This is a genomic window from Salmonella sp. SJTUF15591 (genome assembly GCF_043356435.1).
Lineage (GTDB): Bacteria > Pseudomonadota > Gammaproteobacteria > Enterobacterales > Enterobacteriaceae > Salmonella > Salmonella enterica.
In genome coordinates this window covers 115,344-173,014 of the sequence record NZ_JBEUJO010000008.1, presented here as the reverse complement: position 1 = coordinate 173,014, position 57,671 = coordinate 115,344, and the positions used below count along the sequence as shown (strand labels likewise).

General features: G+C 53.9%; 50 protein-coding genes (2 of these 50 cut by a window edge). 33 read left to right on the top strand and 17 right to left on the bottom strand.

Translation table 11 applies throughout. The annotated features are described in order from the left end of the window. The 4 genes from leuC to leuL form a co-directional block, all read right to left on the bottom strand. Positions 1–493 carry the 5' end (the start) of a 3-isopropylmalate dehydratase large subunit gene (leuC, locus tag ABVM99_RS18555; protein ID WP_001140632.1) on the bottom strand. The gene continues 908 nt to the left of window position 1, outside the view, so 493 of the gene's 1,401 nt are visible here — the first part of the coding sequence; the start codon lies at positions 491–493; its stop codon lies beyond the left edge, outside the window. 2 nt (positions 494–495) lie between these two features. Next, entirely contained in the window at positions 496–1,587 is a 1,092-nt protein-coding gene (leuB, locus tag ABVM99_RS18550) for a 3-isopropylmalate dehydrogenase (RefSeq protein ID WP_023195786.1), read from the bottom strand. After that, a complete protein-coding gene (gene leuA, locus ABVM99_RS18545; protein ID WP_000082819.1) occupies positions 1,587–3,158 on the bottom strand; it encodes a 2-isopropylmalate synthase in 1,572 nt (523 codons plus the stop codon). The genes leuB and leuA overlap by 1 nt, the downstream gene beginning before the upstream one ends. A gap of 87 nt (positions 3,159–3,245) precedes the next feature. Continuing rightward, positions 3,246–3,332, bottom strand: a complete 87-nt coding sequence (gene leuL / locus ABVM99_RS18540; RefSeq protein WP_001575587.1) for a leu operon leader peptide — start codon at positions 3,330–3,332, stop codon at positions 3,246–3,248. A 656-nt stretch (positions 3,333–3,988) separates the two neighbouring features. Here leuL and leuO point away from each other — a divergent pair. The 23 genes from leuO (at position 3,989) to mutT (ending at position 31,362) form a co-directional block, all read left to right on the top strand. Continuing rightward, positions 3,989–4,933 carry a transcriptional regulator LeuO gene (leuO, locus tag ABVM99_RS18535; RefSeq protein WP_001115420.1) on the top strand — a complete coding sequence of 315 codons (945 nt, stop codon included), beginning with the start codon at positions 3,989–3,991 and terminating at the stop codon, positions 4,931–4,933. Between the two features lie 321 nt (positions 4,934–5,254). Continuing rightward, positions 5,255–6,979: an acetolactate synthase 3 large subunit gene (gene ilvI / locus ABVM99_RS18530; RefSeq protein WP_000425619.1), complete on the top strand. Its 1,725-nt coding sequence runs from the start codon at positions 5,255–5,257 to the stop codon at positions 6,977–6,979. A gap of 2 nt (positions 6,980–6,981) precedes the next feature. After that, complete coding sequence (gene ilvN / locus ABVM99_RS18525) at positions 6,982–7,473, top strand: acetolactate synthase small subunit (RefSeq protein ID WP_001563086.1); 492 nt, start codon at positions 6,982–6,984, stop codon at positions 7,471–7,473. A gap of 283 nt (positions 7,474–7,756) precedes the next feature. After that, positions 7,757–8,761 carry a catabolite repressor/activator gene (cra, locus tag ABVM99_RS18520; RefSeq protein ID WP_000762406.1) on the top strand — a complete coding sequence of 335 codons (1,005 nt, stop codon included), beginning with the start codon at positions 7,757–7,759 and terminating at the stop codon, positions 8,759–8,761. Positions 8,762–9,366: 605 nt separating this feature from the next. Next, a complete protein-coding gene (gene mraZ / locus ABVM99_RS18515; RefSeq protein ID WP_000488294.1) occupies positions 9,367–9,825 on the top strand; it encodes a division/cell wall cluster transcriptional repressor MraZ in 459 nt (152 codons plus the stop codon). A 1-nt stretch (position 9,826) separates the two neighbouring features. Next, a complete protein-coding gene (gene rsmH / locus ABVM99_RS18510) occupies positions 9,827–10,768 on the top strand; it encodes a 16S rRNA (cytosine(1402)-N(4))-methyltransferase RsmH (protein WP_000970433.1) in 942 nt (313 codons plus the stop codon). After that, the gene (gene ftsL, locus ABVM99_RS18505; protein WP_000625651.1) at positions 10,765–11,130 is read left to right on the top strand and encodes a cell division protein FtsL; all 366 of its coding nucleotides are present in this window, start codon (positions 10,765–10,767) and stop codon (positions 11,128–11,130) included. The genes rsmH and ftsL overlap by 4 nt, the downstream gene beginning before the upstream one ends. A gap of 15 nt (positions 11,131–11,145) precedes the next feature. After that, positions 11,146–12,912 (top strand): peptidoglycan glycosyltransferase FtsI, encoded by a 1,767-nt coding sequence (gene ftsI, locus ABVM99_RS18500; protein ID WP_000642235.1) that lies wholly within the window; start codon positions 11,146–11,148, stop codon positions 12,910–12,912. Further along, positions 12,899–14,386: a UDP-N-acetylmuramoyl-L-alanyl-D-glutamate--2,6-diaminopimelate ligase gene (murE, locus tag ABVM99_RS18495; protein WP_000775084.1), complete on the top strand. Its 1,488-nt coding sequence runs from the start codon at positions 12,899–12,901 to the stop codon at positions 14,384–14,386. The genes ftsI and murE overlap by 14 nt, the downstream gene beginning before the upstream one ends. Beyond that, on the top strand, positions 14,383–15,741 hold the full coding sequence (gene murF / locus ABVM99_RS18490; protein ID WP_023195785.1) for a UDP-N-acetylmuramoyl-tripeptide--D-alanyl-D-alanine ligase: 1,359 nt from the start codon (positions 14,383–14,385) through the stop codon (positions 15,739–15,741). The genes murE and murF overlap by 4 nt, the downstream gene beginning before the upstream one ends. Next, positions 15,735–16,817: a phospho-N-acetylmuramoyl-pentapeptide-transferase gene (gene mraY, locus ABVM99_RS18485; protein WP_000964138.1), complete on the top strand. Its 1,083-nt coding sequence runs from the start codon at positions 15,735–15,737 to the stop codon at positions 16,815–16,817. The genes murF and mraY overlap by 7 nt, the downstream gene beginning before the upstream one ends. 2 nt (positions 16,818–16,819) lie before the next feature. After that, complete coding sequence (gene murD, locus ABVM99_RS18480; RefSeq protein WP_000796443.1) at positions 16,820–18,136, top strand: UDP-N-acetylmuramoyl-L-alanine--D-glutamate ligase; 1,317 nt, start codon at positions 16,820–16,822, stop codon at positions 18,134–18,136. After that, positions 18,136–19,380 carry a cell division protein FtsW gene (gene ftsW, locus ABVM99_RS18475; protein ID WP_001239803.1) on the top strand — a complete coding sequence of 415 codons (1,245 nt, stop codon included), beginning with the start codon at positions 18,136–18,138 and terminating at the stop codon, positions 19,378–19,380. Before murD ends, ftsW begins: the two co-directional genes overlap by 1 nt. Next, complete coding sequence (murG, locus tag ABVM99_RS18470; RefSeq protein WP_023241679.1) at positions 19,377–20,444, top strand: undecaprenyldiphospho-muramoylpentapeptide beta-N-acetylglucosaminyltransferase; 1,068 nt, start codon at positions 19,377–19,379, stop codon at positions 20,442–20,444. The genes ftsW and murG overlap by 4 nt, the downstream gene beginning before the upstream one ends. A 118-nt stretch (positions 20,445–20,562) precedes the next feature. Then, a complete protein-coding gene (murC, locus tag ABVM99_RS18465) occupies positions 20,563–22,038 on the top strand; it encodes a UDP-N-acetylmuramate--L-alanine ligase (RefSeq protein WP_001096072.1) in 1,476 nt (491 codons plus the stop codon). Continuing rightward, entirely contained in the window at positions 22,031–22,951 is a 921-nt protein-coding gene (locus ABVM99_RS18460; protein WP_000763892.1) for a D-alanine--D-alanine ligase, read from the top strand. Before murC ends, ABVM99_RS18460 begins: the two co-directional genes overlap by 8 nt. A 1-nt stretch (position 22,952) precedes the next feature. Then, a complete protein-coding gene (gene ftsQ / locus ABVM99_RS18455; protein ID WP_000075728.1) occupies positions 22,953–23,783 on the top strand; it encodes a cell division protein FtsQ in 831 nt (276 codons plus the stop codon). After that, positions 23,780–25,042 carry a cell division protein FtsA gene (gene ftsA, locus ABVM99_RS18450; RefSeq protein WP_000588463.1) on the top strand — a complete coding sequence of 421 codons (1,263 nt, stop codon included), beginning with the start codon at positions 23,780–23,782 and terminating at the stop codon, positions 25,040–25,042. Before ftsQ ends, ftsA begins: the two co-directional genes overlap by 4 nt. A 60-nt stretch (positions 25,043–25,102) precedes the next feature. Continuing rightward, positions 25,103–26,254, top strand: a complete 1,152-nt coding sequence (gene ftsZ, locus ABVM99_RS18445; protein WP_000462785.1) for a cell division protein FtsZ — start codon at positions 25,103–25,105, stop codon at positions 26,252–26,254. Between the two features lie 100 nt (positions 26,255–26,354). Then, positions 26,355–27,272 (top strand): UDP-3-O-acyl-N-acetylglucosamine deacetylase, encoded by a 918-nt coding sequence (lpxC, locus tag ABVM99_RS18440; RefSeq protein WP_000595487.1) that lies wholly within the window; start codon positions 26,355–26,357, stop codon positions 27,270–27,272. A gap of 278 nt (positions 27,273–27,550) precedes the next feature. Next, complete coding sequence (gene secM / locus ABVM99_RS18435) at positions 27,551–28,048, top strand: secA translation cis-regulator SecM (protein WP_000014336.1); 498 nt, start codon at positions 27,551–27,553, stop codon at positions 28,046–28,048. Between the two features lie 61 nt (positions 28,049–28,109). After that, positions 28,110–30,815: a preprotein translocase subunit SecA gene (gene secA, locus ABVM99_RS18430; protein WP_000905756.1), complete on the top strand. Its 2,706-nt coding sequence runs from the start codon at positions 28,110–28,112 to the stop codon at positions 30,813–30,815. A gap of 151 nt (positions 30,816–30,966) precedes the next feature. After that, positions 30,967–31,362, top strand: a complete 396-nt coding sequence (gene mutT / locus ABVM99_RS18425) for an 8-oxo-dGTP diphosphatase MutT (RefSeq protein ID WP_000736059.1) — start codon at positions 30,967–30,969, stop codon at positions 31,360–31,362. A gap of 33 nt (positions 31,363–31,395) precedes the next feature. Here mutT and ABVM99_RS18420 read toward each other — a convergent pair whose 3' ends face one another. Beyond that, on the bottom strand, positions 31,396–32,385 hold the full coding sequence (locus ABVM99_RS18420; protein ID WP_023195281.1) for an aldo/keto reductase: 990 nt from the start codon (positions 32,383–32,385) through the stop codon (positions 31,396–31,398). Between the two features lie 85 nt (positions 32,386–32,470). Between ABVM99_RS18420 and ABVM99_RS18415 the strand changes: the two genes are divergently transcribed. Further along, positions 32,471–33,412 carry a LysR family transcriptional regulator gene (locus ABVM99_RS18415; RefSeq protein WP_023195282.1) on the top strand — a complete coding sequence of 314 codons (942 nt, stop codon included), beginning with the start codon at positions 32,471–32,473 and terminating at the stop codon, positions 33,410–33,412. Here the strand turns inward: ABVM99_RS18415 and yacG are convergent. The 3 genes from yacG to coaE are packed head-to-tail and all read right to left on the bottom strand — an operon-like array spanning position 33,409 to position 34,973. Next, positions 33,409–33,600: a DNA gyrase inhibitor YacG gene (yacG, locus tag ABVM99_RS18410; RefSeq protein ID WP_023195283.1), complete on the bottom strand. Its 192-nt coding sequence runs from the start codon at positions 33,598–33,600 to the stop codon at positions 33,409–33,411. The two genes, ABVM99_RS18415 and yacG, sit on opposite strands and share 4 nt — an antisense overlap. A 9-nt stretch (positions 33,601–33,609) precedes the next feature. After that, on the bottom strand, positions 33,610–34,353 hold the full coding sequence (gene zapD, locus ABVM99_RS18405) for a cell division protein ZapD (protein ID WP_023195284.1): 744 nt from the start codon (positions 34,351–34,353) through the stop codon (positions 33,610–33,612). Further along, positions 34,353–34,973 carry a dephospho-CoA kinase gene (gene coaE, locus ABVM99_RS18400; protein ID WP_001270913.1) on the bottom strand — a complete coding sequence of 207 codons (621 nt, stop codon included), beginning with the start codon at positions 34,971–34,973 and terminating at the stop codon, positions 34,353–34,355. The genes zapD and coaE overlap by 1 nt, the downstream gene beginning before the upstream one ends. Before the next feature lie 225 nt (positions 34,974–35,198). On the opposite strand from coaE, the gene ABVM99_RS18395 reads away from it, so the two are divergent. Then, a complete protein-coding gene (locus ABVM99_RS18395) occupies positions 35,199–36,242 on the top strand; it encodes a GMP reductase (RefSeq protein ID WP_001217365.1) in 1,044 nt (347 codons plus the stop codon). Positions 36,243–36,272: 30 nt separating this feature from the next. Here ABVM99_RS18395 and hofC read toward each other — a convergent pair whose 3' ends face one another. The 4 genes from hofC to nadC all read right to left on the bottom strand — a co-directional run bounded on the left by hofC (position 36,273) and on the right by nadC (position 40,412). Next, a complete protein-coding gene (gene hofC, locus ABVM99_RS18390; protein ID WP_023195285.1) occupies positions 36,273–37,475 on the bottom strand; it encodes a protein transport protein HofC in 1,203 nt (400 codons plus the stop codon). After that, positions 37,465–38,850, bottom strand: coding sequence for a type II secretion system protein GspE (gspE, locus tag ABVM99_RS18385; RefSeq protein WP_023195286.1), 1,386 nt, complete (start codon positions 38,848–38,850; stop codon positions 37,465–37,467). The genes hofC and gspE overlap by 11 nt, the downstream gene beginning before the upstream one ends. A gap of 9 nt (positions 38,851–38,859) precedes the next feature. Continuing rightward, a complete protein-coding gene (ppdD, locus tag ABVM99_RS18380; protein ID WP_000414988.1) occupies positions 38,860–39,297 on the bottom strand; it encodes a prepilin peptidase-dependent pilin in 438 nt (145 codons plus the stop codon). Between the two features lie 221 nt (positions 39,298–39,518). Then, positions 39,519–40,412 (bottom strand): carboxylating nicotinate-nucleotide diphosphorylase, encoded by an 894-nt coding sequence (gene nadC / locus ABVM99_RS18375; RefSeq protein WP_001135136.1) that lies wholly within the window; start codon positions 40,410–40,412, stop codon positions 39,519–39,521. Between the two features lie 87 nt (positions 40,413–40,499). Between nadC and ampD the strand changes: the two genes are divergently transcribed. Together ampD and ampE are read left to right on the top strand one after the other, a co-directional pair. Then, positions 40,500–41,063, top strand: coding sequence for a 1,6-anhydro-N-acetylmuramyl-L-alanine amidase AmpD (gene ampD / locus ABVM99_RS18370; RefSeq protein ID WP_000936326.1), 564 nt, complete (start codon positions 40,500–40,502; stop codon positions 41,061–41,063). After that, complete coding sequence (gene ampE / locus ABVM99_RS18365) at positions 41,060–41,914, top strand: beta-lactamase regulator AmpE (RefSeq protein WP_023195287.1); 855 nt, start codon at positions 41,060–41,062, stop codon at positions 41,912–41,914. The genes ampD and ampE overlap by 4 nt, the downstream gene beginning before the upstream one ends. 91 nt (positions 41,915–42,005) lie before the next feature. Here ampE and ABVM99_RS18360 read toward each other — a convergent pair whose 3' ends face one another. The 3 genes from ABVM99_RS18360 to aroP form a co-directional block, all read right to left on the bottom strand. Next, the gene (locus tag ABVM99_RS18360; RefSeq protein WP_023195288.1) at positions 42,006–42,956 is read right to left on the bottom strand and encodes a family 43 glycosylhydrolase; all 951 of its coding nucleotides are present in this window, start codon (positions 42,954–42,956) and stop codon (positions 42,006–42,008) included. Next, entirely contained in the window at positions 42,956–44,362 is a 1,407-nt protein-coding gene (locus ABVM99_RS18355; RefSeq protein WP_000357539.1) for a glycoside-pentoside-hexuronide (GPH):cation symporter, read from the bottom strand. Before ABVM99_RS18355 ends, ABVM99_RS18360 begins: the two co-directional genes overlap by 1 nt. A 163-nt stretch (positions 44,363–44,525) precedes the next feature. After that, positions 44,526–45,899 (bottom strand): aromatic amino acid transporter AroP, encoded by a 1,374-nt coding sequence (gene aroP, locus ABVM99_RS18350; RefSeq protein WP_000969487.1) that lies wholly within the window; start codon positions 45,897–45,899, stop codon positions 44,526–44,528. 562 nt (positions 45,900–46,461) lie between these two features. Between aroP and pdhR the strand changes: the two genes are divergently transcribed. The 5 genes from pdhR (at position 46,462) to ABVM99_RS18325 (ending at position 54,298) form a co-directional block, all read left to right on the top strand. After that, the gene (gene pdhR, locus ABVM99_RS18345; RefSeq protein WP_000331771.1) at positions 46,462–47,226 is read left to right on the top strand and encodes a pyruvate dehydrogenase complex transcriptional repressor PdhR; all 765 of its coding nucleotides are present in this window, start codon (positions 46,462–46,464) and stop codon (positions 47,224–47,226) included. Positions 47,227–47,532: 306 nt separating this feature from the next. After that, complete coding sequence (gene aceE / locus ABVM99_RS18340; protein ID WP_023195289.1) at positions 47,533–50,196, top strand: pyruvate dehydrogenase (acetyl-transferring), homodimeric type; 2,664 nt, start codon at positions 47,533–47,535, stop codon at positions 50,194–50,196. Positions 50,197–50,210: 14 nt separating this feature from the next. Then, on the top strand, positions 50,211–52,100 hold the full coding sequence (gene aceF, locus ABVM99_RS18335) for a pyruvate dehydrogenase complex dihydrolipoyllysine-residue acetyltransferase (RefSeq protein WP_023195290.1): 1,890 nt from the start codon (positions 50,211–50,213) through the stop codon (positions 52,098–52,100). A 200-nt stretch (positions 52,101–52,300) separates the two neighbouring features. Next, entirely contained in the window at positions 52,301–53,725 is a 1,425-nt protein-coding gene (gene lpdA, locus ABVM99_RS18330) for a dihydrolipoyl dehydrogenase (RefSeq protein ID WP_001537804.1), read from the top strand. A gap of 288 nt (positions 53,726–54,013) precedes the next feature. After that, on the top strand, positions 54,014–54,298 hold the full coding sequence (locus ABVM99_RS18325; RefSeq protein ID WP_000765363.1) for an outer membrane protein: 285 nt from the start codon (positions 54,014–54,016) through the stop codon (positions 54,296–54,298). Positions 54,299–54,335: 37 nt separating this feature from the next. On the opposite strand, the gene ABVM99_RS18320 is transcribed toward ABVM99_RS18325, so the two are convergent. Further along, positions 54,336–55,127: a DUF2950 family protein gene (locus ABVM99_RS18320; protein ID WP_000757452.1), complete on the bottom strand. Its 792-nt coding sequence runs from the start codon at positions 55,125–55,127 to the stop codon at positions 54,336–54,338. Between the two features lie 12 nt (positions 55,128–55,139). After that, positions 55,140–56,765, bottom strand: a complete 1,626-nt coding sequence (locus tag ABVM99_RS18315) for a DUF3300 domain-containing protein (protein WP_023195291.1) — start codon at positions 56,763–56,765, stop codon at positions 55,140–55,142. A 388-nt stretch (positions 56,766–57,153) separates the two neighbouring features. Between ABVM99_RS18315 and acnB the strand changes: the two genes are divergently transcribed. Continuing rightward, positions 57,154–57,671: the 5' end (the start) of a bifunctional aconitate hydratase 2/2-methylisocitrate dehydratase gene (acnB, locus tag ABVM99_RS18310; RefSeq protein ID WP_393927152.1), read on the top strand. The gene runs 2,080 nt beyond the window's last position; the window shows 518 of its 2,598 coding nt (coding positions 1–518); it begins with the start codon at positions 57,154–57,156; its stop codon lies beyond the right edge, outside the window.

Below are 57,671 nucleotides of genomic sequence, written 5' to 3'. Positions count from 1 at the left end.
TTTTAGCGCGCCCCTGTTTCAGAGTTTGCGTCGCCAGTACATGTTCTACCTCAGAAGTGCCGATGCCGAAGGCCAGCGCGCCAAACGCGCCGTGGGTGGCGGTGTGGGAGTCGCCGCAGACGATGGTCATGCCCGGCAGGGTGACGCCCTGTTCCGGCCCCATCACATGGACGATGCCCTGATATGGGTGATTCAGGTCATACAGCTCGACGCCGAACTCGTTACAGTTCTTAATCAGCTCCTGCATCTGGATACGCGCCATTTCACCGGAGGCATTAATGTCTTTAGTCTGCGTCGAGACGTTGTGATCCATCGTGGCGAAGGTTTTCCCTGGCTGACGTACCGGACGATGGTGCGCGCGCAGACCGTCAAACGCCTGCGGAGAGGTGACTTCATGCACCAGGTGGCGGTCGATGTACAGCAGCGGCGTTTCGTTTGGCGCCTCAAAGACCACGTGGGCATCAAATAATTTTTCGTATAACGTTTTGGCCATGATTACACCCCTTCTGCGACATAGCGGGCGATAATATCGCCCATCTCATCGGTACTGACTGCGGCAGCGCCCCTGGCTAAATCGCCGGTGCGAACGCCCTCTTCTAATGCGCGATTGATCGCCTGTTCAATGGCTGTTGCCGCATCGTTGGCATCCAGGCTGTAGCGCAGCAGCAGCGCCAGCGACAGGATCTGCGCAATTGGGTTGGCGATATTTTTCCCGGCGATATCCGGCGCGGAGCCGCCAGCCGGTTCATACAGGCCAAACCCTTGCTCGTTCAGGCTGGCGGAGGGCAACATCCCCATTGAACCGGTGATCATGGCGCATTCGTCGGACAGAATGTCGCCGAACAGGTTAGAGCACAGCAGTACGTCAAACTGCGACGGGTCTTTAATCAACTGCATGGTGGCGTTATCGATATACATGTGCGCGAGTTCCACATCGGGATACGTTTTCGCGACATCATTGACGATTTCACGCCACAGGATAGAGCTTTGCAGTACGTTGGCTTTATCAATAGAGGTGACTCTACGGCGGCGTTTACGCGCCGATTCAAAGGCGATACGGGCAATGCGCTCGATCTCAAAGCGGTGATAAACTTCGGTATCAAAGGCTTTTTCGTACTGACCGCTGCCTTCGCGGCCTTTTGGCTGTCCGAAATAGATCCCGCCGGTCAGCTCGCGCACGCACAGGATATCGAAACCGTTAGCGGCGATATCGGCGCGCAACGGGCAAAATGCTTCCAGTCCCTGATACAGTTTCGCCGGACGCAGGTTACTGAATAACTTGAAATGTTTGCGCAGCGGCAGCAGGGCGCCGCGCTCCGGCTGGCTTTCCGGGGGCAAATTTTCCCATTTCGGGCCGCCGACGGAGCCAAACAGAATGGCATCCGCCTGCTCGCACCCTTCAACGGTGGCTTTCGGCAGTGGCTGACCATGATTGTCGATAGCAATACCGCCGACGTCATAGCGGCTGGTGGTGATACGCATATCAAAACGACTGCGTACCGCATCCATAACTTTCAGGGCTTGCGCCATGACTTCCGGGCCGATACCGTCGCCCGGCAGTACGGCAATATGATAGTTCTTCGACATTACACGGTTTCCTTGTTGTTCTCTTTATTTTGAGCTTTGCGTTGCAATTCTTTTTCAACTTCGGCGGCGCGCCAGATATTGTTCAGTACGTGCACCATCGCTTTGGCGGAGGATTCGACGATATCCGTCGCCAGCCCGACGCCGTGGAAGCGGCGACCATGATGGTTCACGACGATATCGACCTGACCCAGCGCGTCTTTGCCCTGGCCTTTGGCGTTCAGGTCGTATTTAACCAACTCAACGTCGTAACCGGTGATGCGGTTAATCGCCTGATAGATGGCGTCGACCGGGCCGTTGCCGTTCGCCGCTTCGGCCTTGATCTCTTCACCACAGGCCAGCTTCACGGAAGCGGTGGCGATATCGCTGGAGCCGGACTGCACGCTGAAGTAATCCAGACGGAAATGCTCTGGTTCTTCTTGCTGTTTATTAATAAACGCCAGCGCTTCCAGGTCATAGTCGAACACCTGGCCTTTTTTGTCCGCCAGCTTCAGGAACGCGTCGTACAGGTGGTCCATGTTGTAGTCTGTGTCCTTGTAACCCATCTCTTCCATGCGATGCTTCACGGCGGCACGGCCAGAGCGGGAGGTCAGGTTCAGCTGTATCTGATTCAGACCGATGGACTCTGGCGTCATGATTTCATAGTTTTCGCGGTTCTTGAGGACGCCATCCTGGTGGATGCCGGAAGAGTGGGCGAAAGCGCCGCTGCCGACAATCGCTTTGTTGGCCGGGATCGGCATGTTACAGATCTGGCTGACGGTCTGGCTGGTGCGCCAGATTTCGTGGTGATTGATGTTGGTGTGTACGTTCATGATGTCTTTGCGCACTTTAATCGCCATGATCACTTCTTCCAGTGCGCAGTTACCGGCACGTTCTCCGATACCGTTCATCGCGCCTTCAACCTGACGCGCGCCCGCATGTACTGCCGCCAGCGAGTTGCCTACTGCTATCCCTAAATCGTCGTGGGTATGAACGGAGATGATAGCTTTGTCGATATTGGGGACACGTTCATACAGGCCGGAAATGATTCCCGCAAACTCAAACGGCATGGTATAACCCACGGTATCGGGAATATTAATGGTTCTCGCGCCGGCGTTTATAGCGGCTTCCACCACGCGCGCCAGATCGTCAACAGGCGTCCGGCCAGCATCTTCGCAGGAGAACTCTACGTCATCAGTGTAATTACGCGCCCGCTTAACCATGTATACCGCGCGTTCGATGACCTCATCCAGCGTGCTGCGCAGCTTGGTGGCGATGTGCATTGGCGAGGTGGCGATAAAAGTATGGATGCGAAACGCGTCGGCGACCTTCAGCGCCTGTGCCGCGACGTCGATGTCTTTTTCTACACAACGCGCCAGGGCGCAAACGCGGCTGTTTTTAATGGTGCGGGCGATGGTTTGGACGGATTCAAAATCACCCGGAGAAGAGACCGGGAAGCCCACTTCCATGACATCAACACCCATGCGCTCAAGGGCCAGGGCAATCTGCAGCTTCTCTTTCGCGCTCAGGCTGGCCTGTAACGCTTGTTCGCCGTCGCGTAAGGTCGTATCAAAAATAATGACTTGCTGGCTCATGATGTGGTCCTTGTCTCCAGGGGCGCCTTGCGTCAGGCATAAAAAAACCCGCGCAACGGCGCGGGTTTTGTTTGACTTCGAGCTGACTTAATGTTGAATGCCGCCCACCGGTCTACCGCGCACAATAAATGCGTTGAGTAGTAGTAGCCCAGTGAAACGAACGATATGTGACATTAATTCAGCTCCAGCGAATGCGTTATGCTTTTAGTGGTACTGGATATGCCGTTTAATGTCAACTCTATTTTCTGTCGCCATTGCATTTTGTTGACGATATCCGGATACGTACTTTAGCTAATTGTGCTGGGCTGCGCGTCCAATAAAGGATAAAAGAACGAGTGGACATTCATACTTTTCATTGTTTGAAATATTTAGGCATTTTTGTTTGCAAATTGGTTAGGGGAATGGACTGTTAAAGGTATGCTAAAGGTTTGGTTTATCTTTTTGATTTGTTTTATATTTTAACAAATAACCTTGTTTACTTAATGGATAAGGATAAAGTTATTGATAAATTAATGTTAACTTTTTAGCTATTAATAATATAAACATTTAATTGAAACTTAAATGATCATTCACTTGGTGTATGATTGTGTATTCGCCATAGTTATGGTTATATTGCTTGCGTAATTTAAACATTATGAATCGCAATGGTGTGACTCAGGACACATTACGCTTGCGCTGGCATTCTATTTGTCTCTGTCAGCGTCTTTATGTTTTCCGAATTTTAACGCTTTCCCTTTTTCTTATTTTATATGCATGGTAAATCATATTTTCAGGAATTATTTCTGCCTTCAGCCAGAAAAAGGGAGTTAAGCGTGACAGTGGAGTTAAATATGCCAGAGGTCAAAACCGAAAAGCCGCATCTTTTAGATATGGGCAAACCACAGCTTCGCATGGTTGATTTGAACCTATTGACCGTGTTCGATGCGGTAATGCAAGAGCAGAATATTACGCGCGCCGCCCACACGCTGGGAATGTCGCAGCCTGCGGTCAGTAACGCCGTAGCGCGTCTGAAGGTTATGTTTAATGACGAACTTTTTGTTCGATATGGACGAGGAATTCAGCCGACTGCCCGTGCATTTCAGTTATTTGGTTCAGTCCGTCAGGCGTTACAATTGGTGCAAAATGAATTGCCGGGATCGGGGTTTGAGCCGACCAGCAGCGAACGTGTATTCAATCTTTGCGTGTGCAGTCCGCTGGATAATATCCTGACGTCACAGATTTATAATCGTGTAGAAAAAATTGCGCCAAATATTCATGTCGTTTTTAAAGCGTCGTTGAATCAGAATACTGAGCATCAGTTACGCTATCAGGAAACCGAGTTCGTTATTAGTTATGAAGAATTCCGTCGTCCTGAGTTTACCAGCGTACCGCTATTTAAAGATGAAATGGTTTTAGTCGCCAGCCGAAAACACCCGCGTATTAGCGGCCCGCTACTGGAAGGCGATGTTTATAATGAACAACATGCGGTTGTTTCTCTCGATCGTTATGCGTCATTTAGTCAGCCGTGGTATGACACGCCGGATAAACAGTCGAGCGTGGCTTATCAGGGCATGGCGCTTATCAGCGTTCTGAACGTGGTTTCGCAGACGCATTTGGTCGCTATTGCCCCGCGCTGGCTGGCGGAAGAGTTTGCGGAGTCGCTGGATCTGCAAATATTGCCGTTGCCTTTAAAACTGAATAGCCGGACATGCTACCTTTCCTGGCATGAAGCGGCTGGGCGTGATAAAGGGCACCAATGGATGGAAGATTTATTAGTTTCTGTTTGTAAGCGATAAAACCGGGCAGAATAAATCAGAAACAAATTCTGGTTTATTCTGCTTTTTAGCGTATATCAAAAATTTTATGCTGAATTAACGGTGAGCGATTCTTTTCGTCGTTGTGAAAAATAGATGAATTGCTGTAAGTCTGCATTTATAAGCGATTATTTATTACCTGGTGTGATTCAGACGGAGTATTTCTCCATTTCTTCTCTTCTTGCCTCCTGATTATTCTAACCTTTCCCATCTTTACGTCATTCCACCCAATTGCCAGGCGTGATAGCGAGCGGTTAAGGTGTCCGTCAAACCGTGATGACAGGTATAAAGTGGAGGCAAGCCGTGGAGATGTTGTCTGGAGCCGAGATGGTCGTCCGATCGCTTATCGATCAAGGCGTAAAGCAGGTGTTCGGCTATCCTGGAGGCGCAGTGCTTGATATTTATGATGCGCTACATACCGTTGGAGGGATCGATCATGTGCTGGTGCGTCATGAGCAGGCCGCGGTGCATATGGCGGATGGCCTGGCGCGAGCCACTGGCGACGTTGGCGTGGTGCTGGTGACTTCCGGACCGGGAGCGACCAATGCGATTACCGGGATTGCTACGGCCTATATGGATTCCATTCCGCTGGTGATTCTTTCCGGCCAGGTCGCCACCTCATTGATTGGCTATGATGCCTTTCAGGAGTGCGACATGGTGGGGATTTCCCGACCAGTGGTCAAACATAGCTTCCTGGTCAAACAGACGGAAGATATTCCCCAGGTGCTTAAAAAGGCCTTCTGGCTGGCGGCAAGCGGACGTCCTGGGCCGGTGGTCGTGGATCTGCCGAAAGATATTTTGAATCCGGCGAAAAAAATGCCGTATGTCTGGCCGGAAACGGTCAGTATGCGCTCTTACAATCCCACAACATCAGGACATAAAGGACAAATTAAGCGTGCCTTGCAAACGCTGGCGTCGGCAAAAAAACCGGTGGTCTATGTTGGGGGAGGGGCGATAAGCGCGGCCTGCTATGCGCCGCTGCGCCACATCATTGAAACCTTTAACCTGCCGGTGGTCTCTTCATTAATGGGACTGGGCGCGTTTCCTGCTACTCATCGCCAGTCGTTAGGAATGCTGGGAATGCATGGCACTTATGAAGCCAATATGACCATGCATAACGCCGACGTGATTTTCGCTGTTGGCGTACGATTTGACGACCGCACGACGAATAATCTCGCTAAATATTGTCCGAACGCGACGGTATTACACATCGACATTGACCCGACGTCCATATCCAAAACGGTTAACGCTGATATCCCGGTGGTAGGCGATGCCCGCCTGGTACTGGAACAAATGCTGGAGCTACTGGCGCAGGATGCGCCGTCTCAGCCGCAGGATGATATTCGCGACTGGTGGCAGCAGATAGAGAGCTGGCGCGCCCGTCAGTGCCTGAAATATGACGCGGAAAGCGAAAGCATTAAACCCCAGGCGGTGATTGAAACCCTCTGGCGTCTGACGAAGGGCGACGCGTACGTGACGTCCGATGTAGGACAACATCAGATGTTTGCCGCTCTCTATTACCCGTTCGATAAACCACGTCGCTGGATTAATTCCGGCGGGCTCGGCACGATGGGTTTTGGCCTACCGGCTGCGCTGGGCGTTAAAATGGCCCTGCCGAAAGAAATGGTGGTCTGCGTGACCGGCGATGGCAGTATACAGATGAACATTCAGGAGCTGTCGACAGCCTTACAGTATGAACTGCCGGTACTGGTTCTGAACCTGAACAACCGTTATCTGGGGATGGTGAAACAGTGGCAGGATATGATCTATTCCGGTCGCCATTCTCAGTCTTATATGCAGTCGTTACCGGATTTTGTGCGCCTGGCGGAAGCATATGGCCATGTCGGGCTGCAGATTAACCGTCCGGATGAGCTGGAAAGTAAACTCAGCGAAGCCCTTGAGCATGTGCGTAATAACCGACTGGTGTTCGTCGATGTCACCGTTGATGGCAGCGAGCATGTCTATCCGATGCAGATTCGCGGGGGCGGGATGGACGAAATGTGGTTAAGCAAAACGGAGAGGACCTGATGATGCGCCGGATTTTATCGGTATTACTGGAAAACGAATCTGGGGCGTTATCGCGGGTTATCGGCCTCTTTTCGCAACGCGGATATAATATTGAAAGCCTGACCGTCGCGCCGACAGACGATCCGACGTTGTCGCGCATGACTATCCAGACGGTAGGCGATGAAAAAGTGCTTGAGCAAATTGAAAAGCAACTGCACAAGCTGGTTGATGTGCTGCGCGTCAGCGAGCTGGGACAGGGAGCGCACGTTGAGCGGGAAATCATGCTGGTGAAAATCCAGGCCAGCGGCTACGGACGGGAAGAGGTGAAGCGTAATACGGAAATTTTCCGTGGTCAGATTATTGACGTTACGCCAACGCTGTATACCGTTCAACTGGCGGGCACCAGCGATAAACTGGATGCTTTTCTGGCCTCGCTGCGCGACGTGGCGAAAATTGTTGAAGTGGCGCGTTCAGGCGTCGTCGGGCTTTCGCGCGGCGATAAGATTATGCGCTGAGCAGGTTTGCCGGATGACGACGCGGTTGCGTTTTATCCGGCCTGCAGGCTGATATCTGGCCCAGGTCCGATAAGCGTAGCGCCATCAGGCAGGTTTGCCGGATATCAGCCAACAGGAATTATCGCCCAACCCAATATCACCGGTTGGGCTTTTTTTTGCGAAATCCGTGGTAACCCGGAATAAAAGCGGTTGCCGGAGTGATCAAACTGCGCTTAGATGTTAACGATTTTAACCCATGCCGACATAAAGGTTATGGTTTGTACAATTTACACAAGGGGCAATTGTGAAACTGGATGAAATCGCTCGGCTGGCCGGTGTCTCGCGCACAACTGCAAGCTACGTTATAAACGGTAAAGCAAAGCAATACCGCGTGAGCGACAAAACCGTAGAAAAAGTCATGGCGGTAGTGCGTGAGCACAATTACCATCCTAACGCTGTGGCTGCCGGGCTGCGTGCTGGACGCACACGTTCCATTGGTCTGGTGATCCCGGACCTTGAAAACACGAGCTACACCCGTATCGCAAACTATCTTGAGCGCCAGGCACGCCAGCGTGGCTACCAACTGCTGATCGCCTGTTCTGAAGATCAGCCGGATAACGAAATGCGCTGCATTGAGCACCTTTTGCAACGCCAGGTGGATGCAATCATTGTTTCAACTTCGTTACCGCCGGAGCATCCCTTCTATCAGCGCTGGGCCAACGATCCGTTCCCCATCGTCGCGCTCGACCGCGCGCTGGATCGCGAACATTTCACCAGCGTGGTCGGCGCCGATCAGGATGATGCCGAGATGTTGGCGGAAGAGCTGCGTAAATTCCCGGCGGAAACGGTGCTTTATTTGGGCGCGCTGCCGGAGTTGTCCGTCAGTTTCCTGCGCGAGCAGGGGTTCCGCACCGCATGGAAAGACGATCCGCGGGAGGTGAATTTCTTATATGCCAACAGCTATGAGCGCGAAGCCGCCGCGCAGCTGTTTGAGAAATGGCTGGAAACGCATCCTATGCCGCAGGCGCTCTTTACGACATCATTCGCGCTATTACAGGGCGTGATGGACGTTACGCTGCGGCGCGATGGAAAACTGCCTTCGGATTTGGCGATTGCGACCTTCGGCGATCATGAGCTGCTGGATTTTCTGCAATGCCCGGTACTGGCGGTGGCGCAGCGTCATCGTGATGTCGCGGAACGCGTGCTGGAGATTGTGCTGGCAAGTCTTGATGAACCGCGTAAACCGAAACCTGGCTTAACGCGTATTCGGCGAAACCTGTATCGTCGCGGCATTCTGAGCCGTAGCTAAAGGACCGGCGGTAAAAGACTCTCTCTTCTGCCGCCGTCAAACAAATGCGTATCAGTAAAAATATCCCTTAAATAATTAAGATTATTCCTTAAAATTATCCGAAAATTCTTTTTTATTACCTTTCTTTTGTCCGAAATCGTCCATATTCCACTAATTAAGACGTAACGAGTCTTTTCCTTTGTCTTGTTTTGTTACAAGCAGGCAAGAAATCGTCGAATTAACAGCCACTTTTTGTCTTTGGCGCGACAGTCGCTCGTAGGCGCTGGTATAGCAGGCGCTGCACACGTTAAACAGGCACTGTTAACACGGTGCAATATGTCCTAAAATGCCGCTCGCGTCGCAAACTGACACTTTATATTTTTCTCGGATTATATTGAGTCCGTTTTAAACGGCGGTGGGTCTTTGGTTTTTTTCTTACAAATATTCATAACGTTAATTTGGCTTGCGCGCTGGACGGAAATTAATCAACGCAGATATTCGCCGTAAACATTGGCTTTTTTACTTCGGTAAGCGTTGTGACTTGCTTGACAAGCTTTTCCTCCGCTCCGTAAACTCCTTCGAGTGGGAATTTGTGGGATAAAGTGGTAAGAAGGGGTGAGACTGGCATGTTCCGGGGGGCAACGTTAGTCAATCTCGACAGTAAAGGGCGCCTGACCGTGCCGACCCGTTATCGGGAGCAACTGATCGAGAGCGCTACCGGTCAAATGGTATGTACCATTGACATCCATCACCCATGCCTGCTGCTTTACCCCCTGCCTGAATGGGAAATTATTGAGCAAAAGTTATCTCGTCTGTCGAGCATGAACCCGGTAGAACGTCGCGTACAGCGTTTACTGTTGGGCCATGCCAGCGAATGTCAGATGGATGGTGCAGGTCGATTACTGATCGCGCCAGTTCTGCGGCAACATGCCGGACTGACGAAAGAAGTGATGCTGGTTGGACAGTTCAACAAATTTGAGCTGTGGGATGAAACGACCTGGTATCAACAGGTCAAGGAAGATATCGACGCTGAACAGTCAGCTACCGAAACGTTATCGGAGCGGCTGCAGGACTTGTCTCTATAAGATGATGGAAAATTTTAAACACACTACGGTACTGTTGGATGAAGCCGTTAATGGGCTGAATATTCGTCCGGATGGTATCTATATTGATGGCACATTTGGTCGCGGCGGCCACTCGCGCCTGATCCTCTCGCAACTGGGCGAAGAGGGGCGCTTGCTGGCGATCGATCGCGATCCGCAGGCGATCGCCGTTGCGCAGGCCATCAATGATCCTCGCTTCTCCATCATTCATGGACCTTTTTCCGCGCTGGCTGATTATGTAGCCGAGCGCGAGCTTACCGGCAAGATTGACGGGATCCTTCTCGATCTTGGCGTCTCTTCTCCGCAGCTTGACGATGCGGAGCGCGGTTTTTCATTCATGCGCGACGGTCCGTTGGATATGCGAATGGACCCGACGCGCGGCCAGTCTGCCGCCGAGTGGTTACAAACGGCGGAGGAGGCGGATATCGCCTGGGTGCTGAAAACATTCGGCGAGGAGCGTTTTGCCAAACGTATTGCTCGCGCCATTGTTGAGCGCAATCGCGAACAGCCGATGACCCGCACCAAAGAGCTGGCGGAAGTGGTTGCGGCGGCGACCCCGGTAAAAGACAAATTCAAACATCCCGCGACCCGTACCTTCCAGGCGGTGCGCATCTGGGTAAACAGTGAACTGGAGGAGATAGAGCAGGCGCTAAAAAGCTCGCTCAGCGTACTGGCCCCAGGCGGGCGGCTTTCAATCATCAGTTTCCACTCGCTGGAAGACCGTATTGTGAAACGCTTTATGCGTGAGCAAAGCCGCGGTCCGCAGGTACCGGCTGGATTACCGATGACGGAAGCGCAGCTCAAAAAACTGGGCGGTCGTGAGTTACGAGCGTTAGGCAAGTTGATGCCGGGTGAAAAAGAGGTAGCTGAAAATCCTCGGGCCCGTAGTTCAGTTCTGCGTATCGCAGAGAGGACGAACGCATGATCAGCAGAGTGACAGAAGCCCTAAGCAAAGTTAAGGGATCGATAGGAAGCAACGAGCGCCATGCCTTGCCTGGCGTGATCGGTGACGATCTTTTGCGGTTCGGGAAGCTGCCACTCTGCTTGTTCATTTGCATCATTTTAACGGCGGTGACGGTGGTCACGACGGCGCACCATACTCGTTTACTCACCGCGCAGCGTGAACAACTGGTTCTGGAGCGCGATGCATTGGACATTGAATGGCGCAACCTGATCCTTGAAGAAAATGCGCTCGGCGATCACAGCCGGGTAGAGCGGATCGCAACGGAAAAGCTGCAAATGCAGCATGTTGATCCGTCCCAAGAAAATATCGTAGTGCAAAAATAAGGATAAACGCGACGCATGAAAGCAGCGGCAAAAACGCAAAAATCGAAACGCCAGGAAGAACAGACCAACTTCATCAGTTGGCGTTTTGCGTTGCTGTGCGGCTGTATTTTACTGGCGCTGGTTTTTTTACTTGGACGCGCGGCGTGGCTACAGATTATCGCCCCGGATATGCTGGTGCGTCAGGGTGATATGCGTTCGCTGCGTGTTCAGGAAGTCTCCACCTCACGCGGTATGATTACCGACCGTTCCGGGCGTCCACTGGCGGTCAGCGTACCGGTTAAGGCGATCTGGGCCGACCCGAAAGAAGTTCATGACGCCGGCGGCATCAGCGTTGGCGATCGCTGGAAAGCGCTTTCTACTGCGCTCAATATTCCGCTCGATCAGCTCTCCGCCCGTATCAACGCCAACCCGAAAGGGCGTTTTATTTATCTGGCGCGCCAGGTAAATCCTGACATGGCAGACTACATCAAAAAACTCAAACTGCCGGGGATTCATTTGCGTGAAGAGTCCCGCCGCTACTACCCGTCAGGAGAAGTAACCGCTCACCTCATCGGTTTTACCAACGTCGACAGTCAGGGGATTGAAGGCGTTGAAAAGAGCTTTGATAAGTGGCTTACCGGTCAGCCTGGCGAGCGAATCGTGCGTAAAGACCGCTATGGTCGCGTGATTGAGGATATCTCCTCCACTGACAGTCAGGCAGCGCACAACCTGGCGTTAAGCATTGATGAACGCTTACAGGCGCTGGTTTACCGCGAACTGAACAACGCGGTGGCGTTTAACAAGGCGGAATCCGGTAGCGCGGTGCTGGTCGATGTCAATACCGGTGAAGTACTGGCGATGGCGAATAGCCCTTCCTATAACCCCAACAACCTTGCCGGTACGCCGAAAGACGCGATGCGTAACCGTACCATCACCGACGTGTTTGAACCGGGTTCTACGGTTAAGCCGATGGTGGTGATGACCGCGCTTCAGCGCGGTATCGTCAACGAAAATACGGTGTTGAATACCGTTCCATACCGAATTAACGGCCACGAAATTAAAGACGTGGCGCGCTACAGCGAATTAACCCTGACCGGGGTTCTACAGAAGTCGAGTAACGTCGGTGTATCCAAACTGGCGTTAGCGATGCCGTCCTCAGCGTTAGTAGATACTTACTCACGTTTTGGGCTAGGAAAGGCGACCAATTTGGGGTTGGTCGGAGAACGCAGTGGCTTATATCCTCAAAAACAACGGTGGTCCGACATAGAGAGGGCCACCTTCTCTTTCGGCTACGGGCTAATGGTAACGCCGTTACAATTAGCGCGAGTCTATGCAACGATCGGCAGCTATGGCATTTATCGCCCGCTGTCGATTACCAAAGTTGATCCGCCTGTACCCGGCGAACGCATCTTCCCTGAATCCACCGTACGCACCGTGGTGCATATGATGGAAAGCGTGGCGCTGCCGGGCGGCGGCGGCGTGAAGGCGGCAATTAAAGGCTACCGTATCGCGATTAAAACCGGTACGGCGAAAAAAGTGGGGCCGGACGGTCGCTACATCAACAAATACATTGCTTACACCGCAGGCGTCGCGCCTGCGAGTCAGCCGCGCTTCGCGCTGGTGGTTGTCATCAACGATCCGCAGGCGGGTAAATACTACGGCGGCGCCGTTTCCGCGCCGGTATTTGGTGCCATCATGGGCGGCGTTCTGCGCACCATGAACATCGAACCGGACGCGCTGGCAACGGGCGAAAAAAATGAATTCGTAATTAATCAAGGCGAGGGAACAGGTGGCAGATCGTAATTTGCGCGACCTTCTTGCTCCGTGGGTGGCTGGACTACCCGCGCGAGAACTGCGAGAGATGACGCTCGACAGCCGTGTGGCTGCGGCGGGCGATCTCTTTGTGGCAGTGGTGGGTCATCAGGCGGACGGGCGTCGATATATCCCGCAGGCGATAGCGCAAGGCGTAGCTGCCATTATTGCAGAGGCGAAAGACGAGGCGACCGACGGTGAGATTCGCGAAATGCACGGCGTACCGGTCGTCTATCTCAGCCAGCTCAATGAGCGTTTATCTGCGCTGGCGGGCCGCTTTTACCATGAGCCATCTGAAAACATGCGTCTGGTGGCGGTGACCGGCACCAATGGCAAGACCACCACCACCCAACTACTGGCGCAGTGGAGCCAGTTGCTCGGCGAAACCAGCGCAGTGATGGGAACGGTAGGCAACGGACTGTTGGGTAAAGTGATCCCGACGGAGAACACAACCGGTTCCGCTGTGGATGTTCAGCATGTGCTGGCCAGTCTGGTTGCGCAGGGCGCGACCTTCGGCGCGATGGAAGTCTCTTCTCACGGCCTGGTGCAGCATCGCGTGGCGGCGCTGAAATTTGCCGCCTCCGTGTTTACTAATTTGAGCCGCGACCATCTCGACTATCATGGCGATATGGCGCATTACGAGGCGGCAAAATGGATGCTTTATTCCACCCACCATCACGGTCAGGCAATCGTCAACGCCGATGATGAAGTTGGACGCCGCTGGCTGGCGTCGCTACCCGATGCGGTCGCGGTATCAATGGAAGGGCATATCAACCCTAACTGTCACGGCCGTTGGCTGAAAGCGGAGGCGGTGGAGTACCACGACCGCGGAGCGACGATTCGTTTTGCTTCAAGCTGGGGTGAAGGCGAAATCGAAAGCCGCCTGATGGGCGCGTTTAACGTCAGCAACTTACTGCTGGCATTGGCGACGCTACTGGCGCTGGGCTATCCGTTAACGGATTTGCTGAAAACCGCCGCGCGTTTGCAGCCGGTTTGCGGACGTATGGAAGTGTTCACTGCGCCAGGCAAACCGACGGTGGTGGTGGATTACGCGCACACGCCGGATGCGCTGGAAAAAGCGTTGCAGGCGGCGCGTCTGCACTGCGCCGGAAAATTGTGGTGCGTCTTTGGCTGTGGCGGGGATCGTGACAAAGGTAAGCGCCCACTCATGGGGGCCATTGCCGAAGAATTCGCTGATATCGTCGTGGTGACTGACGATAACCCGCGTACCGAGGAGCCGCGCGCCATTATCAACGATATTCTGGCCGGAATGCTGGACGCCGGGCAGGTCAGGGTAATGGAAGGCCGCGCTGAGGCGGTAACCAATGCCATTATGCAGGCAAAAGACAATGACGTTGTGCTGATTGCAGGTAAAGGGCACGAGGATTACCAGATTGTCGGCACGCAGCGTCTTGATTATTCAGACCGCGTGACCGCAGCGCGTTTGCTGGGGGTGATCGCATGATTAGCGTAACGCTCAGCAAAATTGCCGATGTCCTTGGCGCCGAACACCGCGGGGCGGATCTCACGCTCGATACGGTCATTACCGACACACGGAAAGTGACGCCGGGATGCCTGTTCGTGGCGCTGAAAGGGGAACGCTTTGATGCGCATGATTTTGCTGATAAAGCAAAAGCGAACGGCGCTGGCGCCCTGCTGGTCAGTCGTCCTCTGGATATCGATCTTCCGCAGGTGATTGTAAAAGACACGCGTCAGGCATTTGGCCAACTGGCCGCCTGGGTACGTATGCAGGTACCGGCGCGGGTGGTGGCGTTAACCGGTTCGTCCGGCAAAACCTCGGTCAAAGAGATGACCGCCGCGATTCTTAGCCAGTGCGGAAATACTTTGTATACCGCAGGCAATTTTAACAACGACATCGGCGTGCCGATAACGCTGCTGCGCTTAAACCATGATTATGACTATGCGGTGATCGAGTTAGGCGCTAATCACCAGGGAGAAATCGCCTGGACCGTTAGCCTGACGCGCCCGGAAGCGGCGCTGGTCAATAACCTGGCGGCGGCGCATCTGGAAGGTTTCGGCTCGCTGGCCGGCGTGGCGAAAGCGAAAGGCGAAATCTATACCGGTTTGCCTGAGAACGGTATCGCGATTATGAATGCCGATAATAATGACTGGCTGAACTGGCAAAGCATTATTGGCGATCGTCAGGTGTGGCGCTTTTCGCCGAATGCGGCAAACAGCGACTTTACCGCTGCGAATATCCACGTGACGTCACACGGTACCGAATTTACCCTGCAAACGCCGATGGGCAGCATTGATGTGCTGCTGCCGTTGCCGGGGCGGCACAATATTGCCAACGCGCTGGCGGCCGCTGCTTTATCAATGGCGGTGGGGGCGACGCTGGCGGCGATTAAAGCAGGGCTGGCGGCGTTAAAAGCCGTACCCGGGCGTCTGTTCCCGATTCAGCTAAGTGAAAACCAACTGGTACTGGATGACGCTTATAACGCCAACGTTGGTTCGATGACCGCCGCAGTGCAGGTCCTTTCTGAAATGCCCGGATACCGCGTGCTGGTGGTAGGCGATATGGCCGAGCTGGGCGCAGAAAGCGAAGCGTGCCACATCCAGGTTGGCGAGGCCGCAAAAGCGGCGGGTATTGATCGCGTGTTAAGCACCGGAAAACTCAGTCAGGCTATCAGCCACGCCAGCGGCGTCGGCGAACATTTTGCCGATAAAGCCGCGCTCATTACGCGTTTACACGCTCTGCTTCAGGAGCAACCGATGATGACTATTTTAGTGAAAGGATCACGCAGCGCCGCGATGGAAGATGTGGTTCATGCGTTACAGGAGAAAGGTTCATGTTAGTTTGGCTGGCCGAGCATTTGGTCAAATATTATTCCGGCTTTAACGTCTTTTCTTATCTGACGTTTCGCGCCATCGTCAGCCTGTTGACCGCGCTGTTCATCTCTTTATGGATGGGCCCGCGTATGATCGCTCGTCTGCAAAAACTCTCTTTTGGCCAGGTGGTACGTAACGATGGCCCGGAATCGCACTTCAGTAAACGCGGTACGCCGACGATGGGTGGCATCATGATCCTGACGGCGATTGTGATTTCCGTTCTGTTATGGGCTTACCCGTCTAACCCGTACGTCTGGTGCGTGCTGGTGGTATTGATTGGCTACGGCATTATCGGTTTTGTCGATGATTACCGCAAAGTGGTGCGGAAAGATACCAAAGGGCTGATTGCGCGCTGGAAATATTTCTGGATGTCGGTTATCGCGCTCGGCGTGGCCTTTGCGCTTTATCTCGTCGGGAAAGACACGCCCGCGACCCAACTGGTGGTGCCGTTCTTTAAAGATGTTATGCCGCAATTGGGGCTGTTTTACATTCTGCTGTCCTACTTTGTCATCGTCGGTACGGGTAATGCCGTAAACCTGACCGACGGGCTTGATGGTTTGGCGATTATGCCGACTGTTTTCGTTGCCGCCGGCTTTGCGCTGGTGGCCTGGGCGACCGGGAACATGAACTTCGCCAATTACCTGCATATTCCGTATTTACGCCATGCGGGCGAGCTGGTGATTGTCTGTACGGCGATTGTCGGCGCGGGATTAGGATTCTTGTGGTTTAACACCTATCCGGCGCAGGTTTTTATGGGCGACGTCGGATCGCTGGCGTTGGGCGGCGCGTTGGGCATTATCGCCGTGCTGCTGCGTCAGGAGTTCCTGCTAGTGATCATGGGCGGCGTCTTTGTGGTGGAAACTCTGTCGGTCATCCTGCAGGTGGGTTCCTTTAAACTACGCGGACAGCGTATTTTCCGTATGGCGCCTATCCATCACCACTATGAACTGAAAGGCTGGCCGGAACCGCGCGTGATTGTGCGCTTCTGGATTATTTCGCTGATGCTGGTGCTGATTGGCCTGGCAACGCTGAAGGTACGTTAATCATGGCTGATTACCAGGACAAAAACGTCGTCATTATTGGTCTGGGCTTAACCGGACTCTCTTGCGTGGACTTTTTTCTCGCCCGCGGCGTGACGCCGCGGGTGATGGATACTCGCGTGACGCCGCCGGGTCTGGATAAGCTGCCGCAAGAGGTTGAGCGTCACGTTGGCGGCCTGAACGACGAGTGGCTCTTAGCGGCGGATTTAATCGTCGCCAGCCCTGGTATTGCTCTGGCGCACCCTTCGCTGAGCGCTGCCGCCAGCGCTGGAGTAGAAATTGTCGGCGATATCGAACTGTTTTGCCGCGAAGCGCAAGCGCCGATTGTAGCCATCACCGGCTCGAACGGCAAAAGCACCGTGACCACCTTAGTGGGCGAGATGGCGAAAGCGGCGGGCGTCAATGTCGGCGTTGGCGGCAATATCGGTCTTCCGGCGCTGATGCTGCTGGATGCCGATCGCGAATTGTACGTGCTGGAATTATCCAGTTTCCAACTGGAAACTACCTCAAGTTTGCAAGCGGCGGCGGCAACGGTGCTCAACGTCACTGAAGATCATATGGACCGGTATCCGTTTGGTTTGCAACAGTACCGGGCGGCGAAACTGCGCGTCTACGAGAAGGCGAAAGTGTGCGTAGTGAATGCCGATGATGCGTTGACGATGCCGGTTCGTGGGGCCGATGAGCGCTGCGTCAGCTTTGGCGTCAATATGGGTGATTATCACCTTAATCGTCAGCAGGGCGAAACCTGGCTGCGAGTCAAAGGCGAGAAGGTGCTGAACGTGAAAGAGATGAAGCTTTCCGGGCAGCATAACTATACCAATGCGTTAGCGGCGCTGGCGCTGGCGGATGCCGTAGGTCTGCCGCGCGCCAGCAGTTTGAAGGCGTTGACGACATTTACCGGTCTGGCGCATCGCTTCCAGCTGGCGTTGGAGCATAACGGCGTACGTTGGATCAACGACTCGAAAGCGACCAACGTCGGCAGTACCGAAGCGGCGCTAAACGGTTTGCATGTGGACGGTACGCTGCATCTGCTGCTGGGCGGCGACGGTAAGTCGGCAGACTTTTCTCCGCTGGCGCGCTATCTGACTGGCGACCGTATCCGCCTGTATTGCTTTGGGCGCGATGGCGCGCAGCTTGCCGCACTGCGTCCGGAAATCGCCCAACAGACTGAGACGATGGAAGAGGCGATGCGTTTGCTGGCGCCGCGCGTTCAGCCGGGTGATATGGTGCTGTTGTCGCCCGCCTGCGCCAGCCTCGATCAGTTTAAAAATTTTGAGCAACGGGGCGATGTCTTTACCCGTCTGGCGAAGGAGTTAGGTTGATGCGTTTATCTCTCCCCCGTCTGAGAATGCCGCGCGTACCAGGCTTTGGCCTCCTGGCCTGGCTGTTTGCGGCGCTTAAAGGCTGGGTGATGGCTTCGCGCGATAAAGACGCCGACAGTCTGATCATGTATGACCGCACGCTGCTATGGCTGACCTTCGGGCTGGCGGCGATTGGTTTTGTCATGGTGACGTCGGCCTCCATGCCAGTCGGGCAGCGCCTGGCGAACGATCCGTTTTTGTTTGCCAAACGTGATGCGCTCTATATCTTCCTGGCATTTTGTCTGGCGATGGTCACGCTGCGTTTGCCCATGACCTTCTGGCAAAAATACAGCACGACGATGCTGATTGCGTCGATCATTATGCTGCTTATCGTGCTGGTCGTCGGGAGCTCGGTCAACGGGGCGTCGCGCTGGATTGCGCTGGGGCCGCTGCGTATTCAGCCTGCGGAGTTTACCAAGCTGTCGCTGTTCTGCTACCTCGCGAACTATCTGGTGCGTAAGGTTGATGAGGTGCGAAATAACCTGCGCGGCTTTTTAAAACCAATGGGCGTGATTCTGGTGCTGGCGGTGTTACTGCTGGCGCAGCCTGACCTCGGGACGGTGGTCGTACTGTTTGTCACCACGCTGGCGATGCTGTTTCTCGCCGGGGCGAAATTATGGCAGTTCATCGCCATTATCGGGATGGGCATCTCGGCGGTGATTCTGTTAATCCTCGCCGAACCGTATCGTATTCGCCGCGTTACCTCGTTCTGGAACCCCTGGGAAGATCCGTTCGGCAGCGGTTATCAGCTGACGCAGTCGCTGATGGCTTTTGGTCGCGGTGAGATATGGGGGCAAGGGCTGGGGAATTCGGTGCAGAAACTGGAGTATTTGCCGGAGGCGCACACCGATTTCATCTTCGCCATTATTGGGGAAGAACTGGGTTATATCGGTGTGGTATTGGCGCTTTTAATGGTATTCTTCGTCGCTTTTCGCGCGATGTCGATTGGCCGTAAGGCATTGGAGATTGACCACCGTTTTTCCGGATTTTTAGCGTGTTCTATCGGTATCTGGTTTAGTTTCCAGGCGCTGGTAAACGTTGGCGCGGCTGCGGGGATGCTGCCGACCAAAGGTCTTACGCTGCCGCTGATCAGTTATGGCGGGTCGAGTCTGTTGATTATGTCGACGGCCATTATGTTTTTATTACGTATTGATTATGAAACGCGTCTGGAAAAAGCGCAGGCGTTTACACGAGGTTCTCGATGAGTGGTCAACCGAAGCGGTTAATGGTGATGGCGGGCGGTACCGGCGGGCACGTGTTCCCGGGACTGGCCGTTGCGCATCATTTAATGGCCCAGGGCTGGCAGGTTCGCTGGCTGGGTACCGCCGATCGTATGGAAGCGGATTTAGTGCCGAAGCATGGCATCGACATTGACTTTATTCGGATCTCCGGTCTGCGCGGTAAGGGCGTAAAAGCGCTTCTGGCGGCGCCGCTGCGGATTTTTAACGCCTGGCGGCAGGCGCGGGCGATCATGAAGCGATTTAAGCCGGATGTCGTGCTGGGAATGGGCGGTTATGTTTCCGGCCCCGGCGGTCTTGCCGCCTGGTCATTGGGTATTCCGGTCGTCTTGCATGAGCAAAACGGTATCGCCGGGCTAACCAATCAGTGGCTGGCCAAAATCGCGACCACGGTGATGCAGGCGTTTCCCGGTGCGTTCCCGAACGCGGAAGTGGTGGGTAACCCGGTGCGTACCGACGTACTGGCGTTGCCGTTGCCGCAGGAGCGTCTGGCCGGTCGTGACGGCCCGATTCGCGTGTTGGTGGTCGGCGGTTCTCAGGGGGCGCGAGTCCTGAACCAGACGATGCCGCAGGTTGCCGCCAGACTGGGCGATACGGTTACAATCTGGCATCAAAGCGGAAAAGGCGCGCAGCTCACGGTAGAGCAGGCATATGCCGGGGCGGGACAACCGCAACATAAGGTAACGGAATTTATCGATGACATGGCCGCCGCCTATGCGTGGGCGGATGTGGTGGTATGTCGTTCCGGCGCTTTAACGGTGAGCGAGATCGCCGCCGCCGGATTACCGGCGATATTCGTGCCGTTTCAGCATAAAGACAGGCAGCAGTACTGGAATGCGCTGCCGTTAGAAAACGCCGGCGCAGCTAAGATTTTTGAGCAGCCGCAGTTTACTGTAGAGGCTGTCGCCGACACCCTGGCGGGGTGGTCGCGCGAGGCGTTGTTAACCATGGCGGAGCGTGCCCGCGCGGTATCCATTCCGGATGCTACCGAACGCGTCGCCAGTGAAGTCAGCCGGGTTGCCCGGACATAATTTGTGGCGGTGCCTTTTGCATCGCAGGGTTTTTCTACCCTCAATAATTTGGGTTGCAGGCAAGCCAACGCATCTGCAATTTGAAGTATGGCGGGTATTGGAGTTAATGGCGTAAAGAATGAATACACAACAACTGGCAAAACTGCGTTCCATCGTGCCCGAAATGCGTCGCGTTCGGCACATTCACTTTGTCGGCATCGGTGGTGCTGGTATGGGCGGTATTGCCGAAGTTCTGGCCAATGAAGGGTATCAGATCAGTGGTTCCGATTTAGCGCCGAATCCGGTGACCCAGCAGTTGACGAGCCTGGGGGCGACGATTTTCTTTAACCATCGTCCGGAAAATGTGCGTGATGCCAGCGTGGTCGTCGTTTCCAGCGCAATTTCCGCGGATAACCCGGAAATTGTCGCGGCGCATGAAGCACGTATTCCGGTTATTCGCCGTGCGGAAATGCTGGCGGAACTGATGCGTTTTCGCCACGGCATCGCGATTGCCGGGACGCACGGAAAAACTACAACGACCGCGATGGTGTCCAGTATTTATGCCGAAGCGGGGCTGGACCCGACTTTCGTGAATGGCGGACTGGTGAAAGCCGCAGGCGTTCATGCGCGTCTGGGCCATAGTCGTTATCTGATTGCCGAGGCCGATGAGAGCGACGCGTCCTTCCTGCATTTGCAGCCGATGGTCGCGATCGTCACCAACATCGAAGCCGACCATATGGATACCTATCATGGCGACTTTGAAAATTTAAAGCAGACGTTTATTAACTTCCTGCATAACCTGCCGTTCTACGGTCGCGCGGTAATGTGCGTCGACGATCCGGTCATCCGCGAGCTGCTGCCGCGGGTGGGGCGTCAGACCACGACGTATGGCTTTAGCGAGGATGCTGACGTCCGCGTAGAAGATTATCAGCAGATAGGGCCGCAGGGGCACTTTACGCTGTTGCGCCAGGGAATGCCGGATCTGCATGTCACGTTGAATGCGCCGGGTCGCCACAATGCCCTGAATGCCGCCGCGGCAGTGGCGGTAGCGACCGAAGAAGGCATCGACGATGACGCTATCCTGCGCGCGCTGGAAAGCTTCCAGGGGACCGGGCGTCGTTTTGACTTCCTCGGCGAGTTCCCGCTTGAGCCGGTGAATGGTAAAGCCGGGACGGCGATGCTGGTGGATGACTATGGCCATCATCCGACTGAAGTAGACGCCACCATTAAAGCTGCGCGAGCAGGGTGGCCGGATAAAAACCTGGTGATGCTGTTTCAGCCGCACCGTTACACGCGCACGCGCGATCTGTATGACGATTTCGCCAATGTGCTGACCCAGGTCGATGCGCTGCTGATGCTGGACGTTTACCCGGCGGGCGAAGCGCCGATTCCGGGCGCGGATAGCCGTTCTTTATGTCGTACGATTCGTAATCGGGGAAAAATTGACCCGATTCTGGTTTCCGATCCGGCTCAGGTTGCGACAATGTTAGCGCCGGTGCTGACGGGTAACGACTTGATATTAGTGCAAGGCGCAGGAAATGTTGGCAAAATTGCGCGTTACTTATCTGAAATCAAGCTGAAGCCGCAAATCCAGGAGGAAGAGCAACATGGCTGATAAAATCGCGGTCCTGTTGGGCGGAACCTCTGCGGAGCGGGACGTTTCGTTAAATTCCGGCGCGGCAGTGTTGGCCGGGTTACGTGAAGGCGGCATTGATGCGCATCCCGTCGATCCGCAAGAGGTCGATGTCGCGCAGCTTAAAGCAATGGGCTTTCAGAAGGCCTTTATTGCGTTGCATGGCCGCGGCGGTGAAGATGGCACCTTACAGGGAATGCTTGAACTGCTCGGCCTGCCTTATACCGGCAGCGGTGTGATGGCCTCGGCGCTTTCCATGGATAAACTGCGCAGTAAATTGCTGTGGCAGGGCGCAGGCTTACCGGTTGCGCCGTGGGTCGCATTGACGCGCGCTGAGTTTGAAAAAGGCCTTAGCGAAGAACAAAAAGCGCGAATTTCGGCGCTGGGTTTACCGCTAATTGTCAAACCCAGCCGTGAAGGCTCCAGCGTCGGTATGACGAAAGTAGTAGAAGAAAATGCTTTACAGGGTGCGTTATCATTGGCTTTTCAGCATGATGACGAAATACTGATTGAGAAATGGCTGTGCGGTCCGGAATTTACGGTGGCGATAGTTGGCGAAGAAATTTTACCGTCAATTCGTATCCAACCGGCAGGAACCTTCTATGATTATGAGGCGAAGTATCTCTCTGATGAGACTCAGTATTTCTGCCCTGCCGGTTTAGAAGCGTCCCAGGAAGCCGCGCTACAGTCTCTCGTCCTGCAGGCATGGAAAGCTTTAGGCTGCACGGGATGGGGGCGTATTGACGTCATGCTGGACAGCGATGGTCAGTTTTATCTGCTGGAAGCCAATACTTCTCCGGGGATGACCAGCCATAGTCTGGTGCCGATGGCGGCGCGTCAGGCGGGAATGAGCTTCTCGCAGTTAGTGGTACGAATTCTGGAGTTGGCGGACTGATATGTCGCAGGCTGCGCTGAACACGCGAAACAGTGATGAAGAGACGCCTTCTTCACGCCGCAATAATGGAACGCGTCTTGCAGGTATTTTATTTCTGCTGACGGTACTGTGCACCGTGTTTGTTAGCGGGTGGGTCGTGTTAGGGTGGATGGAAGATGCGCAGCGTTTACCGTTATCAAAGCTGGTATTAACCGGCGAGCGTCACTACACGCGTAACGATGATATCCGTCAGGCGATACTGGCTCTGGGCGCGCCGGGAACCTTCATGACGCAGGATGTGAACATTATCCAGAGCCAGATTGAGCGTTTGCCGTGGATTAAACAGGCCAGCGTCAGAAAACAGTGGCCTGATGAATTGAAGATTCATCTGGTTGAATATGTGCCGATTGCGCGTTGGAATGATCAACATATGGTCGATGCTGAAGGGAACACCTTCAGCGTGCCGTCAGACCGCATCGGCAAACAGGTTTTACCCATGTTGTATGGCCCGGAAGGCAGCGCGAGTGAAGTGTTGCAGGGATACCGCGAGATGGGGCAGGTGCTGGCTAAGGATAAATTCACTCTGAAGGAAGCGGCGATGACCGCACGTCGCTCCTGGCAATTGACGCTTAATAACGGCATTAAGCTCAATCTCGGCAGGGGCGATACGATGAAAAGGTTGGCTCGCTTTGTAGAACTCTATCCGGTTTTACAGCAGCAGGCGCAAACCGATGGCAAACGGATTAGCTACGTTGATTTGCGTTATGACTCAGGTGCGGCAGTTGGCTGGGCGCCGCTCCCCCCTGAGGAATCTAATCAGCAACAGAATCAGGCACAGGCAGAACAACAATGATCAAGGCGACGGACAGAAAACTGGTAGTAGGACTGGAGATTGGCACCGCGAAGGTTGCCGCTTTAGTAGGGGAAGTTCTGCCCGACGGTATGGTCAATATCATTGGCGTGGGCAGTTGCCCATCGCGGGGTATGGATAAAGGCGGGGTGAATGACCTTGAGTCAGTGGTGAAATGCGTTCAGCGCGCCATTGACCAGGCGGAATTGATGGCCGATTGCCAGATCTCCTCGGTATATCTGGCGCTTTCCGGCAAACATATTAGCTGTCAGAATGAAATTGGTATGGTGCCCATTTCCGAAGAGGAAGTGACGCAGGAAGATGTGGAAAACGTCGTGCATACTGCGAAGTCAGTGCGCGTGCGCGATGAACATCGCGTGCTGCATGTGATTCCTCAGGAGTACGCCATTGACTACCAGGAAGGCATTAAAAATCCGGTCGGTCTTTCCGGCGTGCGTATGCAGGCGAAAGTACATTTGATTACCTGCCACAACGATATGGCAAAAAACATTGTCAAAGCTGTTGAACGTTGTGGTCTGAAAGTTGACCAACTGATATTTGCCGGACTGGCGGCCAGTTATTCCGTGTTAACGGAAGATGAACGTGAACTGGGCGTCTGTGTCGTGGATATCGGCGGTGGTACAATGGATATCGCCGTTTATACTGGCGGCGCGCTGCGTCATACCAAAGTGATCCCTTACGCGGGGAACGTGGTGACCAGCGATATCGCTTATGCCTTTGGTACGCCGCCGAGCGATGCTGAGGCCATTAAAGTCCGCCACGGTTGCGCGCTGGGTTCCATCGTCGGTAAAGACGAGAGCGTTGAAGTACCGAGCGTAGGCGGGCGTCCGCCGCGCAGCCTGCAACGTCAGACGCTGGCGGAAGTGATTGAGCCGCGTTACACCGAGCTGCTCAATCTGGTCAACGAAGAGATATTGCAATTACAGGAACAGCTTCGCCAACAAGGGGTAAAACATCACCTGGCGGCGGGGATTGTGTTAACCGGCGGCGCGGCGCAAATCGAAGGGCTTGCTGCTTGCGCTCAGCGCGTGTTTCATACGCAGGTGCGTATCGGCGCGCCGCTGAATATCACCGGTCTGACGGATTATGCCCAGGAGCCGTATTACTCAACGGCGGTGGGCTTGCTTCACTACGGGAAAGAGTCCCACTTAAACGGTGAAGCAGAAGTGGAAAAACGTGTTACGGCATCAGTTGGCTCGTGGATCAAGCGACTTAATAGCTGGCTGCGAAAAGAGTTTTAATTTTTATGAGGCCGCCAGATATTACGGCCTCAGGCGACAGGCACATGACGGAGAGAGATTATGTTTGAACCTATGGAACTAACCAACGACGCGGTGATTAAAGTCATCGGCGTCGGTGGTGGCGGCGGTAACGCTGTTGAACACATGGTGCGCGAGCGCATCGAAGGTGTTGAATTCTTCGCGGTGAATACCGACGCTCAGGCGTTGCGTAAAACGGCGGTTGGCCAGACCATTCAAATTGGTAGCGGCATTACCAAAGGTCTGGGCGCTGGCGCTAACCCGGAAGTCGGTCGTAACGCGGCGGACGAAGACCGTGAAGCGCTGCGTGCGGCGCTTGAAGGCGCAGACATGGTATTTATCGCGGCAGGCATGGGCGGCGGTACCGGAACCGGCGCGGCGCCAGTGGTTGCTGAAGTGGCAAAAGATTTAGGTATTCTGACCGTTGCCGTGGTGACTAAGCCTTTCAATTTTGAAGGCAAAAAGCGCATGGCATTTGCGGAGCAGGGTATCACCGAGCTGTCCAAGCATGTGGACTCGTTGATCACCATCCCGAACGACAAGCTGCTGAAAGTGCTGGGCCGTGGTATCTCCCTGCTCGACGCGTTCGGCGCGGCTAACGACGTGCTGAAAGGCGCGGTTCAGGGCATCGCAGAGCTGATCACCCGCCCGGGCCTGATGAACGTCGACTTTGCTGACGTGCGTACCGTGATGTCTGAAATGGGCTACGCAATGATGGGTTCCGGCGTGGCGAGCGGTGAAGACCGTGCGGAAGAAGCGGCTGAAATGGCTATTTCTTCTCCGCTGCTGGAAGATATCGACCTGTCCGGCGCGCGCGGCGTGTTGGTCAACATTACGGCGGGCTTCGACCTGCGTCTGGACGAGTTTGAAACCGTCGGTAACACCATCCGTGCCTTTGCATCGGATAACGCCACCGTGGTTATCGGTACCTCTCTGGACCCGGATATGAACGACGAGCTGCGCGTGACCGTTGTTGCCACTGGAATTGGTATGGACAAGCGTCCTGAAATCACTCTGGTCACCAATAAACAGGTGCAGCAGCCGGTGTTGGATCGTTATCAGCAGCACGGTATGGCGCCGCTGACGCAGGAGCAAAAAACGGTCGCGAAAGTGGTTAACGACAATACACCACAGGCGGCGAAAGAGCCGGATTATCTGGATATCCCCGCATTCCTGCGTAAGCAAGCTGATTAAGAATTAGCTGGAATTTGGGATTCTGGGCTCTTTGTGCTAAACTGGCCCGCCGAATGTATAGTACACTTCGGTTGGATAGGTAATTTGGCGAGATTATACGATGATCAAACAAAGGACACTTAAACGTATCGTTCAGGCGACTGGCGTCGGTTTACACACCGGCAAAAAAGTCACCCTGACATTACGCCCTGCGCCGGCCAATACCGGGGTCATCTATCGTCGCACCGACTTGAATCCACCGGTAGATTTCCCGGCCGATGCCAAATCTGTGCGTGATACCATGCTCTGTACGTGTCTGGTGAATGAGCATGATGTACGGATTTCAACCGTTGAGCACCTGAACGCTGCTCTGGCGGGCTTAGGTATCGATAACATCGTTATTGAGGTTAATGCCCCGGAAATCCCGATCATGGATGGCAGTGCCGCTCCGTTTGTCTACCTGCTGCTTGACGCCGGTATTGATGAACTGAACTGCGCCAAAAAATTCGTACGCATCAAAGAGACTGTTCGGGTTGAAGATGGCGATAAATGGGCTGAATTCAGACCGTACAATGGTTTTACGTTGGATTTCACCATCGACTTTAACCATCCGGCGATCGATTCCAGCAGCCAGCGCTACGCGATGAACTTCTCTGCGGATGCGTTCATGCGCCAGATCAGCCGTGCGCGTACCTTCGGTTTTATGCGTGATATCGAATATCTGCAGTCCCGCGGCCTGTGCCTGGGCGGCAGCTTCGATTGTGCCATCGTTGTTGACGATTATCGCGTATTGAACGAAGACGGCCTGCGTTTTGAAGATGAATTCGTTCGTCACAAAATGCTCGACGCGATCGGTGACTTGTTCATGTGTGGTCACAATATTATTGGTGCGTTTACCGCGTATAAATCCGGTCACGCATTGAATAACAAATTGTTACAGGCAGTCCTGGCAAAACAGGAAGCCTGGGAATTTGTGACCTTCCAGGACGACGCAGAACTGCCGTTGGCTTTCAAAGCGCCTTCGACGGTACTGGCATAACGACATACGCTGTCGTATAAAATTCGACTGGTTAACCTGGCACTCTCTCCGGCCAGGCGAGCCAGTCGTTTTTTTTACTATCCTTTATCTGCGCTTTCCTTAATACAGCCATTTTGACAGGGTTAAATGGAAACACGGCGCGTTCGCTGTTTTCTTAGCCGATTTTCACCTTAGCTTCTCGTCATTACTGCTGTAGCGCGTACGCTTTAATGATAAGATTTGTGCGCAAATTGTTTTGATTCCGTAAGCCCATGAGGGGCATATCAGGTGGCAATGACGTGAGTGGAATACTGACGCGCTGGCGACAGTTAGGCAGACGATACTTCTGGCCGCATCTCTTATTAGGGATGGTCGCGGCGAGTTTTGGTTTGCCCGCGCTCAGTAACGCCGCTGAAACCAATACGCCTGCAAGGACGACCGCCAGCACCGCGTCTAAAGTTAACTTTAGCCATCTTGCGCTGTTAGAAGCCTCTAACCGTCGTCCCAATTTCACCGTAGATTACTGGCATCAGCACGCTATTCGCACGGTGATTCGCCACCTTTCTTTTGCAATGGCGCCGCAAACGCTGCCCGTTGCCGACGCGCCGTCGCCATTACAGGCGCATCATATCGCCTTACTGAATACGCTCAGCGCGATGCTCACGCAGGAGGGCACGCCGCCGGCGATTGTTCGCCGCCTCTCCCTGGCGTATTTTGCGCCACAAACCGCATTTAGCATCCCGGCCTGGATAAGTCAGGCGCAGGGTATCCGCGCCGGTCCGCAACGTCTCAGCTAACGAAAAAAGACCCTTTTACTTTATTTGTAGCTCCGCGGCGCGGGGCATTTGAGACTTTATTATGCTAATCAAATTATTAACCAAAGTATTCGGTAGCCGTAACGATCGTACGCTGCGTCGTATGCGTAAGGCCGTCAGCCTTATTAATGCGATGGAACCGGAGATGGAAAAACTCTCCGATGACGAACTGAAAGCGAAAACCAACGAATTTCGCGCCCGTATTGAAAAAGGCGAAAGCGTAGAGAGCCTGATTCCGGAAGCGTTCGCGGTGGTGCGTGAAGCCAGTAAACGCGTCTTTGGGATGCGTCACTTCGACGTTCAGCTATTGGGTGGTATGGTGCTCAACGATCGCTGTATCGCCGAAATGCGTACTGGTGAAGGTAAAACGCTGACCGCAACGCTGCCAGCCTACCTGAACGCGCTGTCCGGCAAAGGCGTTCATGTGGTAACCGTGAACGACTATCTGGCGCAGCGTGACGCCGAAAACAACCGTCCGCTATTCGAATTCCTCGGTATGTCCGTTGGTATCAACCTGCCAGGTATGCCTGCGCCAGCCAAACGTGAAGCTTACGCTGCCGACATCACTTACGGCACTAACAACGAATACGGTTTTGACTACCTGCGCGATAACATGGCGTTCAGCCCGGAAGAGCGCGTGCAGCGTAAACTGCATTATGCGCTGGTGGATGAGGTCGACTCCATCCTGATCGATGAAGCGCGTACGCCGCTGATTATTTCCGGCCCGGCGGAAGATAGCTCGGAAATGTACAAAAAAGTGAACAAAATCATTCCGCACCTGATTCGTCAGGAGAAAGAAGATTCTGACACTTTCCAGGGCGAAGGGCACTTCTCCGTTGATGAGAAAGCGCGCCAGGTTAACCTGACCGAACGCGGTCTGGTGCTGATCGAAGAGCTATTGGTGCAAGAAGGCATTATGGATGAAGGCGAGTCGCTCTACTCGCCTGGCAATATTATGCTGATGCATCACGTCACCGCCGCGCTGCGCGCGCACGCGCTGTTTACCCGTGACGTGGATTACATTGTGAAAGACGGCGAAGTCATCATTGTTGATGAACATACCGGTCGTACCATGCAGGGGCGTCGCTGGTCTGACGGTCTGCACCAGGCGGTAGAAGCGAAAGAAGGCGTTGAAATTCAGAATGAAAACCAGACGCTGGCGTCTATTACCTTCCAGAACTACTTCCGTCTGTATGAAAAGCTGGCCGGTATGACCGGTACGGCGGATACTGAAGCCTTCGAATTTAGTTCTATCTATAAGTTGGACACCGTCGTTGTTCCGACCAACCGTCCGATGATCCGTAAAGATTTGCCGGATCTGGTCTACATGACCGAAGCGGAAAAAATCCAGGCCATTATCGAAGATATTAAAGAACGTACCGCGAACGGTCAGCCAGTGCTGGTCGGGACGATTTCTATCGAGAAATCTGAAGTGGTCTCCAGAGAGCTGACCAAAGCGGGCATCAAACATAACGTACTGAACGCAAAATTCCACGCCAACGAAGCAGGCATCGTTGCGCAGGCTGGTTATCCAGCGGCGGTCACTATCGCTACTAACATGGCGGGTCGTGGTACCGATATTATGCTGGGCGGTAGCTGGCAGGCGGAAGTCGCCGCGCTGGAAGCGCCGACGGAAGAACAGATTGCGCAGATTAAAGCGGACTGGCAGGTACGCCATGACGCGGTTCTGGCTGCCGGTGGTCTGCATATCATTGGCACCGAGCGCCATGAATCCCGCCGTATCGACAACCAGCTGCGTGGCCGTTCCGGTCGCCAGGGCGATCCGGGTTCTTCCCGTTTCTATCTGTCGATGGAAGATGCGCTGATGCGTATTTTCGCCTCCGATCGTGTCTCCGGTATGATGCGTAAACTGGGGATGAAGCCGGGCGAAGCGATTGAGCACCCGTGGGTGACGAAAGCTATCGCTAACGCGCAGCGTAAAGTAGAAAGCCGTAACTTCGATATCCGTAAGCAACTGCTGGAATATGATGATGTGGCGAACGATCAGCGCCGTGCAATTTATACCCAGCGTAACGAACTGCTGGATGTGTCTGACGTGAGCGACACCATTAACAGCATTCGCGAAGATGTCTTTAAGGCGACTATCGACGCCTACATTCCGCCGCAGTCGCTGGAAGAGATGTGGGACATCCCGGGTTTGCAGGAACGCCTGAAAAACGACTTCGACCTGGAGATGCCGATTGCCGAATGGCTGGATAAAGAGCCGGAGCTGCATGAGGAGACGCTGCGTGAGCGCATCCTGGCGCAGTCCATCGAGGTGTATCAGCGTAAAGAAGAGGTGGTTGGCGCTGAAATGATGCGTCATTTCGAAAAAGGCGTGATGCTGCAAACGCTCGATTCCCTGTGGAAAGAGCACCTGGCGGCGATGGATTACCTGCGTCAGGGTATTCATCTGCGCGGCTATGCGCAAAAGGATCCAAAGCAGGAATACAAGCGCGAATCCTTCGCTATGTTCGCCGCGATGCTGGAATCGCTGAAATATGAAGTGATCAGTACCCTGAGCAAAGTCCAGGTACGTATGCCGGAAGAGGTCGAAGCGATGGAAATGCAGCGTCGCGAAGAGGCGGAGCGCCTGGCGCAGATGCAGCAGCTAAGCCATCAGGATGACGATGCCGCCGTGGCTGCCGATCTGGCCGCCCAAACAGGCGAACGTAAGATTGGACGTAACGATCCTTGCCCTTGTGGTTCCGGTAAGAAATACAAACAGTGTCACGGTCGCCTGAGCTAATGCGATAAACTTACCGGCCTGATAAGACATAATGTGTTGCCATCAGGTCGGTGCTGGCATTATTGCCGAAGGGCGCTACGCTTATTCGGCCTGGCATTGAACACAGATAAAAAGGCGCAGGCGACTGCGCCTTTTTTATGGATGCACCAAGATGAAAAAACTGCAAATCGCGGTTGGGATTATCCGCAACCCGAACGACGAAATTTTTATTACCCGACGCGCCGCTGATGCGCATATGGCGAACAAGCTGGAATTTCCCGGCGGAAAAATTGAAGCCGACGAAACACCAGAGCAGGCGTTGATCCGGGAGCTACAGGAAGAGGTGGGGATTACGCCAACACAGGTGACATTATTCGACACTCTGGAATATCAATTCCCGGATAGACACATTACGCTGTGGTTTTGGCTGGTTGAACGCTGGGAGGGCGAACCGTGGGGGAAAGAAGGACAGCCGGGACGGTGGATCGCGCAGAACGCGTTGAATACGGAAGATTTTCCGCCAGCCAATGAACCGATTATTCGTAAATTACGCCAATTTGCGTCTTAGTGGGGGATCGCAACACGATCCCCATCGATCTTATTAGCGATTTAATGTCGACATAATTTCCGGCCAGTAGCGGGGGCCGGCGGCGGCGTCGTGAGGAAAAACCGCCTCAATTGCCGCCAGCTCCTGCGGGCTGAGGGGCAGTGATAACGCGCCGAGGTTTTCATCCACCCTGGCGCAGTGGCGGGTGCCGGGAATGGGAACGATGTGCCTGTTGCGGGCCAGCAGCCAGGCCAGCGCTAATTGTGCGGGGGTACACTCTTTTTCGCGTGCCATTTGTTTTATTGCTTCAGCCAGACGTAAATTGCGCGAGAAGTTCTCACCCATGAACCTGGGATTTGTGCGACGGAAGTCATTCGCAGCAAAATCTTCTGGCGTTTTAATCGTACCGGTCAGAAATCCGCGTCCCAGCGGGCTGTAAGCGACGAATCCTATACCCAACCGTTCACAGGTGGAAAGTGCTGAAATTTCCGCTTCGCGGGACCAAAGCGAATACTCACTTTGCAGCGCGGTAATAGGGTGAACGTGATGGGCGCGTTCCAGCGTTTGCGTTGATGCTTCGGATAGCCCGAGATAACGCACTTTTCCCTCGCGCACCAGGTCCGCCATTGCACCGACAGTCTCTTCTATGGGGACTGATGGATCAACGCGATGTTGGTAGTACAGATCGATATGATCGACCCCCAGGCGTTGCAGACTTTGCTCACAACTACGGCGAACGTACTCCGGTCTGCCATTGACGCCACGCGCCATAGGGTTAGCAGGGTCGAGAACGATACCAAATTTCGTCGCTAAAAATACCCGATCGCGACGATCGGCGATGGCTCTTCCGACTAACCTTTCATTGGTATAAGGGCCATACATATCTGCGGTATCGAGCAGTGTTACCCCCTGATCTAACGCATAATGTAGCGTCTTAATTGAGGTGCTGTCGTCATGAGCGCCGTAAAATGCGCTCATGCCCATACATCCCAGTCCGATGGCTGACACTCGCGGTCCGTTTGCGCCTAATGTACGATATTGCATACTGCCTCCATGAGGATATTTTGTGCATGGCAGGCAGTCTATACCTGGCGTATAAGATGAAAAATAGGGGGAATAAGCATGGTTTATGAAGGCTGGCTTAATAATGCGTCATGATGTGATGTCCGTATTGCATGCTTTTTGCATGATTGCTGAAAACCATAGCTTCACGCGGGCAGCGGCGCAGTTACATATTTCCACGTCGGCGTTAAGTCAGAATATGCGCCAACTGGAGGATGAACTTGGCGTGAAATTGTTGAACCGAACCTCCCGGCGTGTCGGTTTGACAGAAGCAGGACATGCCTTTCTTGCCAGTATCAGGCCCGCATTGAACCATATTGATGAGGCGATGGAACATGCCCGCCAGAGCCGCGATATACCCGGAGGGACATTACGCCTGACCGTACCGCGCACGGCGGCTACGCTTTTGTTACAACCTAATCTCGCCGGTTTCATGCGCGATTATCCCGATATTCGGCTGGATATCGATGTGAATGACGGTTTTGTGGATTTAATTAACGAACGCTTTGATGCCGGTATTCGCTTTGGCGATGCGGTACAACTTGATATGAATGTCGTTCCGCTCGGTGATGTTTTACGCCCGGCGATCGTAGCATCCCCTGCATACCTTGCGCGTTTTGGTACGCCGCTGCACCCTCAGGAACTCATCAATCACCGCTGCCTTTGCCATCGTTTTACGCGTGAGAGCGGGCTATATCGGTGGGAGTTTGTTCATGGAGCGCAACGGCTGGAAATTACGCCGGAAGCCGCGTTAATGGTGAATGATAAAGCGTTGCGTCTCTCCGCCGCGCGTGATGGGGCAGGGCTAACCTATGTTTTTGAACAGGATGTCCATGAAGACTTACAGGATGGGCAGTTGTGTTCCGTACTTGAGGAGTGGCTGCCTGCGGCGGACCGGTTTTATTTGTATTATCCCGGCCGCGCGCATATGGCGCCAAAACTACGCGTATTTATTGATTATTTTTGTCATAAGGCGATATTGCCGTCTCAACAGAGCTATCACCGTTAGCGCTCTTCGCTCCAGTTGTCGCTATCAGACTGGTCGCCGCTGCTGGCGATTCGTTTCTCTTCGGCGGCCCATTCGCCCAAATCAATTAACTGGCAGCGTTTAGAACAAAATGGGCGGAAGGGGCTAATTTCCCCCCAGACGACCGGTTTACCGCAGGTCGGACAGTTTACGACGGTCACGTCAGACATTTTTACTCCTTAGCAACAGGCCAGTTCAAAATCAAGACGCTCCGGCACCAGACCATTTTCACTATCCAGCGGCATAAAGCGAATGGCAAAACGGCTCTTATGGCCGGAAATTTGCGGATAAAGTTGTGAATCGAGCGTCAGCATAAGACGCAGCAAATCGGCGTCGTCCCCGTTATCCTGATAAAAACCGTTCAGACTGGTTTGCTTACGGAAAGGCGCTGAATTACGGATCAGATCAAGCACCAGCGTCAGCGCCTGGGTGAGGGGATTCAGGCTGGCAAGCCAGCTTTCAATCTGGGCGTCGCGCTGCGCCTGTTGTAGGTGCAACCAGATATGCAGAGTGGGTAAATCGAAACTGCAACAGCCGCCAGGAATACTTAAGCGTTGACGCACAAGGGCAATCAAGCGATCTTCGCGTAGCTGCTGGCCAATCCTCGGGGCGGAGATCAGCACGCTGCCCGCGGATTTTAACTGCTGGCGCAGGGCTTCAATACGGTCTTGATCGACGCCGGGAACCTCAACCCAGGCCTGTAATTTACGCTGCTGGCGCTCCAGTTCTTTCAGCAGTTCGGTACGGACTTCGCCCCGTTCGAACACATCCAGTAGATCGCTGATGTTACGGAAAAAATGCAGTGCGCCAGCATGGTTTGCAATTGGCAGGTTGATGGAGAGCTGTTGGATCAAAAACTCTATGCGCAGCCACGTACGCATCTTCTCATTGAGAGGGTGTTCAAATAGGACCTGGGTGTGCATTACGGTTTTTCCTGTGAGACAAACTGCGACGCGAGCTTAAGATAACTGGCGTGCAGGCGGGCCACATCTGATGCGATAGCATCCGGTGCGCCGTTATTATCAATAACATCGTCCGCCACGGCAAGGCGCGCTTCACGCGTCGCCTGCGCAGCGAGAATGTGTTCAACATGCTCGCGCGTAACATCATCACGCTGCATTGTGCGTATGAGTTGCGTTTCGGGCGTAACGTCAACCACCAGTACGCGGTTGGCTTTTTGATACAGCCTGTTTTCAACCAGCAGAGGCACAACCCATAACACATAGGGCGACGTAGCCTGTTGAAACTGTCGTTGGGTTTCCTGCTGAATTAAGGGATGAAGCAGAGCGTTAAGCCAGGCTTTTTCTTCCGGATGCGAAAAAATACGCTCACGCAGCGCCCGGCGACGTAACGTGCCGTCGGCGGCGATAAGTTCAGAACCAAAATGTTCCGCTATTGCGTTCAGGGCGGGCTGCCCTGGCTCAACCATCTGGCGCGCGATAATATCCGCGTCGATGACGGTTATTCCGAGGTCAGCGAAGGCATCAGCGACGGTACTTTTACCGCTGCCAATACCGCCGGTTAAGGCTACGGTATACCTCATATCTCCAGCTTCCGGAATTTTAGTTTGACAATCAAAAGGTTAAATTTTAAACATACAAAGACGATGCGCTCTGAGCATTAACCTACTATTCGCCAGGTAAATTTATGGGATTGTAACGTAAAAAAAGAGAATTTCGCAGTCTTGTACGGCCATGATTAGTGCGTATGATAGCGTCACTGGAGTTGTGAGTTTCGATTTTTCGCCATTAACCCCAGGAATCCGCACATGCGTATTGAAGAAGATCTGAAGTTAGGTTTCAAAGACGTTCTTATCCGTCCTAAACGTTCTACCCTCAAAAGCCGTTCCGATGTCGAACTGGAACGTCAATTCACCTTTAAACACTCAGGTCAGACCTGGTCTGGCGTACCGATTATTGCGGCCAATATGGATACCGTCGGGACGTTTGAAATGGCGCAAGCATTGGCCGGGTTTGATATTCTGACTGCTGTACATAAACATTATACCGTTGAAGAGTGGGCAGCTTTTATCAACACGGCTTCGGCTGATGTTCTGAAGCATGTGATGGTTTCCACCGGCACCTCTGATGCTGATTTCGAAAAAACCGTGCAGATTCTGGCGCTGAATCCTGCGCTGAACTTTGTCTGTATTGATGTGGCCAATGGCTATTCAGAACATTTTGTGCAGTTCGTCGCGAAAGCACGTGAAGCATGGCCGACAAAAACAATCTGCGCAGGCAATGTGGTAACGGGCGAGATGTGCGAAGAGCTTATCCTCTCCGGCGCCGATATCGTGAAAGTGGGAATTGGTCCTGGCTCCGTATGCACGACGCGTGTAAAAACCGGCGTTGGTTATCCGCAACTGTCGGCGGTTATCGAATGTGCTGACGCGGCGCATGGCCTGGGCGGTATGATCGTCAGCGATGGCGGCTGCACCATGCCAGGCGACGTAGCAAAAGCCTTCGGCGGCGGCGCGGATTTCGTTATGTTGGGCGGCATGCTGGCGGGTCACGAAGAGAGCGGCGGCAGCGTGGTAGAAGAGAACGGCGAGAAATTTATGCTGTTCTACGGCATGAGTTCGGAATCTGCGATGAACCGTCATGTCGGCGGCGTTGCGAAATACCGTGCGGCAGAAGGTAAAACGGTTAAATTGCCGCTGCGTGGGCCGGTGGGCAATACTGCCCGCGATATCCTGGGCGGTCTACGCTCAGCCTGCACTTATGTCGGCGCGTCTCGCCTGAAAGAGTTGACCAAACGCACCACCTTTATTCGGGTGCAGGAACAAGAAAACCGCATTTTCAATAGCCTCTAATATTCTGGCTGGCGTAAATGTGCGCCAGCCTTATCCCATCCCGCTCATCGCGTCTCCCAAATGAAAAATCGGCAAATACATCGCCACCACCAGCGTACCGATAATTAAACCGGTGATGATCAATAACGCCGGTTCCAACAGCGACGCCAGATTATCGGCCAGCGCCAGCGTAGTTTCACTGTGGTGACGGGCAAGGTTATGCAGCATGATATCGAGTGAACCGGACGCTTCGCCCGTTCTGACCAGTTGCAGGCATAGCGGACTAAATTCCTGGGTATTTTTTAGCGCCAACCAGACCGGATTGCCCGCGGCGATCTCCTGATGTACCTGCGTTAAACGCTGTGACCAGTAAGGGCAGCCGAGACTCTCTATAGCGCTTTCCAGTCCCTGAAGAAAAGGAATGCCTGCGCTTTGGGTTAATGCCAGTACGGTGAATATTTGCGCTAGTTTCTGGCCTCTTATCAGGCGACCCATAACGGGAAGCCGTAGCAGAAGACGCTGCCGCTGCGTTTGCCAGGACGGCTTTTGTTTTACCCTGCGGTGAGCGATAGCAACGAGCATCGTCAGGAACAAGATGAGCCAACCCCATGCCGACCCCCATTGCGCTATCGCGATAATACCGCGCGTCAGAAGAGGGAGCGGGGTATTGAAGCTACGGTAAATGGCGGCAAATTCCGGCAGGACAAAGTGCAGCATGGCGAAAACGACCAGGGCGGCCATTGTTAGAATAATGGCGGGATAGCGCAGCGCCTTTTTCACGCTAACCGTAATCTGCCGTTGCGCTTTTTGCTGACGGGCCAGTTCAAAGCAGCATTCGGCCAGTTTGCCGGTCAGTTCTCCGGTGCGGATCATCGTCTGGTAGAGCGGCGGAAATACCTGCGGCCAGGAGACTAATGCGCTGGAAAAAGGGACGCCCTGTTCAAGCTCGTGAGCCAGCGTGCGCAACAGCGCTTGCCATTGTCGGTGTGGATGCTGTTGCGCAAGGAGTTCCAGCCCTTCAGAAAGCGTCAGCCCGGCATGAATGAGCGTGGCCAACTGATGAATAATTTCAGCGCTTTGCTCTTCTTTCCACAGTGCGGCGTTAACGCCCATGCGCTTGATGCGAAGCGGCATAATGCGCTGATGTTGCAGGGTGATGATCAGCGCCAGACGATTGTCCGCCCATACAACGTCTTGTTCCAGTTGACCTTTATCGTTAACGCCTTGCCAGCGCCAGAGCTGTTTAACGCTCATGGGGCATTCCCAGAACGCGCAGTATCTCTTCAAAGGACGTCATGCCTTGTTCAACGGCGCGACAGCCATTTTCAAAAAGCGTCCCTGTACCGGTCTGTTGGAGGTGGGCTTCCAGTGCTTGCGCCGATGCGCCGCTTGCAATTAACTGACGTAATGCCGGGGTAACGGTTAACACTTCGAATAACGCGGTTCGGCCATAAAAGCCGTGGTAGCAATGCTGACAGCCGCTTGCCTGCCAGCGCGGTATCGCGCTGGGCCAAAGATTGGGCGATAGCACTACGGGATCGTTCAGACGCTGTTTGCAGTGCGGGCAAAGCTTCCTTACCAGGCGTTGCGCTACCACCAGCGTAAGCGCCGATGAGATCATCCAGCGTGCTACGCCCATTTGCTGCAAACGTATCAGGGTTTCGCTGGTGGAGTTCGTATGGAGCGTTGAAAGTACCAGATGGCCCGTTTGTGCCGCCTTAATGGCGATTTCTGCGGTGTCGCCGTCACGAATTTCACCTACCATGATGATGTCAGGGTCCTGGCGTAAAAGCGCGCGCAGCACATTTTGAAAGGTGAGCCCGGCGCGGGGATGGATCTGCGTCTGGTTAATCCCATCCAGTGGAATTTCTATCGGATCCTCAACGCTACAGAGGTTGATACCCGGCGTATTCCGGGTTTGTAGCGCGCTGTATAGCGTGACCGTTTTTCCGCTACCGGTGGGGCCAGTCACCAGTACCAGCCCCTGAGGTTGCTGTAGAGCTTGTCTAAAAGCGGTAAGTTGTGCCCCGTACATGCCCAGCGTGTCCAGATCCAGCGTTTGTTCAACCTGATGCAACAACCGTAAGACGACTTTTTCGCCTTCTTTACAGGGAAGCGTGGCGATACGAAAAGAGATGCTGTCTCCCGACAGGTCAACGGTAAATTGCCCGTCCTGCGGCAGCCGATGTTCAGCGATGTCCAAATTTCCCAGGACTTTCAATCTGGCCGTCAGCGCAAGCCCCGTCTCTTTGGCGATGTCCTGCAGAATATGAAGAACGCCGTCGATGCGGAGTCTTATTCGGTAGCGGCTGGCGCCTGGTTCGAGATGGATATCAGAAGCGCGTTTCGCCATCGCCGAGCGTAATGTCTGATTGAGAAGCTGGGCTGCGGTTTCTCCGCCTTTCGCGGCGTTTGCCGAGGGAGCCTGATCCGGCTTATGCCGATGATTTTCCATTTGCTGGCGAGTCCAGCACACAATATCAATCTGTTTTTGCGTGGCGAAATGCAGAGCGTCCAGTAACGCATGAGAGGGCGCGTCGACCACCGCAACAGTGATACTGTTGCTGGCGCTATTGATCAGTACAGCCTGATGACGTTGACACAAGGTGTTGAGCTGAGCGTCTTTCATCTTGTCTCCTTAGTTGGCGTCAAAACGGAAGACATCTTCACAAGCCTGTTGTAACGCGCTGTCGCTTTGAATATTGCAGTTACGCGTCCAGCCGGTAATGCCGTTAGCATTGTCCCAGGCGGGCGTCATGATGACGTTAAGCCCGCTCAGACTCTCCTGGCCGGTAAGCGTGATGACGCCTTTTTCCACGCTCATGCCCGAAACATAACGGGTGATGACGGGCGAGGGGATACCGTTGACGCCCGCATCGCATGTGCTCGTCCCACCATGTTCCAGAGCGCAGAGTTCGACGGCAGTACGGTAGGGGACAAACGTTTGCAACATATCCGTCAGCGCCGCTTTACGCAGATAGTTCTGGTAAGCCGGAATGCCAATGGCGCTTAAAATGGCGATGATGCCAATAACGACCATCAGTTCGATAAGCGTGAAACCGCGTTGTTTTTCCATTGTTCGCTCCTTGAGTTAGCTGGCGCTACTGTGGCAAACGCGGGAAGAGCGGGCGAGCGGCAAAAGGTAAAACGGGAAGACGGATTCTGAAGATTTTTGCTGCGTTACATGACACGGCAACGTTATTGCGAGGCGCTACGAATATTTTACCGAATCACGACGCGGATCTCCGGACAGGTGATTTATAGACCCGACGGCGCAGCACCATCGGGTGGAGAGGATCAGCGAAAACGCATGGAGAGATCGAGCGCGCGCACGTGCTTGGTCAGCGCGCCAACGGAGATGAAATCCACCCCGGTTTCAGCAAATTCGCGTAAGGTTTCCGCGGTGACGTTGCCGGATACTTCCAGCCGCGCCTGGCCGTTGACGCGTTTCACCGCCTCGCGCATCTGGTCGGTGTTGAAATTATCCAGCATGATAATATCCGCGCCTGCTTTCAGCGCATCGTCCAGTTCATCCAGATTTTCGACCTCGACTTCTACCGGCACGTCCGGATGTAGCCAGAACGCTTTTTCCACCGCCTGACGAACCGAACCGGAGGCGATGATATGGTTTTCTTTAATCAGGAACGCGTCAGTGAGGCCCAGACGATGATTGGCGCCGCCGCCGCATAAAACCGCATATTTGAGCGCGGTGCGCAGACCCGGCAGCGTTTTACGCGTGTCGAGCAACTGGGTTTGGGTGCCAGCCAGCAGTCCAACGTAGCGGCGTACTTCACTGGCGACGCCGGAAAGGGTCTGGACAAAGTTTAGCGCCGTGCGCTCGCCGGTCAGCAATACGCGAGCCGGGCCGTTCAGTTCAAACACTGTTTGGTTGGCGTGAATGGCGTCGCCGTCATCGACATGCCAGGTGAGGCGCACATCATCGCCCGCCAGTTGGATGAAGACCTCTTCAACCCAGCGCTTGCCGCAGAAAACGCCGTCTTCACGAGTGATCACCGTGGCATGGGCTTGCGTATCTGCCGGCAAAAGTTGCGCGGTGATATCGTTGCCAGCATCGACTTCTCCACCTAAATCTTCACGCAGCGCCTGAGCAACGGCGGCAGGGATATCGAGATTAATGCGTTCCAGTAGCGCGTCACGTCGGTCGTCTGGGTTATAACGGCGAGGCGGCATGATAAAACTCCAAATTGCTAACGAATCATAAGGTAGAAACATGCTACTCTGAAGCAGCTATAAGCACCACTCAAAAGGAGACTCCGCATGTTGCCAGATAAGGGTTGGTTGGTAGAGGCGCGACGCGTCCCTTCTCCGCATTATGATTGCCGTCCGGATGACGAAAAACCGTCCTTGCTGGTGGTGCATAATATTAGCCTGCCCCCCGGCGAGTTTGGCGGTCCGTGGATCGATGCATTATTCACCGGAACGATAGATCCAGACGCCCATCCTTTTTTTGCAGAAATCGCTCATCTTCGTGTTTCGGCCCATTGTCTGATTCGTCGCGACGGTGAAATCGTCCAGTATGTGCCTTTTGATAAGCGTGCGTGGCATGCGGGCGTGTCAAACTATCAGGGGCGGGAACGTTGTAATGATTTCTCCATTGGTATTGAGCTGGAGGGGACGGATACGCTGGCTTATACCGATGCGCAGTATCAGCAGCTAGCCGCCGTGACGCGCACGCTTATCGCTTGCTATCCGGCGATCGCCGACAATATGACCGGACACTGTAACATTGCGCCTGACCGCAAAACGGACCCTGGCCCTGCCTTTGACTGGCCGCGCTTTCGCGCTTTGGTAGCCCTTTCGTCGCACAAGGAGATGACATGACGCTGTTTACGACATTACTGGTGCTGATTGTCGAGCGCCTGTTTAAGCTGGGCGAGCACTGGCAGCTCGATCATCGGCTGGAGGCGCTATTCCGTCGGATTACGCATTTTTCGATGTTGCGCACGATGGGAATGACGGCGATCGCGATGGTGGTGACTTTTCTACTGCTCCAGGCGTTAAAAGGGCTGCTATTTAACGTGCCGACGCTGGTGATGTGGATTCTCCTGGGCGTGCTGTGTATCGGCGCGGGCAAAGTGCGAGTACATTATCACGCCTGGCTGAAAGCGGCGTCCCGTAACGATCCGCATCCTTGCGAGGCGATGGCCAGCGAGCTTACGCTGATTCACGGCGTGCCGCCGGATTGTAATGAGCGTGAATTTTTGCGTGAGCTGCAAAATGCGTTGTTATGGATAAATTTCCGTTTTTACCTCGCACCGCTATTTTGGTTTATCGTTGGCGGTCCATGGGGGCCGGTAACGCTGGTGGGCTATGCGTTTTTACGGGCCTGGCAGACCTGGCTGGCGCGCTATCAGACGCCGCACCAACGTTTGCAATCCGGCATTGACGCTATTCTTCATGTGCTGGACTGGATTCCGGTACGTCTGGCGGGCGTAGTGTATGCATTACTGGGGCATGGCGAGAAAGCGTTGCCGGCCTGGTTTGCCTCGCTGACGGATCTGCATACTTCGCAGTATCAGGTGCTCACACGTCTGGCGCAGTTCTCACTGGCGCGCGAACCGCATACTGACAAAGTAGAAACCCCCAAAGCGGCGGTGTCGATGGCGAAGAAGGCCTCGTTTGTGGTGGTGGTGATTATTGCGTTGCTCACCATTTATGGGGCATTAGTGTAGCGTTGTGCCGATGGCGCTAACGCTTATGCTGCCTACAATGGAAAAATCTGTAGGCCCGGTAAGCGTTAGCGCCACCGGGCAGTGCAACGGCTTAGATCGTATCGGCTGGCGGCACGCCAAAATCAGGCATCCCGTTTTCGTCCCAGCGCACCCGTTTCAGACGCGTATGGCGGTTGGGATCGTACAACGGATCGCCTTCAATTTCGGTGTAATTTCTCGCGTGGTACACCAGTACATCTTCACCTTCCGGCGTTTGCGTAAAGCTGTTGTGTCCCGGCCCATACTGGCGATTTTCATGGCTGGTGGTAAAGACCGGGCGCGGTGATTTATGCCAGTTGGCCGGATCGCGCGGATCGTCGTTTACGTTAATCCACAGTAATCCCATACAGTAGTTTTCATCGGTGGCGCTGGCCGAATAGCTGATAAACAGCTTGTCGCCATGCACCACGACGGCCGGACCTTCGTTAACCCAAAAACCCCGACACTCCCAGTCGTACTCTGGCTTACTGAGTCTTACCGGCTCGCCTTTAATCGTCCACGGATTTTCCAGTTCAGCCAGATAAATATTTGAGTTACCGGCAATATCCGGCGCTTTTTGCGCCCACAGATACCACTGTTTTCCCTGATGATAAAAAGTGGTGGCATCGAGGGCGAAGGTATCAAACGGTGTTTTAATTTGACCTTTCTCCGTCCACTTGCCGGTGAGTGGGTCGGCATCGGCGCACTCCAGGGCAAACATGCGGTGCTGGAACATTCCCAGCTTATCAAGCGCTTGAGTATGGGTAGCGGCAAAATAGATGTACCACTTACCGTTGATGCGGTGCATTTCCGGTGCCCAGATGAGCTGGCTCATCGGGCCTGTTTTCGGTTTGCGCCAGACGACAACGGGGTCGGCGGTGCGCAACCCTTCCAGCGAATCAGCCCGGCGGATTTCCAGCCTGTCATATTCCGGTACGGAGGCAATAAAGTAGTAATCACTGCCGTCGCGTAAAATAAATGGATCGGCACGTTGTTCAATAAACGGGTTTGGCCAGTTTGCCATCAGGCTTTCCTTACGCTTTCAGCGGCTTTGAGCTCCTGCAACTCACTCAATTCGCGGTAATTAGTGCGACGTTTTTCCAAATCGTCCTGGATTTTTTTCATCAGTTCACGGTCAACTTTCAGCAGACGTACCACGCCTGCGGTAATCAGATAGCCAACGCCGGGGATAACGGTAAACAACAGCATAATACCGTTCATCGCCGAGGCGCTTTGCGCTTTGGCGCTGGCGTCATAACCGTACCAGGAGAGCAAAAAGCCGACCATCGCCCCGGCAATCGCCAGGCCCAGTTTCAGGAAGAACAGATTACCGGAGAAGCTAATACCGGTAATGCGTTTGCCGGTTTTCCATTCGCCGTAATCATCGACGTCCGCCATCAGCGACCAGTGCAACGGGGAAGGGATCTGATGCAGAATATTGAGCAGAAAGTAGAGCGCCACTATCATCACGGTAGCTTTCGGATCAAAGAAATAGAACGCGCAGGAGAAAATCGCCAGCGCGATATTGGTCCAGAAAAATACCTTCAATTTACACCAGCGATCGGTTAAGACTTTTGCCAGCATACTGCCGATCATCATACCGACCACGCCAAGGCTAATAAAAAGCGTAGCGAAATGGGTGCTTTGTCCCATCACCCAGGTGACGTAATACATGGTCGCCGCCATACGGATAAACCCCGGGCAGACGTTACATAAGGTCAATAGCAGAATGCGTACCCATTGATCGTTTTTCCACACGTCTTTGAAATCATTCTTCATATCATCGTGCGTCGGAACGGCAGGGCGAACGCGTTCGCGGACGCTGGCAAAGCAGAACAGAAACATACCCATGCCGATAATCGCCAGCACGGTCATCGCCAACTGATAGCCTTTGGCTTTGTCGCCGCCGCCAAACCAGTCCACCATCGGCAATAGCGTTAACGATAGCAACAGCGTCGCGATGCCGACTAACACGAAGCGATAAGCCTGACAGGCCACGCGCTCTTTTGGATCATTGGTGATCACGCCGCCCAGTGAGCAATAGGGAATATTGATGGCGGTGTAGGTCACAGAAAGCAGAAAATAGGTGACGAAAGCATAGACAACTTTGCTGTTATAGCCCCAGTCCGGCGTCGTGAACATCAGCACGCTGAACAGCGCGTAGGGAAATGCAATCCACAGTAGCCAGGGGCGGAAACGACCATATTTACTTTGGGTACGATCGGCAAGCGCGCCCATCACCGGATCGGTAACGGCATCGATAACGCGTACTGAAAGGAGTAAAACACCGACTAACGCCGGGGCAAGACCAAAAATATCCGTATAAAAATAATTAACAAACAGCATGATAGCGCCAAAAATAATGTTACATCCGGCGTCGCCCATGCCATACCCGATTTTCTCTCTTACCGAAAGTCTGCCCTTATCCATTGAGACTTCTCCCCATCAGATGATGGCGGTAATTATTCGCCTGCGAGCTTTTATTTGCGTAGCAGGATCACGCCGCTGATATGGATAAAATGGTTATACGTGGGAAACTGTGAGGCAGATAACACCCTCCCCGGACGGGGAGGGCAGAAAAGTAACGCCACGATCAGTGGGCTTTCACCGTTTTTGCCGTTTTTTCTTTACACAGGTAGCCGACGCCCAGGATGAGCAACCATACCGGAATCAGCCACACGGAGATCGCCATACCTGGCGTCATCAGCATAATGATCAATACCGCCGCCATAAACAGCAGGCAGAGAACGTTGCCGAACGGATAAAACAGGGCCGGGAAGCGGGTTTTCACGCCCTGCTGCTGTTTCGCGCGACGGAACATCATATGGGCAAGGCTAATCATCGCCCAGTTAATGACCAGCGCGGAGACCACCAGCGCCATCAGCAGTCCGAATGCGGACTCTGGGGCCAGGTAGTTGAGCAGCACGCACAACGCCGTCACGACGGCGGAAACCAAAATGGAGCTCACCGGCACGCCGCGTTTGTCGACGTTCAGCAGCGCTTTCGGCGCATTTCCCTGCTGGGCCAGACCGAACAGCATACGGCTGTTGCAGTAAACGCAGCTGTTATAAACCGATAGCGCGGCGGTGAGAACCACGATATTCAGCGCATTGGCGACAAACGTATCGCCCAGCTCATGGAAGATAAGAACAAACGGGCTGGTATCGGCGGTGACGCGCGTCCATGGCAGCAGCGAAAGCAGAACCGCCAGCGAGCCGATATAAAAAATCAGGATGCGATAGATAACCTGATTGGTAGCTTTGGGAATGCTCTGTTCCGGGTTATCGGCTTCAGCGGCGGTGATCCCTACCAGCTCCAGTCCGCCGAAAGAAAACATAATAATGGCCATCATCATCACCAGCCCGGTCCAGCCATGCGGCAGAAAGCCGCCCTGTTCCCACAGGTTGCGCACGGTGGCCTGCGGACCAGCGGTATCGCTGAAGAGTAACCACGCGCCGAACAGAATCATAGCGATGACGGCGATCACTTTAATAATGGCGAACCAAAACTCCATCTCACCGAACACTTTAACGTTGGTCAGGTTGATGGCGTTGATAATCACAAAGAAGGCTGCCGCAGAAGCCCAGGTGGGGATCTCCGGATACCAGAACTGGATATATTTACCCACTGCGGTCAGTTCCGCCATGGCAACTAATACGTACAGCACCCAGTAGTTCCAGCCGGAAGCGAATCCGGCAAAGCCGCCCCAGTATTTATAGGCGAAGTGGCTAAAAGAGCCGGCGACCGGTTCTTCAACCACCATCTCCCCCAGCTGGCGCATAATCAGAAAGGCAATAAAGCCTGCAATCGCATAGCCCAGGATAATTCCTGGCCCCGCCGACTGAATAACGGAGGCGCTTCCCAGGAACAAGCCTGTCCCTATCGCGCCGCCCAATGCGATAAGCTGAATATGGCGGTTTTTCAGGCCGCGCTTGAGCTGCTCGCCGTGCTGCTGACTGTCCATTATAAAACCTCGTGTATCGGGCGCGGTTTATTCATAACGCGCTTATTTTGAACGATGCAGTAGTGCGTGTGTAAGTTTGCAATTCCGCTTTTTGTATTGATTTATTTACAAGCTCGTTTTTTAAAATGTCACTTCAACTCTTTCGTCTTGATCAGAATAATGGTATGTGGCCGCGAATGCACCTGCTTTGTGCAGGGGTGATGACGAGTTGCGTAAAAAGAAAGCACTTGTAAATACCTCCTTTTATTTTCCCTTACAGATGTTAATTTGTTTTTATTCATTATTTATGCATAAAAACGCATTTAATCTGCTGTTGAATCGGTTCAGATGAGATTTTTTATCGTTTCAAATACGTTAAATCTACCTCCTGGTGGGTAAATTTAACATTTGTGCACAGTTACAGTTTTGAAACATGATTTCTGTAAAATTGTTAAAATGTGCCTCCTTTACTGATTTCAATCAAAACCTGTATGGACAGAAGGTGAATACTTTGTTACTTTAGCGTCACAGACATGAAATTGGTAAGACCAATTGACTCCGGGCAAATGGCTTAAGACAGGAAATCATGGCCTACAGCAAAATCCGCCAACCAAAACTCTCCGATGTGATCGAGCAGCAGCTGGAGTTTTTAATCCTTGAGGGAACATTGCGTCCCGGAGAAAAACTCCCACCGGAACGTGAACTGGCAAAACAGTTCGACGTCTCCCGTCCCTCCTTGCGCGAGGCGATTCAACGTCTCGAAGCGAAGGGATTGTTGCTTCGTCGCCAGGGCGGCGGAACCTTCGTGCAGAGCAGCCTGTGGCAGAGCTTTAGCGACCCGCTGGTGGAATTGCTCTCCGATCACCCTGAATCCCAGTTTGACCTGCTCGAAACGCGCCATGCGCTGGAAGGCATTGCGGCTTATTACGCGGCGCTGCGCAGCACCGACGAAGATAAAGACCGTATTCGCGAGCTGCACCATGCCATTGAGCTGGCGCAAGAGTCCGGCGATCTGGATGCCGAGTCCGAAGCCGTGCTCCAGTATCAAATCGCCGTCACCGAAGCGGCACACAACGTGGTATTGCTTCATCTGCTAAGGTGTATGGAGCCGATGCTGGCGCAAAACGTGCGGCAGAACTTCGAATTGCTGTATGCGCGTCGGGAGATGCTGCCGCTGGTGAGTACGCATCGCACCCGTATATTTGAAGCCATTATGGCCGGAAAACCAGAAGAAGCGCGTGAAGCGTCACACCGCCATCTGGCGTTTATCGAAGAGATTATGTTGGACAGAAGCCGTGAGGAGAGCCGTCGTGAACGCGCTTTACGCCGCCTGGAACAGCGCAAGAATTAGTTTTTTCTGGCAGAACGTTAACCAGAAGATGTTGTGAATAAAGCGCAAAAATGTGCGCGGCAACTAAATGCCAGGCCCATAAGGCTATTTTATTTGCCATTTTGGTCCTGGGCAGTGCTCACAATCCTCACGTACTACGTGTACGTTCCGGTTGTTCCGCGCTGTCCGTGACCAAACTGGCTGCAACAATTACACCTTATGGGCCAGGCAATAAACGCAGAACCTGTCTTATTAAGCTTTCTGACGAAAGTTTAATGGGACAGGTTCCAGATAACTCAACGTATTAGATAGATAAGGAATACCCCCATGTCAGAACGTTTCCCAAATGACGTGGATCCGATCGAAACTCGCGACTGGCTACAGGCGATCGAATCGGTCATCCGTGAAGAAGGTGTTGAGCGCGCTCAGTATCTGATTGACCAACTGCTTTCTGAAGCTCGTAAAGGCGGCGTGAAAGTCGCGGCAGGCGCAGGGGCCAGTAATTACATCAACACTATTGCCGTTGAAGACGAACCGGAATACCCGGGCAATCTGGAGCTGGAACGTCGCATTCGTTCTGCTATCCGCTGGAACGCCATCATGACCGTGCTGCGCGCGTCTAAAAAAGACCTTGAGTTGGGCGGCCACATGGCGTCCTTCCAGTCTTCCGCCACGATCTATGATGTCTGTTTCAACCATTTCTTCCGTGCGCGCAACGAACAGGATGGCGGCGACCTGGTGTACTTCCAGGGCCACATCTCTCCGGGCATCTACGCTCGCGCGTTCCTGGAAGGTCGTCTGACCCAGGAACAGATGGATAACTTCCGTCAGGAAGTTCACGGCAATGGCCTCTCTTCCTATCCGCACCCGAAACTGATGCCGGAATTCTGGCAGTTCCCGACCGTCTCTATGGGGCTGGGCCCAATCGGTGCTATCTACCAGGCGAAATTCCTGAAATATCTGGAACACCGTGGCCTGAAAGATACCTCTAAACAGACCGTTTACGCCTTCCTCGGCGACGGCGAGATGGATGAGCCGGAATCCAAAGGCGCGATCACCATCGCCACCCGTGAAAAACTGGACAACCTGGTCTTTGTTATCAACTGTAACCTGCAGCGTCTTGACGGCCCGGTCACCGGTAACGGCAAGATTGTTAACGAACTGGAAGGCATCTTTGCAGGTGCTGGCTGGAACGTTATTAAAGTCATGTGGGGCGGTCGTTGGGATGAACTGCTGCGTAAAGACACCAGCGGTAAACTGATCCAGCTGATGAACGAAACCGTTGACGGCGACTACCAGACCTTCAAATCCAAAGACGGCGCTTACGTGCGTGAGCACTTCTTCGGTAAATATCCGGAAACCGCCGCGCTGGTGGCCGACTGGACCGATGAGCAGATTTGGGCGCTGAACCGTGGTGGTCACGATCCGAAGAAAGTCTACGCGGCACTGAAAAAAGCGCAGGAAACCAAAGGCAAAGCGACCGTAATCCTGGCCCATACCATTAAAGGTTACGGCATGGGCGACACCGCGGAAGGCAAAAACATCGCTCACCAGGTGAAGAAAATGAACATGGACGGCGTGCGTTACGTCCGCGATCGTTTCAACGTGCCGGTTGCCGATGCTGATCTCGAAAAACTGCCGTACATTACCTTCCCGGAAGGTTCTGAAGAACACAAATACCTGCATGAACGCCGTCAGGCGCTGCATGGCTACCTGCCAAGCCGTCAGCCGAACTTCACCGAGAAGTTAGAGCTGCCTCAACTTTCAGATTTCGGCGCGCTGCTGGAAGAGCAAAGTAAAGAGATTTCCACTACGATCGCTTTCGTGCGTGCCCTGAACGTGATGCTGAAGAACAAGTCGATCAAAGATCGTCTGGTTCCGATCATCGCCGACGAAGCGCGTACTTTCGGTATGGAAGGTCTGTTCCGTCAGATTGGTATCTACAGCCCGAACGGCCAGCAGTACACCCCGCAGGACCGTGAGCAGGTTGCTTACTACAAAGAAGACGAGAAAGGCCAGATTCTGCAGGAAGGGATCAACGAGCTGGGCGCAGGCGCATCCTGGCTGGCTGCGGCGACCTCTTACAGCACCAACGATCTGCCGATGATCCCGTTCTACATCTACTACTCCATGTTCGGGTTCCAGCGTATCGGCGACCTGTGCTGGCAGGCTGGCGACCAGCAGGCTCGCGGCTTCCTGATCGGCGGGACTTCCGGTCGTACTACGCTGAACGGCGAAGGTCTGCAGCACGAAGATGGTCACAGCCATATTCAGTCGCTGACTATCCCGAACTGTATCTCTTACGACCCGGCTTACGCTTACGAAGTGGCTGTCATCATGCATGATGGTCTGGAGCGTATGTACGGTGAGAAACAAGAGAACGTTTACTACTACATCACCACGCTGAACGAAAACTACCATATGCCGGCAATGCCTGCAGGTGCTGAGGAAGGTATCCGTAAAGGTATCTACAAACTCGAAACCGTTGAGGGTAGCAAAGGTAAAGTTCAGCTGCTGGGCTCCGGCTCTATCCTGCGTCACGTCCGTGAAGCAGCGCAGATTCTGGCGAACGACTACGGCGTAGGTTCTGACGTGTATAGCGTCACCTCTTTCACCGAACTGGCGCGCGATGGCCAGGATTGCGAGCGCTGGAACATGCTGCACCCGCTGGAAACCCCGCGCGTACCGTACATCGCTCAGGTGATGAACGACGCTCCGGCTGTAGCATCTACTGACTATATGAAACTGTTCGCCGAGCAGGTTCGTACTTACGTACCGGCTGACGACTATCGCGTACTGGGTACGGATGGCTTCGGTCGTTCCGACAGCCGTGAGAACCTGCGTCACCACTTCGAAGTTGATGCTTCTTATGTGGTTGTCGCAGCGCTGGGCGAACTGGCTAAACGTGGCGAAATCGACAAGAAAGTGGTAGCGGATGCGATTACCAAATTCAACATCGATGCAGATAAAGTTAACCCGCGTCTGGCGTAAGAGGTAAAAGAATAATGGCTATCGAAATCAAAGTACCGGACATCGGGACAGATGAAGTTGAAATCACCGAGATTCTGGTCAAAGTGGGCGACAAAGTGGAAGCTGAACAGTCGCTGATCACCGTAGAAGGCGACAAAGCCTCTATGGAAGTCCCGTCTCCGCAGGCTGGCGTCGTGAAAGAGATCAAAGTCTCTGTCGGCGACAAAACCGAGACCGGTGCACTTATCATGATTTTCGATTCCGCCGACGGTGCAGCCGACGCTGCACCTGCTAAGGCAGAAGAGAAGAAAGAAGCGGCGCCGGCAGCAGCACCTGCTGCGGCAGCGGCGAAAGACGTTCACGTTCCGGATATCGGCAGTGACGAAGTTGAAGTGACTGAAGTGATGGTGAAAGTGGGCGACACCGTTGAAGCTGAACAGTCGCTGATCACCGTCGAAGGCGACAAGGCCTCTATGGAAGTGCCGGCGCCGTTCGCGGGCACCGTGAAAGAGATCAAAGTGAACACCGGTGATAAAGTGTCTACCGGCTCACTGATTATGGTCTTCGAAGTGGCGGGCGCAGCGCCTGCCGCAGCACCAGCGAAAGCGGAAGCCGCTCCGGCTGCGGCTGCTCCAGCAGCAGCGACGGGCGTGAAAGACGTTAACGTACCGGATATCGGCGGCGACGAAGTTGAAGTCACCGAAGTGATGGTCAAAGTCGGCGATAAAGTTGCCGCTGAACAGTCGCTGATCACCGTGGAAGGCGACAAAGCCTCCATGGAAGTGCCTGCGCCGTTCGCGGGCACCGTGAAAGAAATCAAAATCAGCACCGGCGATAAAGTGAAAACCGGTTCTCTGATTATGGTCTTTGAAGTAGAAGGCGCAGCGCCTGCGGCCGCTCCGGCTAAACAGGAAACGGCGGCACCGGCTCCGGCGGCGAAAGCTGAGAAGCCTGCTGCCCCTGCAGCCAAAGCGGAAGGCAAATCTGAGTTCGCTGAAAACGACGCTTACGTTCACGCTACCCCACTGATTCGCCGTCTGGCGCGCGAGTTTGGCGTCAACCTGGCGAAAGTGAAAGGCACCGGTCGTAAAGGCCGTATTCTGCGCGAAGACGTTCAGGCGTACGTGAAAGACGCAATCAAACGCGCGGAAGCTGCGCCGGCTGCTGCGGGCGGCGGTATCCCGGGTATGCTGCCGTGGCCGAAAGTGGACTTCAGCAAGTTTGGTGAAGTTGAAGAAGTGGAACTGGGCCGTATCCAGAAAATCTCTGGCGCGAACCTGAGCCGTAACTGGGTGATGATCCCGCACGTTACGCACTTCGACAAAACCGATATCACCGATCTGGAAGCGTTCCGTAAACAGCAGAACGCCGAAGCTGAGAAGCGTAAACTGGATGTGAAATACACGCCAGTGGTCTTCATCATGAAAGCGGTTGCCGCTGCTCTGGAACAGATGCCGCGCTTCAACAGCTCGCTGTCCGAAGACGGTCAGCGTCTGACCCTGAAGAAATACATCAACATCGGCGTGGCGGTTGATACCCCGAATGGCCTGGTGGTTCCGGTCTTTAAAGACGTGAATAAGAAGAGCGTGACCGAGCTGTCTCGTGAACTGACCACCATCTCCAAAAAAGCGCGTGATGGTAAGCTGACCGCTGGCGAAATGCAGGGTGGTTGCTTCACTATCTCCAGCATCGGCGGCCTGGGAACTACCCACTTCGCGCCGATTGTTAACGCGCCGGAAGTGGCTATCCTCGGCGTTTCTAAGTCGGCGATGGAACCGGTGTGGAATGGGAAAGAGTTTGTGCCGCGTCTGATGATGCCTATCTCTCTTTCCTTCGACCACCGTGTGATCGATGGTGCTGATGGTGCGCGTTTCATTACCATTATCAACAATATGTTGTCTGACATTCGCCGTCTGGTGATGTAATGAAAAAGCCGGCCCGACGGCCGGCTTTTTTTTGATAATCTCATGTATTTTGTGAGGTTATTAGCGAAAGCGATAATTCGTGATCCGTTTGTTGTTTCAAAATTGTTAACAATTTTGTAAGATACGGGCGGATAGAACGACCCGGTGGATGATGGGCGATCAAGTACCCCGGACCGCCGGATACAAATAAAGAGGTCATGATGAGTACTGAAATCAAAACTCAGGTCGTGGTACTTGGGGCGGGCCCGGCAGGCTATTCTGCCGCTTTCCGTTGCGCTGATTTAGGTCTGGAAACCGTAATTGTAGAACGCTACAGCACCCTTGGCGGTGTTTGTCTGAACGTCGGCTGTATCCCTTCTAAAGCGCTGCTGCACGTAGCAAAAGTTATCGAAGAAGCCAAAGCGCTGGCTGAACACGGTATCGTCTTCGGTGAGCCGAAAACCGATATCGACAAGATTCGTACCTGGAAAGAGAAAGTGATCACGCAGCTGACCGGCGGTCTGGCGGGTATGGCCAAAGGCCGTAAAGTGAAAGTGGTCAACGGTCTGGGTAAATTCACCGGGGCGAACACCCTGGAAGTTGAAGGCGAAAACGGCAAAACCGTGATCAACTTCGACAACGCGATCATCGCGGCAGGTTCTCGTCCGATCCAATTACCGTTTATTCCGCATGAAGACCCGCGCGTATGGGATTCTACCGACGCTCTGGAACTGAAAGAAGTACCGAAGCGTATGCTGGTCATGGGCGGCGGTATCATCGGTCTGGAAATGGGTACCGTATACCACGCGCTGGGTTCAGAGATCGACGTGGTTGAAATGTTCGACCAGGTTATCCCGGCGGCTGATAAAGACATCGTTAAAGTCTTCACCAAGCGCATCAGCAAGAAATTCAACCTGATGCTGGAAACCAAAGTGACTGCCGTTGAAGCGAAAGAAGACGGTATCTACGTTTCGATGGAAGGCAAAAAAGCCCCGGCTGAAGCGCAGCGTTATGACGCCGTGCTGGTGGCGATTGGTCGTGTGCCGAACGGTAAAAACCTCGACGCGGGCAAAGCAGGCGTGGAAGTTGACGACCGTGGCTTTATCCGCGTGGACAAACAGCTGCGCACCAACGTGCCGCACATCTTCGCTATCGGCGATATCGTCGGTCAGCCGATGCTGGCGCATAAAGGCGTTCACGAAGGCCACGTTGCCGCTGAAGTTATCGCCGGGAAGAAACACTACTTCGATCCGAAAGTTATCCCGTCTATCGCGTACACCGAGCCAGAAGTGGCATGGGTTGGCCTGACCGAGAAAGAAGCGAAAGAAAAAGGCATCAGCTATGAAACCGCCACCTTCCCGTGGGCAGCTTCTGGCCGTGCTATCGCTTCTGACTGCGCAGACGGTATGACCAAACTGATTTTCGACAAAGAATCTCACCGCGTGATCGGCGGGGCGATTGTCGGTACCAACGGCGGCGAGCTACTGGGTGAAATCGGTCTGGCGATCGAAATGGGCTGTGACGCTGAAGACATCGCGCTGACCATTCATGCTCACCCGACTCTGCACGAGTCCGTCGGTCTGGCTGCTGAAGTGTTCGAAGGTAGTATTACCGACCTGCCGAACCCGAAAGCGAAGAAGAAATAATCTTCTGTAGGTGGCAATGCGCCACTCGATACAAAAAAGCGGCTTTACAGCCGCTTTTTTTATGCATGGCAAATCAGATGTGTCAAATGATGGCGAAGGATAACGAAACCGCAAAATTTATCTTTTCCGCAGCAGTACGTTTTTCAAAGCTTATGCCGTCGGTAGTGCCTTTGTTTGTCATTTTCGACCAACTAATTGTTTCATAAGAAATACCTCTCCTTACTTTGTCATCACCCTGAAATTAGTAACTCTATAAAATAATAGCGAACTAATTATGAGGTTTGATATATGAAACTTTTTCTGACAACAGCAGCGCTAACTGCGACGTTGATTTCCGGCATGGCATTTGCCAGCGATCCCGTCATCCCCTGGGCGACTAACAGCGGCGGTACGGAAAGTACGCATATTGCGGCAATGGGCGAGGATTTGAATGCGCAGCATCAGCAGATCACCCACACGCATGAAGGCGTATGGGCGGCTAATTCCGGCAGCATTCAGGCTGATGAAGCCGCGCTGACCAGCAACAAGCCGCCGGTACAAGGCCACCCGGAATTAATGCCGCATCAGGGCTAATGATCATGGCCTGGCGATAACGCCAGGCGCTTACGGGTTATTCGGCGACCTGCCACTGCGCGTCTGGCGCAAAACGCGTGATAGCCTGAACTTTACTCTCCGTCTCCTTGCCTAAATCCGCCTGATAAATACGATCGTCCTGGTTGACCATAAAACTCATCACCCCGGTTTCGCCGTAATGCATCGGCCAGGCCAGAAGCGCCGCGCCGTGACCGTCGTTATCGCTGATAATACGGAAATGGTAGCCGTGGTAACCCTCGTCTGGCGCTGCGGGACTAAAGTTTGGGCCTAACGGACTGGGGACGTCGCCTGCTTTGGTTGGCCAGTACAGGCCATCTTTTTGGCCTTCGCTACTGATTATCCTGTGCGCCCAGCGATGGTTTTGTAAGTAATAATCCTGCTGCGCATCAACGTAAGCATGCATGGCCTGTAAGGTAGAAAGTTCATTTCGCCCAATAGTACGGGTGAGGATCTCATTCCCGGCTGCCGCCATATCAAAGCGCCAGCCGCCAGTCTCTTTCACCATGGGCACCGGGAGCTGCCAGTCTTCTCGTCCGACATTCAGGTGCGCCGTATTGTCTTTTTGTACAATGCGATGGCCTTCGCGCCAGTCACGATTGAAGCGGGCCACGGCCTCGGGATCGGCACCTTCCGGCGGCAGAAATTGCCGCCAGTCATCGCCCAGTAGCGCGGTAAGCTGCGTTTCGTTTTTTCCGGCTACCGCCGCGGCGAAGGCGCTGGCGGCCGCTTCCGGGGAGGGGAACCGTTCCTGCGCGTAGCCCAGCAAGGGTAACGACAGTAACAGAGCGCTTAACATAACCTTTTTCATTATCTGCTCCGGTTAACGGCGATGAAATTCATGATGTTCAGAAAAATGTTCCCGCGCGGCGGCGCGTTGCTCGGTGTTTAAGTGACTGCCGCGACGGCTTTCCAGGCCGCGTAGCTGTTGCGATTGCCATGACGGCGATCGACTGTCGTTCCCGCTAAACACATTGGCGTGCATATTCTGGCGAAATGCCTGACGCTGTTGCGGCGTAGAGGATTCAATACGCTGGCGGGCGGTGTCTCTCTGCTGTTGTGAAACAGGGTGCTGCTGGGCTTTAGCCTTCAGCTCGGAACGATGCTGCTGCGTGGTGGATTTATTCAGTGTCTGCTGCGCCGCCTCGCGACGACTGCTGTTTTGTGTTCCGTCATAGCCACGGTAATTATTACGCTGGGCAATTTGATTTAACTGCTGCGATGCCGCTTTGCGCTGTCTATCGCGGGATGTCTCGCCTGACAGGTTAGCGGGTGATGTATGGCTGCGCTGTTGGAATTGCGTCATGGCCGCCTGGCGCTGACTGTCGCGAGACACTGGCGCTTGCTGCGTTGCGCTTAACCCGCCGCTAACATTGGTGGGATGGAATCGTTGCGCAACGGTATTATTCGGATAGGGGACGCCATTGCGCCAGGCGGGATTATGCTGCCAGCCCATCGTTTGGCCCGGCAGGTTTTGCCCGGATATCCGGTTGAAATTATTGACATTGATGTTGATATTATCGCCATTATGTTGATAACCGTTACCACCATGATGGTAATCATCATCATGATGGTCGTCGTCATGGTGGTGATGATCGTCGTCATCCCAGTCTATGCTGCTGAACAACGCATAGGTGGTGGCGACGCCCAGACTATAACCAAAACCTTTAACAAAACTGTCGGCAAACTGCTGCCCCGGAGGGGGCGGTAAATACACCGGCGGATAAGCGGTATTGGGCCAGGCGCCATACACCGTCGCGGGGTTATAGTTCGGCACGTACACCACCTGCGGATTCGCGGGTTCAATTTTGATGACGGTCGACGGTGTCGCTGGCGTACTGGCGGATGTGGTGGTGGTTGTTGTCGTGACGGCGGTAGAAGCGCTGGGCTTCGGCACGCTGGTGACGGTTTGCTGCGGCGTTGATTTTAGCGAACCGGTTTGTTGAGCGAGCAGACGCAGCCTTTGCACCGCATCCATCACATCCTGTGGCTGGGCTAAGAACGCATCGCCCAGGTTTTGCACCCATTGCGGATTCTCGCCCATAAGCGCCATCAACTGGGGAAAGGCGACCAGCGATTTGACGCTGGGATCCCACGGTTGGCTGGCCACCGCCTGAATAGCGGCATCGCCCTGCAGCGTGGGGTTATCTCGCGACCACTGGACGGCCTGAACCACGTTCGCCGGGTAGGTGGAGGCCATGAGCACCTGCGAAAGCAGGGCATCGGGATAAAGCGCGACAGGCGCGACCCATTGATCGATTTGCGCAGTGGTAAAGGTCGTTTTCGCGACAGGCGCGGGCACAGCGGTCTGCGTTTGCTCAGGGGCGGGAGCTGCCGCCTGCGCGGGCGCTTCGGGAGCGCGGCTTTTAACATACAGTACGCCCGAAGCGGCAAATAACCCGGCACTGCACACAAGGGCAATGAGATGGGGTTTAAAGGGCAACGTCATTTTATCTCTCCCGATTCCAGAGAATCGCTATGGTCATTATGCCTGCCGCCGACGGGGTGCAGTTTCGCGTGAGTATAAAGGGACGATAGTTTAATTTTTAGCTAATGTTGGGATCGATAACGTTACGTGACGATCAAAGCACGAAATGAGGTAAGCATTTATGGCTGCAGCTCCCGTCTCAGTAGAGCATTAGACCATCCTTAACGATTCAGCCACTTTTTTATGTTGCTTTTTTGTAAACAGATTAACACTTAAAGAAAATCCTGTTATTGTGCCTTATGCGGTACCGGGCATTTACCCTACTAACTACTGTCTCACAGGAGCGTGAAGAGAATCGCCCATCAACAAAAGCGCCGCATTATGACAATGAGAGCGAGGAGATATCGTCGTGCTAGAAGAATACCGTAAGCACGTAGCTGAGCGTGCTGCCCAGGGGATTGTGCCAAAACCTTTAGACGCAAACCAAATGGCTGCGCTTGTCGAGCTGCTGAAGACCCCGCCTGTGGGCGAAGAAGAATTCCTGTTAGACCTGTTGATCAACCGCGTTCCTCCTGGCGTAGATGAAGCCGCTTATGTTAAAGCCGGTTTTCTCGCTGCTGTCGCGAAAGGCGACACCACCTCTCCGCTGGTCTCCCCAGAAAAAGCCATTGAACTGCTGGGCACCATGCAGGGTGGTTACAACATTCATCCGCTGATTGATGCGCTGGACGATGCGAAACTGGCGCCGATTGCGGCCAAAGCACTGTCCCACACCCTGCTGATGTTCGATAACTTCTACGACGTAGAAGAGAAAGCCAAAGCGGGCAATGAATACGCCAAACAGGTGATGCAATCCTGGGCCGACGCCGAATGGTTCCTGAGCCGTCCGCCGCTGGCGGAAAAAATCACCGTCACCGTTTTCAAAGT

Coding starts and splice junctions, on each gene's coding strand:
- gspE (WP_023195286.1), bottom strand. CDS start 38,850: ATGAAAGACGCTCAGCTCAACACCTTGTGTCAACGTCATCAGGCTGTA.
- ABVM99_RS18320 (WP_000757452.1), bottom strand. CDS start 55,127: ATGAAAAAGGTTATGTTAAGCGCTCTGTTACTGTCGTTACCCTTGCTG.
- leuA (WP_000082819.1), bottom strand. CDS start 3,158: ATGAGCCAGCAAGTCATTATTTTTGATACGACCTTACGCGACGGCGAA.
- ampE (WP_023195287.1), top strand. CDS start 41,060: ATGACGCTGTTTACGACATTACTGGTGCTGATTGTCGAGCGCCTGTTT.
- zapD (WP_023195284.1), bottom strand. CDS start 34,353: ATGCACACCCAGGTCCTATTTGAACACCCTCTCAATGAGAAGATGCGT.
- ABVM99_RS18355 (WP_000357539.1), bottom strand. CDS start 44,362: ATGGATAAGGGCAGACTTTCGGTAAGAGAGAAAATCGGGTATGGCATG.
- ABVM99_RS18360 (WP_023195288.1), bottom strand. CDS start 42,956: ATGGCAAACTGGCCAAACCCGTTTATTGAACAACGTGCCGATCCATTT.
- aceE (WP_023195289.1), top strand. CDS start 47,533: ATGTCAGAACGTTTCCCAAATGACGTGGATCCGATCGAAACTCGCGAC.
- ftsA (WP_000588463.1), top strand. CDS start 23,780: ATGATCAAGGCGACGGACAGAAAACTGGTAGTAGGACTGGAGATTGGC.
- leuO (WP_001115420.1), top strand. CDS start 3,989: ATGCCAGAGGTCAAAACCGAAAAGCCGCATCTTTTAGATATGGGCAAA.
- pdhR (WP_000331771.1), top strand. CDS start 46,462: ATGGCCTACAGCAAAATCCGCCAACCAAAACTCTCCGATGTGATCGAG.
- murF (WP_023195785.1), top strand. CDS start 14,383: ATGATTAGCGTAACGCTCAGCAAAATTGCCGATGTCCTTGGCGCCGAA.
- leuB (WP_023195786.1), bottom strand. CDS start 1,587: ATGTCGAAGAACTATCATATTGCCGTACTGCCGGGCGACGGTATCGGC.
- murD (WP_000796443.1), top strand. CDS start 16,820: ATGGCTGATTACCAGGACAAAAACGTCGTCATTATTGGTCTGGGCTTA.
- ABVM99_RS18460 (WP_000763892.1), top strand. CDS start 22,031: ATGGCTGATAAAATCGCGGTCCTGTTGGGCGGAACCTCTGCGGAGCGG.
- aceF (WP_023195290.1), top strand. CDS start 50,211: ATGGCTATCGAAATCAAAGTACCGGACATCGGGACAGATGAAGTTGAA.
- nadC (WP_001135136.1), bottom strand. CDS start 40,412: ATGCCGCCTCGCCGTTATAACCCAGACGACCGACGTGACGCGCTACTG.
- ftsQ (WP_000075728.1), top strand. CDS start 22,953: ATGTCGCAGGCTGCGCTGAACACGCGAAACAGTGATGAAGAGACGCCT.
- ampD (WP_000936326.1), top strand. CDS start 40,500: ATGTTGCCAGATAAGGGTTGGTTGGTAGAGGCGCGACGCGTCCCTTCT.
- coaE (WP_001270913.1), bottom strand. CDS start 34,973: ATGAGGTATACCGTAGCCTTAACCGGCGGTATTGGCAGCGGTAAAAGT.
- ABVM99_RS18325 (WP_000765363.1), top strand. CDS start 54,014: ATGAAACTTTTTCTGACAACAGCAGCGCTAACTGCGACGTTGATTTCC.
- lpxC (WP_000595487.1), top strand. CDS start 26,355: ATGATCAAACAAAGGACACTTAAACGTATCGTTCAGGCGACTGGCGTC.
- ABVM99_RS18395 (WP_001217365.1), top strand. CDS start 35,199: ATGCGTATTGAAGAAGATCTGAAGTTAGGTTTCAAAGACGTTCTTATC.
- mutT (WP_000736059.1), top strand. CDS start 30,967: ATGAAAAAACTGCAAATCGCGGTTGGGATTATCCGCAACCCGAACGAC.
- leuL (WP_001575587.1), bottom strand. CDS start 3,332: ATGTCACATATCGTTCGTTTCACTGGGCTACTACTACTCAACGCATTT.
- mraZ (WP_000488294.1), top strand. CDS start 9,367: ATGTTCCGGGGGGCAACGTTAGTCAATCTCGACAGTAAAGGGCGCCTG.
- yacG (WP_023195283.1), bottom strand. CDS start 33,600: ATGTCTGACGTGACCGTCGTAAACTGTCCGACCTGCGGTAAACCGGTC.
- murG (WP_023241679.1), top strand. CDS start 19,377: ATGAGTGGTCAACCGAAGCGGTTAATGGTGATGGCGGGCGGTACCGGC.
- hofC (WP_023195285.1), bottom strand. CDS start 37,475: ATGAGCGTTAAACAGCTCTGGCGCTGGCAAGGCGTTAACGATAAAGGT.
- rsmH (WP_000970433.1), top strand. CDS start 9,827: ATGATGGAAAATTTTAAACACACTACGGTACTGTTGGATGAAGCCGTT.
- ftsL (WP_000625651.1), top strand. CDS start 10,765: ATGATCAGCAGAGTGACAGAAGCCCTAAGCAAAGTTAAGGGATCGATA.
- ABVM99_RS18420 (WP_023195281.1), bottom strand. CDS start 32,385: ATGCAATATCGTACATTAGGCGCAAACGGACCGCGAGTGTCAGCCATC.
- lpdA (WP_001537804.1), top strand. CDS start 52,301: ATGAGTACTGAAATCAAAACTCAGGTCGTGGTACTTGGGGCGGGCCCG.
- ABVM99_RS18415 (WP_023195282.1), top strand. CDS start 32,471: ATGAAGGCTGGCTTAATAATGCGTCATGATGTGATGTCCGTATTGCAT.
- ABVM99_RS18315 (WP_023195291.1), bottom strand. CDS start 56,765: ATGACGTTGCCCTTTAAACCCCATCTCATTGCCCTTGTGTGCAGTGCC.
- ppdD (WP_000414988.1), bottom strand. CDS start 39,297: ATGGAAAAACAACGCGGTTTCACGCTTATCGAACTGATGGTCGTTATT.
- ftsZ (WP_000462785.1), top strand. CDS start 25,103: ATGTTTGAACCTATGGAACTAACCAACGACGCGGTGATTAAAGTCATC.
- ftsI (WP_000642235.1), top strand. CDS start 11,146: ATGAAAGCAGCGGCAAAAACGCAAAAATCGAAACGCCAGGAAGAACAG.
- mraY (WP_000964138.1), top strand. CDS start 15,735: ATGTTAGTTTGGCTGGCCGAGCATTTGGTCAAATATTATTCCGGCTTT.
- ilvN (WP_001563086.1), top strand. CDS start 6,982: ATGCGCCGGATTTTATCGGTATTACTGGAAAACGAATCTGGGGCGTTA.
- murC (WP_001096072.1), top strand. CDS start 20,563: ATGAATACACAACAACTGGCAAAACTGCGTTCCATCGTGCCCGAAATG.
- secA (WP_000905756.1), top strand. CDS start 28,110: ATGCTAATCAAATTATTAACCAAAGTATTCGGTAGCCGTAACGATCGT.
- ftsW (WP_001239803.1), top strand. CDS start 18,136: ATGCGTTTATCTCTCCCCCGTCTGAGAATGCCGCGCGTACCAGGCTTT.